Here is a 57,671-nt window from a genome sequence, read left to right as displayed (position 1 = left end):
CGCAGACGCGCGGCGTGCTCGCGCATACGATCAACAGCTTTGCGTTCACGCAGGTGTGGCTGAACGGCGTCGAGCTTGGCGAAGCCGGGCTGTGTGGCGCGCTGGCGCGCGAATACGGCGCACACGTCGCGCTCGCGACCGGCGACGACGTGTTCGCCGAGGAAACGCAGCCGCTGTTTCCGGACGCGCGTTTCGAGACGGTCAAGACGGCCGGCGGCGCATCGAGCGGCGAGACGCTCACGCCGTCCGCGTCGTGCGCCCGGATCGCAACCGCGGCGCGCGAGACGGTCGCGCAGGCGCTGTCGTCCGGCCGGCGCGCGGGCGTCCATCGGCCCGCGCCGGCCGCCTGCACGCTGCGCGTACAGACGGCCGCGCTCGCCGACCTTTTCTGCGTGCTACCGTCGCTCGAGCGCGTCGATGCGGTGACGCTGCGCTTCGACGGGCCGTCGGTCGAGCACGTGGTGCGCACGCTGAACAGCCTGTCCGCGATGTCGTTCATGCTGCGGTGATGCGTGCCGCGACGATGCCGCCGGCGCGCGGCCGGTCAGCCGATCGCCACGGGGCGGGCCGTCGCGGCGAGCAGGAATGCTTCCATCGCCGCGACCAGCGCGAGCGGGGTTTCGTTCATTGGATAATGGCCGGCATTGCGCAGCACGTCGACGCTGGCGAGCGGATAGCGCCGCAGGTAGGTGCGGGCCATCAGCGCCGCGTCGAACGCCGGATCGTGCTCGCCGATCAGTATCTTGACCGGATGGATGCCCGTGATCTCTTCGCTGAAATCCGTATCGGCCCACGCGCGGAAGTATGCGGCGAATGCCCGCGCCGACGAACAGGCTGCCGAATACGCGGCTTTCCACTCGATCCAGGCGGCGGGCAGCCGGTTACCGGTGCTGCGGTCGATGATGGTCCGGCGATCGGCGAGGTGGTCGGCGGCCCGCTCGAATAGCGCGCGTCGCGCGGCGTCGAACGGCAGGCCGCCGCACGGCACGGGCGCGATCGCCACCAGCGCGCGCACGCGGTCGGGCGCGATGGCGGCGATCTTCTCGATCGCCATGCCGCCCATCGAATGGCCGACGAGACTGAAGGTCGGAAAGCCGAGCGCGTCGGCGAGCGCGAGCGTATCGGCGGCGATCTCGTCGATCGTGTAGTTGCCGTGTGCGTCGCGCATACGGCCGTAACCTCGGTAGTCCATGAATACATAGCTGAAGTGCTCGCGCGACAGCCAGGCTTCGAGCGGTTCGAACGCGCGGGCGTCGCCGAACCAGCCGTGCAGCACGAGAACAGGGTGGGGGCCTTTCCCCACGCGATGAAACGTATTGGGCATGTCCGCTCCGATGAGGTTGCCATCCGGCCGACCAGGCCGGCGGGTGTCCCGGCCGCGAGGTCGCGCAACGGTGGAGCGGATCGTAGATCGTTCGAAGGCGACCCGCCTTCGATATCGGGTCATTGATGATGGAATTCGGGCCGTGAGAAATACGCTGCTAGATCCCTACGAACACATTCCCCGGAGCGTGGTCGTGCTCGCCAACGACTTTGCGGCGGGCACGACGTTTCCGGATCACGCGCACGTGCGCGGGCAATTCGCGTTCGCGTCGCGCGGCACGATCAGCGTGTCGACGCCGCACGGGCGCTGGCTGGTGCCGCCGCAGCGCGCGTGCTGGGTGCCGGCCGGCGTGCGGCACGAAATGACCATGACCGGGCCGGTCACGATGCTCAATGCGTTCGTGTCCGTCGACGCCGCGCAGGCGGCCGGGCTGCCGGCCCAGTGCGGCGTGTATGGCGTGTCGCCGCTGCTGCGGCAACTGCTCGACGATGCGATCGACCTGCCGGCCATGTACGACGTCGACGGTCGCGCGGGCAAGCTGATGGATCTACTGGTCGCGGAAATCGCGACGATGCCGCGCCTGTCGCTGCATGCGCCGCTGCCGGCCGATGCGCGGCTGGCGAAGGTGTGCCGGCACCTGTTCGCGGCGCCGTCGATCGACGCCGATCTCGACCGGGTCGCGGCCGACGCAGGCGTGAGCCGCCGCACGTTCACGCGGCAGTTCCGCGCGCAGACGGGCGTGAGTTTTGCCGCCTGGCGCCAGCAGGTCTGCATGCTCGCGGCGATTGCCCGCCTGACCGACGGGCAGCCGGTGACGCGCGTGGCGCTCGATCTCGGCTACGCGAGCGCGAGTGCGTTCACGTCGGCGTTTCGCCGCATTCTCGGCGACACGCCGAGCCGCTATCTCGAGATTCGTCGCTAGCCGGTCGCCACCAAAAAATACGCGTCCGCCAACTTCGGCCAGACGCGTTTAAAGGCACTCTGTCTGAAAAAAATGCGCGGGCCGCCTCAGGGGCAGCGTCGCGCATGATGCATGTCATTGTTGCTTCGTCTGATTTAATCCTGTCAGCTCGTTGCGGATAACGAAGCATACGCCGCATAACGCGCAAACGATATCGTGTCGATCCGCCGATTGATGTGCTGTCGCAGCATGCGTTTCGATGGCGCGTTCGATATCGGGGCGGGAAGCCGATAACGACAGGCATCCGCAGCCCCGTTGGTCACGATGCAGTGCACCATCGAATGATGGCGGCGCCGTGCGCAAAAACGCCGTGTGGCGCGATGCCCGTCGGTATCGCGCCACACGGCGAAGCGGTTGCGCCGAAGCCGTCAAGCGCGGGCGCGTGCGTGCGTCAAACGTCGAAGAACACGGTTTCTTCCGGCCCCTGCATGCGGATGTCGAAGCGGTAGACGACCGGCCGGCCCGGCTGCGCGTCGCGTTTCGCGACGAGCGTCGCGCGGCGCTCGGCCGGCACCGCGTTCAGCACGGGGTCGACCGCGTTCGCGGCGGCTTCGTCGTCGAAGTACACGCGTGTGAACGCATGGGTGAGGATGCCGCGCATCATCACGGTCACGTTGATGTGCGGCGCCTCGTCGGCGGCGACGCGGCCCGGCTTCACCGTCTCGACGACGAAGCGCTGCTGCGGGTCGGTGCCCGTGCCGACTCGCGCGAAGCCCGTGAAGCCGGATTTCGCGATGTCGTCGCGCGACGCGGGGTAGCGGCCCGCGCCATCCACCTGCGTGAATTCGAGCACCGCGTCGCCGACCACGTTGCCGTCGCCGTCGAACACCTGCCCGACCAGCAGCACATGCTCGCCCTCGGCGTGCGGCGCGGCGATCGTCGGCGTGAACAGGCTTTTCAGGTCGTAGTCGTATTGCTGCGGGCACAGGCCGTACGCGAAGTACGGGCCGACCGTCTGCGAAGGGGTTTGCTTTAGCGTCGTCATGGTTCAGCGCTCCATCGGGGTGGCGTCGCGGCCGCGCAGCACGATGTCGAATTCGTAGCCGAGCGCATAGCCTTCTTCGGTGATGTCCATCGAGAAGCGCGAGATCAGGCGCTCGCGCGCGGCTTCCGGCGTGCCCTGGAAGATCGGGTCGTACGCGAGCAGCGGATCGCCGGGGAAGTACATCTGCGTGACGAGACGCGAGCCGAAGTAATCGCCGAACAGCGAGAAGTGGATGTGATTCGGGCGCCACGCGTTCGGATGGTTGCCCCACGGATACGCGCCGGGCTTGATCGTCAGGAAGCGGTAGCGGCCTTCGTCGTCGGTCAGGCAGCGGCCCGCGCCGAGGAAGTTCGGGTCGAGCGGCGCGTCGTGCTGGTCGACCTTGTGCACGTAGCGGCCGGCCGCGTTGGCCTGCCACACTTCGACGAGCGTGTTGCGCACGGGCTTGCCGCCTTCGTCGAGCACGCGGCCGGTGACGACCATCCGCTCGCCGAGCGGCTCGCCGTTCTTCACGGCGTTCTTCGTCAGGTCGTGGTCGAGCGCGCCGAGATCTTCCGCGCCGTAGACGGGCGCGTACTGGTCGCGCAGTTTTTCCTTCAGCGGGATCAGCGGGCGGGTCGGGCCGCGCTTCACGGACGAACGGTACTCGGGGTGGACATAGGCCGGATGCGACGGCCAGTCGCGCGGCGTGAGGATCGTGGGGGAATCCATCGGGCGTCTCCTGGTAAGTATTGGGCGAGGTGGATGGCAAGACTTTAGCCAATCCGGAAAGTTATGAAAAATGACCTTTTCTCGCGAATCGCATAACCATTCGTTATGTTCGCCCGGGCAATGAAAAATCCGCCGGACAGGAAGCCCGTCCGGCGGAAAAAAGCGATCGGGCTTCGCGTCGTCGGTGACGACCCCGTGCACGGCCCTCCAGCCAGCCCGTCGCTGTTTTTTGTCGTTTGTTCTCGTTGTTATCCGGTCTCCCCGAGCGTGCTCGTCGTCATGGATGGCGGGGATCGAACACGATCCCGTCGAATTCGAGCGCCAGTGTGCCGCCGCGCAGCAGGGCCGACGGTGTCGCCGCGTGGCCGGCACCGAGCACGTCGGTCACGTACTGCGCGCAGAAACCGCGCTGCACCTGCGGGTTGAAGCGGCTGCCGAGCAGCGCGTCGATTCGCTGTTCGGCCAGCGCATGGATGCGGCGTTGTGCGTCGGCCGACGCTGCCGCGACGCGGCGCGCCAGCGCGATGCGTCCGCCGTCTGTACGGGCGACGAAGCGCGACAGCGGCGTGAGCTTCGTCCACGCGAACACCGTGGGCTCGGCGATCAGCGGTTCGTCGCCCGACGTATCGACGACGATGCCGAAGCGGTTGGCCCACGTGCCGGCCGAGCCGGCCGTGGCATCCGGTGCGCCGGCCGGCACGCGGATGAACACGAGATCGCCGACGTGCGCGCCGGCGGCCAGCGTGCGCACGGTGGCGAGCGGCATCGTGCGATCGGTGTCGCGTGCATCGCGCGGTGCGGTGGGGTGTGGTTCGCAGGCGGCTGTGTCGATTCGGGTGGTCATTTCGGCTCCGTCGTTGCATGACAGGACGGAGCGGATTATGCAGACAAGTATCCAAAAGTGCTGATGTGGATGCGTGAGTAGCCTAATATCCGACCTCGAGCATCATTTTTTGATACCGACATGACCGAGACCGCCCAACTCATCGAAACGCTGAAGCGCCAGCTCAAGGCGCAGGGAATGACTTACCGGGACGTCGCGCGCGCGCTCGACGTCTCCGAGACGAGCGTGAAGCGGCTGTTCGCGAGCGGCCGCTTCACGCTGGAGCGCGTCGCGGAGATCGCGCAGCTGCTCGGCTATACGCTCGCCGAGCTCGTGCAGGAAGCGTCGGCATCCGCGCCGCGCCTGCGCGTGCTGACCGAGCAGCAGGAGGCGTTGCTCGTGTCGGACGAGAAGCTGCTGCTGGTCGCCGTCTGCGCGATCAACTACTGGACCGTGCAGGACATCGTGGCGGCCTATCGGCTCACGCAGGCCGAATGCGTGAAATACCTGCTGATGCTCGACCGGATGAACGTGATCGCGCTGCTGCCCGGCGACCGGATTCGCGTGCGGGTCGCGCGCGATTTCGACTGGCTGCCGGGCGGGCCGATCCGCCGTTACTTTCACGCGCACGTGCTCGACGACTTTCTCGGCAGCCGCTTCGACGGCCCCGGCGAGACGATGACGTTCCTGCAAGGGATGCTGACGGACGCGGCCGCCGCGGAGCTCGAGCAGGAACTGCGGCGGCTCGCCAGCAAGGCGGCGGCGCTGCATGCGGAGTCGTCGTCCGCGCCGCTCGGGCAGAAGCACGGCACGGCCCTGCTGATTGCGAAACGGATCTGGGAGCCGACGGGATTCCACGCGCTGCGGCGCCACGGATGACGCCACGCCGAACGCTTGGGCCTTTCCGGAAAGTTATGCAAAATGGCGATTCATCGTGATTCGCATAACCACCCGTTATGAATAACCGTATCGCCGACGGCCGCGTCAAATTCCGGCACCTGCAATGCTTTCTCGCGGTCGCGCAGCTGGGCGGCGTGCAGAAGGCGGCCGAAAGCCTGTCGATCACGCAACCGGCCGTGTCGAAGACGATCGCCGAGCTGGAGGCGATCCTCGGCGTGAAGCTGTTCGAGCGCGGCCGGCACGGCGCGCAGCCCACCCGCGAAGCGCAACTGTTCATGCCGCACGCGAATGCGTGCGTGCTGGCGCTGCGGCAGGGCGTCGGGCTGCTGGCGCGCGAGGGCGGGGCGGCGGCCGCGACACTGGAAATCGGCATGCTGCCGACCGTCGCGGCCTCGCTCGCGCCGGCCTTGATGAAGGCGCTGACCGCGCGCTGGCCGCGCATCGTCGTGCGGATCGCGACGGCCGCGAACGCCGAGTTGCTCGAGCGTCTGAAAGCCGGGGCGATCGAATGCGCGATCGGGCGGCTGTCGGAGCCGGAGCGGATGATCGGGCTCGCGTTCGAGCAGTTGTACAACGAGCCGCTCGTCGCGGTCGTGCGCGCCGGGCATCCGCTGCTCGCGAGCGCGGCGCCGGCCGCCGAGCTGGCGCGCTATCCGGTCGTGCTGCCGCCGTTCGGCACGCTGATCCGCCAGTCCGCCGAGCAACTGCTCGGCGCATGCGGCGCGCCGCCGCTGGATTCGTTCATCGAGGTGCTGTCGGTATCGGTCGCGCGCGCGCTGGCGCTCGAGAACGACGCGGTCTGGTTCGTGCCGCTCTATGCAGCCGAATACGACCTGTCGGCCGGTGCGCTGGCGCGCCTGCCGCTGCCGGCGGCGGGCACCGACGAGCCGGTCGGGCTCGTGCTGCGTACCGATGCGCAGCCGTCGCCGGTCGCGCGCACGCTGATCGACGCGGTGCGCGACATCGCGCGGTCGCGGTTCGGCGATGCACGCCCGCACCGGGCGCCACGCGCGGCGCGCAAGCCTGCTCGCGGCAAGCGTTGATCTCATCGGGCCCCGGGGCGATCCACCGGGCCGATTTCTTTTGTTGCCGTAGGATTGGCCATCCGGTCAGTAGCCGTCGTCGGGGTGCTTGGCATATCGTACCGTTTTTGATACGATGGACGACAAGACGATGGCGAGACAGCAGATTCAGGTCACGCTCGGCGTGCGGTTCTTCCGGACGGCCCGCGGCCACGAGCCGGTGCGCGAATGGCTCCATGCGCTCGGGCAAGCGGAGCGAAGGGCGATCGGCGAAGAGATCAAGACCGTTCAACTCGGCTGGCCGCTCGGCATGCCGCTGGTCCGGAAGATGGCGAAGGATCTGTGGGAGATCCGCGTGATGGTGCCGGGGCGAAGCGCACGCGTGCTGTTCACGGTCGTCGGCGACACGATGGTGCTGCTGCACGGCTTCTTCAAGCAGTCGCGGGGCACGCCGTCGGACGATCTCGACGTGACCGTCGCGCGCCTGAAAACGCTGACGCGCGCCATCTGAATTCCCCGGTTGTGCCGGAACGCACCGTCTCCGACGGTCGGGCGGCCGGCAACGCCATGCACCTGGAGTACGACATGACGACCACGAACAATCCGTATATCGGCAGCGATTTCGACGCCTTCCTCGAAGCGGACGGCAATCTCGAAGCGGCCACCGCCACCGCGATCAAGCGCGTGATCGCGTGGCAGATCGGGCAGGAAATGAAGGCGCAGCACATCACCAAAACCGCGATGGCCGCGCGGATGAAAACCAGCCGCGCCGCACTCAACCGCCTGCTCGACGAAACCGACACGAGCCTCACGCTCGCGACGCTCGCGAGCGCGGCCGCCGCGCTCGGCAAACGGCTCAGCTTCGAGCTGGTGCCGGCCTGAGCGGCGCGAACGAACGGCGCGCGGCGGCCGGATCGGCGTGATGGTTCGCGCGACGGGTGTGGCGAGCTGGCGGGCGTCGACCCGCGGGCGCTTGCCGGGTCATCGACGCGGGCCGGTGATCTGCAGATAAAGCAGCGCACCGCCCGCAAGCAGCAGCGGGCACAGGAAATACCAGCCGGTCGTCACGAACAGCCCGGCGACCGCAATCAGCGAAATCCACGCGCAGCGGTACGCGATGCCGCCGCGCGGCAGCAGCTTCAGCGCGGCGGCCGCGCCGAGCCCGTACACCATCACGAAACATCCGGACGTCACGAGCACGAGCGGCTTCGGCCCGACGTCCGACAGCGCCGTGGCGGCCAGCGCGACGGCCGCCAGCACCGCGATCACGCCGAGGCTGCGACGCGGCACGCCGCCGACCTGGCTGCCCTGAGCGAGCCACGCAGGCAACGCGCCGTCGCGTCCGAGCGCCGCGCCGAGCTTGGCCGCGCCGGCGAAATACGCGTTCATCGTGCCGAGCGTGAGCAGCAGCGCGGCGGCGGCGGCCAGCACCTGCGCATGGCCGCCGATGCCGCCCGCGATCAGTTCGGCGAGCGGCGCGCCCGATGCGCCCGCGGAAGGCCCGAGCACCGTCACGCTCGCGGCCGCAACCGACAGATACAGGAACCCGACGACCACGACCGCGATGCCGGCCGAGCGCGGCATGTCGTGCGCCGGCCGGCGGAATTCGGCGGCGAGGTGCGTGATGGCTTCCCAGCCGGCGAAGCTCCACACGAGCAGCGCGGCGGCCTGGCCGACCGCGAGCCAGCCGTGCGGGGCGAACGGATGCAGGTTCGCGGCGCGCGCATGCGGCGCGGACGCAAGCACCGCGGCGAGCAGCAGCGCGACGAGCAGTGCCGACAACACGAGTTGCATGCGGCCCGACACTGTGACGCCGAATGCGTTCGCGGCCGATACGGTCGCGATCAGTGCGGCGGCGGTGACGATGACCGTCGTATGTCCGCCGCCCGTGACGGCCGCGACGTAGGCGCCGCCGAACATCGCGGCGGCCGGCGCGCCGGCCGGCACCGCGAAATAGAAGCACCAGCCGACGATGGCCGCGGCCTTCGGGCCGAATGCGCGCCGCGCGTAGGTCGACACGCCGCCCGCATCGGGATAGCGGGCGCCGAGTGCGGCGAAGGTGGCCGCGAGCGGCCCGGACAGCACGACGAGCGCGGCCCACGCGAGCAGCGAGGAGGGCCCGGCGACGTCGGCGGCGAGCGCGGGCAGCGCGATCACGCCGGTGCCGAGCACCGCGCCGATATAGAGCGCGGCGCCCTGGAAAATGGTCAGCGAACCCGCATGATGGGCAGCGGGCGAATCGGCATGCGAAGGCATGAGCGGCAGTCTCCGGAAGGTCTTGTTTTGTGTGGGCGACACGCGGAAGTTCGCGCGGTCCATCGTTCGATGCTACCCGAACGATGACGCTCGCGCGGCGCGGCGATCAGTAGTCCGGTGCCGCGTGCGTGTCAGCCGATGTCAGCAGGAACGCGCGAGCCGCAGACGTGCCTCCTCGCGCGCGGCGGGCGGCAGGTCGGGCGCGTAGTGGAACGTACCCGATACCAGCGATGCGACGGGCACGCCATCGCGAAACAGCACGCGGTTGCCGGCCAGCGCCGGCACCTTGTCGCCGGGCAGCAGCGTGCCGGCGAGATTCAATGGGTCGGCGCCCGTCACGCATACGTATTGTCCGTCGCCCGGTTGCCGCCGCAGTTCGCGCAGGATCGGGATGGCCTCGGGCAGCGCGAATTGCTCGCCCGCGAACCCGGCGACGAAGCGTCCGCCGCGAATCTCGCCGCGTGCTTCGAGGCGTTGCAGCACGCGCACGAGTTCGCGCCAGCTCGGCAGCCAGTCGGCTTCGCGTTCGAGCAATCGCCAGAACACGACGCCGTAGCGGCGCAACAGCGTCCACACGATATGTTCGAGCGCGTCGGGATCGGTCGTGGTAGGGCCGCGTTTCGGCGTGGGCGCGTCATCGTCCGGCGGGGCCTGACGTTGCACGAGCGCCCAGCGCCCTGCGTCGTCCATCCCGCCGATCAGCGCGCCGCCGCGTCGCGTGCGTGGCGCATAGGTCGCGCTGCGCTTGACGGCCGGCTTCAGCAGCGCGCGCAGGCCCGCGTAGCTGTCCGCATTCACGAGGCCGGCCGACACGAGTTCGCCGAGCGCCTGTTCGAGCTCGATGGGCAGCATGTGTAGCTCGTCGAGCAGCGCATCGAAGAACATCGCGCCGAGCGCGGCGAGCGCGTCACGCACTTGCGTGGCGCGCGCGGACTGTGCCGGTTGCGCATCAGGGTCACGCAGCGCCTGCCATGCGGAAAGATGGCGGCGCGGCAGCAGCACGATCGGCGTGGTCTTCACGGGCGTACCGGCCGCGCGCGCCGGCGCGCCGATGCGGGTCCATACCAGCTTGCCCGAGCGGCACAGCTCGTCGAGGCCGCCCGCCGTGTAGTCGGTGAGCCGCGCGGGCAGCAGCGCGTCTTCCCACGCGCTCGCCGCGGCCTCGTAGCCTTCGAGCTGTTCGACCACGGCTGCCAGCGCGTCGCGGCCGGTGCCGCGCGTGTCGGGTGTCAGGTGCTGCCAGTGGAACAGGAAGCGCATGAAATCGGCGCGTTCGACCGGTTCGATCTCACGGCGCAGCCGCTTCACCGTATAGCGATGAATGCGCGCGAGCAGATGGCGTTCGCACCATTCGTCGGTCGTCGCGCCCGGCGTGAAGCGGCCGCGCATCACGTAGCCTTCGCGTTCCAGCGCGGCGAGCGCCGTCGCGATCGACGCGGGCGGCAGGCCGAGCGGCGCGGCGATCGCATCGAGCGTGAGCGGCCCGAAGCCGGTGAGCCGCGCGCGGATCACGTCGACGAGCGCCGCATCGGCTTCCCACGGCTGCGCGCACGCGGCCGGCACCTTGAGCGCGGGTGTCGCGCGGGCGTCCGGATGCAGCGCACGCATGCAGACGAGCCGCTCGACCGGCACCCACAGCGCGGCGCCGCCCGGCGTCGCGAGTTTCGTCGCGCGGCGGCGTTCCGCGAGTTCCGCGAGTCGCTCGGGCCAGCCTGCGTGCGCGTGCGCCTCGTCGTCGGCGACGCAGGCCAGGGTGAGCAGCGCATCGTGCATTTCGTCGGCGTCGCGCACGAGCGGCCACGCTTCGTCGCGTACCGCATCGATCGCGTCGGCGTCGAGCGCCCCGAGGTCATCGGCCGTTTCGGGGTCGCTCCAGCGGCGCGACTGCACGGCTTGTGTGCGGCGCTCCTCGAGCGGCGCATCGTCGAGGAACGCGTAGGGCTTCGCATTCAGGATCTCGGCCGCAAGCGGCGACGGCGCGGGCAAGTCGCGCGCGATGAGCTCGATCGCGCCGCTTTCGATCCGGCGCAGCAGCGCGAGCCAGCCGTCGGTGTCCATCGCGTCGTGCAGGCAGTCGTCGAGCGTCTGGTCGACGAGCGGGTGATGCGGAATCTCGCGTTCGCCGACGATGTTCTCGAGGCACGCGACCTGGTCGGGAAACACCGTCGCGAGCAGATCGTCGCTCTTCATCCGCTGCAGTTGCGGTGCGGTGCGCCGGCCGCCGGTGAAACGCGGCAGCGCGAGCGCGGTGGTCGCGTTCCAGCGCCAGCGCACGCCGAACATCGGCGCATCGAGCAGCGCCTGGATCAGCACGTGCTCGGCGCTGGCCGAACGCAGGTAGCGCCACACCTCGTCGAGCGCGAAGCTGTGCGCGAGCGACAGCGACAGGATGATCGCGTCGTCGGTTGCAGCGGCCTGCAATTCGAAGTTGAAGTTGCGACAGAAGCGCTTGCGCAGCGCGAGCCCCCATGCGCGGTTGATGCGGCTGCCGAACGGCGAATGGATCACGAGCTGCGTGCCGCCCGATTCGTCGAAGAACCGCTCCATCACGAGCGTGTCCTGCGTCGGCAATGCGCCGAGCGCGGCGCGGGTGCGGGCGAGGTAGTCGGCGATCTGGCGCGCGGCGTCGGGCGACAGGTGGAGATCGTCGACGAGCCAGCGCAACGCGGGCGCGAGGCGGCTTTCGGTGGGGGCGAGCGCGGTGCCGCCGGGCGCGTTGTCGGGCGAGGCGGGCGGCGCGTCAGTCTCGGCGGCCGCTTTTCGGGATTTGCCGCGGGTGGCCGTCTTGCCGGCCTCGGTGACGTTCGCGTGCTTCGCCGCGTTGGTCCGCGCCTGTCGATCGCCGTCCGCGAACAGCCCGTCGAGCCGCGCACGCAGCCGGCCGACCGCCGCCGACAGTTCATCGCTGCGCCCCAGCCCCTCGCCGAGCCAGAACGGAATGCTCGGCGATTGGCCCTGCGCATCCTCCACGCGCACGCGGCCCGTTTCCACGCGAATGATCCGGTACGACTGGTTGCCGAGCTGGAACACGTCGCCGGCCAGGCTCTCGATCGCGAAATCCTCGTTGACGGTGCCGACCTGGATGCCCTGCGGTTCGAGCAGCACCGCGTAGTCGGCCATATCGGGGATCGTGCCGCCGGAAGTGGTCGCGGTCATCATCGCGTTGCGGCGGCCGCGCACGGTGCCGCCGACCACGTCGCGGTGCAGGTACGCGCCGCGCACGCCGCGCCGGCTCGTGAATCCCTCGGCGAGCATCTTCATCACTTCGTCGAAGCGCTCGCGCGCGAGCCGCGCGTACGGCGCGGCGCGCGTGAAGCTCGCATACAGCGCGTCTTCCTGCCATTCCGCGCACGCGACTTCGGCGACGATCTGCTGCGCGAGCACGTCGAGCGGCGCTTCGGGAATCCGCAGCGCATCGAGTTCGCCGCGCTGCACGCAGTCGAGCAGCGCCGCGCATTCGACCAGCTCGTCGCGCGACAGCGGAAAGAGCCGCCCCTTCGGCACGCCGCCGACGTGGTGCCCCGAGCGGCCGACACGCTGCAGGAACGGCGCGATGCCGCGCGGCGAGCCAACTTGGCAGACGAGATCGACGTCGCCGATGTCGATGCCGAGTTCGAGCGACGCGGTGGCGACGAGCAGCTTCAGTTCGCCGCGCTTCAGGCGCTGCTCGGCGTCGAAGCGGTGCTCCTTCGCGAGACTGCCGTGATGCGCGGCGATCGCGTCCTTGCCGAGCCGGTCGGCGAGATGGCGCGCCATGCGCTCGGCGGTACGCCGCGTGTTGACGAACACTAGCGTCGTGCGATGCGCGGCCGCGAGCCCGGCGATGCGGTCGTACACCTGTTCCCACACGTCGGTGGCCATGACCGGTTCGAGCGGCACGTTCGGCAGTTCGAGCGCGAGGTCGCGCTCGCGCGTGTGGCCCGTGTCGACGATCGCGCAGTCGCGCGGCGCGTCGGCCGGCCCGCCGACGAGGAAGCGCGCGACCGCGTCGATCGGCTTTTGCGTGGCCGACAGCCCGATGCGCGGCAGCGCGCGCCCGGTCAGCGCGTCGAGGCGTTCAAGCGACAGCGCGAGATGACTGCCGCGCTTGGACGACGCCAGCGCATGGATTTCGTCGACGATGACCGAGCGCACGTTCGACAGCATCTGCCGCCCCGACGCGGACGACAGCAGCACGTACAGCGATTCGGGGGTCGTGACGAGGACGTGCGGCGCGCGCTTGCGCAGTGCGCTCGGCCTGCGTCGTATCGCCGGTGCGCACCGCGGTGCGGATCGCCGGCACCGGCAGGCCGAGCTGCGCGAGCGATTCGGCGATGCCGGCGAGCGGCGCGTCGAGGTTCACGTGGATGTCGTTCGACAGCGCCTTCAGCGGCGACACGTAGACGACCAGCGTCGCATCGGGCAGCGTGCCGTCGTGCGCGAGCGCATCGCGCACCAGATCGTCGAGCGCGCACAGGAACGCGGTGAGTGTCTTGCCGGAGCCGGTCGGCGCGGCCACGAGCGTCGACCGGCCGGCCTTGATGTGCGGCCACGCGAGCGCCTGCGCGCCGGTCGGCGCGGCGAACGTGCGTGTGAACCACGCGGCGACGACCGGGTGGAACACGTCGAGCGCACGGGCGGCAGGGCGGGTAGCGGTGACGTCCATCGGAGCGTTGAAATAGGGTGCGAGCGGGGTGCGAGCGCGCGGATGCATCGCACGCGAATCGAATCGTCAGTGTGCCAGACGTCACGGGTGCGTGCCGGGCATGCGTGCCGACGATTCACACTCAGGTGGGGGCCTGCGCTGCACTTTCAATGGACCGAAAGTTGCGTGCGATTCGGCACGTCGATCGCGTGCCCAATCGTGGCGAATTGCGTCGAATTGCAACTAGACGCGATGCAGCCAGCCGAGCCACTGCTCGATCAGCGGCGCACGCGACCACAGCGACTGCGCGAGCCACAGCGTGCCGCCCCAGGCGGCCGCGACCACGATCAAGTCGCAATGCCCGCTGTTCCACAGGTTCAGCGAATGGCGCCGCCAGATCCACGGTACGCCGAGCGGATTCGGCCAGTCGGCGAGCAGGTGCATCACGCCGCCGCAGGCGAAGCCGAACAGCGGTGCGGCCCACAGCGGATGCGGATGATGGATGAGCCCGTGCCAGCCGAGCGCAAGCAGCGCGACCCAGCCGATGCCCCAGTGCGTGAGGGTGCGATGTGTGATCCACAGGCGGCGCTTGCGGCTCCACCAGGCGACTTCGAGCCAGTCGGGCGCTGTGCCGCCCGCGACGCCCGCCGCGAACGCGGCGAGCATGCCCGAGTGCCACGGACCGGTTGCGCCGGTTTGCGCGACGAGGACGGCGGCGGCGACGCCGGCTGCGAAGCCGGACGCGTGATGTGCATTGTGTGATGCCATAGGGAGCGAGACGAAGCAACGTGAAGCGGCGCGTGCACGAAACGATGATGCGGCGCGCAACGGGGCGCTATCTTCGCAGATCGGGCTGTGCCGCGGGCGGGGCGTTCGCGGATTTTTTTACACGAGTTGCGAGGCTTGCCGCGCGGTTCGCAACTTTCGGTTTTTGTGCGGTGCGCGAAGCGCGCGCCGCAGGCGATGTCGAGCGATCCGCGCGCACGTCGCGGCAGCGCAACGTGACCGCGCGCACACAATCGCCATGCTTTCGTCGCGCCCCGCGTGTTCGACCCTTTTTTGTCGCCCTATACTACGAAGCCGGCGTATGGCCGTCGGCGCGCCTGCGGCCATCCACGGATCAGGTGCTCGTCGTGCCTGAAGGAGATCCACATGGGGGACATGCAATGACTACGCTGAATCGCTTCAAATCATCCGCAGCCGTGCTCGCGACGGTGGCCGGCATCGGCTTCCTGCCGAACGCGCCCGCCTACGCGAAAGGGCCGCAGCCCGCGGTCCTGACGAGCTCCGCGGTGGCGGTGGCCGACAAGTACAGCGCGGATGCCGCGGAGCGGATCTTCAAGGAAGGCGGCAACGCGATCGACGCGGCCGTCGCGATCGCGTTCACGCTCGCCGTCACGTACCCGGAAGCCGGCAACATCGGCGGCGGCGGCTTCATGACGATCTACAAGGACGGCAAGCCGTACTTCATCGATTACCGCGAGCGCGCGCCGCTCGCCGCGACGAAGGACATGTATCTCGACAAGGACGGCAACGTCGTCAAGGGCATGAGCCTGTACGGCCCGCGTGCGGTCGGCGTGCCGGGCACGGTGGCGGGCATGTGGGAAGCGCAGAAGCGCTTCGGCAAGCTGAAGTGGAAACAGGTGCTCGCGCCGGCGATCCACTATGCGCGCGACGGCTTCGTCGTCGACGAGCAACTGGCGCAGCGCGGCGTCGACGCATCGAAGGAGTTCGGCGGCAAGACCAACTTCGACAAGTACTTCTCCGGGCTGAAGGCCGGCGCGAACTTCAAGCAGCCCGATCTCGCCGACGTGCTGACGCGTATCGCCGACGGCGGCGCGGAGGGCTTCTACAAGGGCAAGACGGCCGAGCTGATCGCCGCGTCGATGAAGACCGGTGACGGCAACGGGCTGATCACGACCGAGGATCTCGCGCAGTACCGCGCGGTGTGGCGCCAGCCGGTGCAGGCGAAGTGGAACGGCTATGACGTGATCACCGCGCCGCCCCCGAGCTCGGGCGGCATCGGCCTCGTGCAGTTGCTGAAGATGAAGGCCGACCTGAAGCAGGACTTCGAGGGCGTCAAGCTCAACTCGCCGCAGTACATCCACCTCGTCGCGGAAATCGAGAAGCGCGTGTTCGCCGACCGCGCGCAGTATCTCGGCGATCCCGACTTCTACAAGGTGCCGATCGCGCAGCTGACCGACGACGCGTACATCGCAAAGCGTGCGGCCGAGGTCAACCCGAAGGAGCCGTCGGACACGAAGAGCGTGCAGCCGGCCCTCGGCACGACGATGCCGGAGAAGGCCGAAACGACGCACTTCTCGGTGGTCGACAAGTGGGGCAACGCGGTGTCGAACACGTACACGATCAACGGCTATTTCGGCTCGGGCGTGATCGCCGACGGCACGGGCATCGTGCTGAACGACGAGATGGACGACTTCTCCGCGAAGCCGGGCGTCGCGAACATGTTCGGCGTGGTGGGCAGCGACGCGAACGCGATCGAACCGAAGAAGCGCCCGCTGTCGTCGATGTCGCCGACGATCATGACGAAGGACGGCAAGGTGTCGCTGGTGATCGGCACGCCGGGCGGCTCGCGCATCTTCACGTCGATCTTCCAGGTGATCAACAACATCTACGACTTCAAGATGCCGTTGAAGGAAGCGGTCGGCGCGATGCGGTTCCATCATCAGCTGCTGCCGCCGAACACGATCTTCTGGGAGCCGTACCACCCGATCGAAGGCGAACTCGCGAAGCAGATCGAAGCGCGCGGCTATACGCTGAAGGGGCAGGACTTCAGCGGCGACATCCAGGTCATCAAGATCGACGGCAAGACGCCGGAAGCGATGGCCGATCCGCGCGGGCGGGGGGTGACGCGGATCATTCGGTGACGTTGACGTGAAGCGACGCGTGCGCGAAGCGACCGCGCACGCCATTCGGCAGCCGGTGTTTCGAGCCGGCTGCCGAAATTTTTTCAGCCGGTCGTTCGGATGAAATCCGCGATCCGCGCGGCAATGGCATCCGGCGCGTCCTCGAAGCAGTAGTGCCCGACGCCCGCCAGCCGCTCGATCGGCGCGGACGGAAACAGCGCGGTAAAGAGCGGCAGGAAGTGTTCGGTGCCGAGCGTTCGGTCGGCGTCTCCCCAGATCGCGAGCGCGGGCTTGCCGCGTATCGCGCGCAGCGCCGCCGCATCGGGTTCCTCGAACCGGTGCGCGCCGGCCGCGAACCCCCGTGCCCATCCGATCGCGCCGAGACAGTCGGCCGGTTGCGCGAACGGCGCGCCGTATGCGGCGATCCACGTGTCGGCGATGATCGCGTGGTTCTCGAAGCCGTTCAGCTTCAACGTGCTCAGGATGTTGAAGCCGAGCTGCCCGAGCACCGTTTCGAGCGTACCGTCGGCCGCCGCACGCATGATCCACTGGAACCACGGCGCCTCGCGGCCATTCGCCGTCAGGCGCTCGGCGAGATCGGTCTGCCCGAACGGCGTCGGTCCGTTGGCCGACACGATGCGCCGAATCCGGTCCGGATGCCGCGCGGCGAGCCCCATGCCGACCGGGCCGCCGAAGTCGTGCATCACCAGCGTGATGCGATCGAGGTCATGCGCGAGCACGAAACGCTCGAGATTGTCGATGTGATCCTGCAGCCAGTAGCTGCGGTCCTGCGGCGTCGCGCTTTTGCCGAAGCCCATGTGATCGGGCACGACGACGCGGTATGTCGGGCTCAACGCCGTCACGAGGTGACGGAACAGATATCCCCATGTGGGTTCGCCATGCAGGCACAGCACGATTTCGCCGTCGCGCGGACCTTCGTCCACGTAGTGCATCCGGAAGCCGGATGCGTCGTCGAAATGCGGGGCGAATGGAAAGGTGCCGTCGAACGTGGCATCGGACCGGATCATCGAATGCTCCTTCGGGGAGTTGGAGAGGATGGTTTCAGTCGAAACTGGTTCGAGCGTAGATGATTAGGTTTCAAGTTGCAACCTTGTAAATCATGAGGGCAGTTGCCGAATGCGGGGCCGATGAAGTGAGGCGACGTGATGAATCCCTCCAATTTATGGATTTATTGGTTGGAACGTATGAATTCATATGCCAATTCCGGCTGGAACGGTCATTCCGTTCATCGATCCCGAACAGTCGGCAACTCAGCATTGATCTTTTCTGAATTTGGTTTTATATTGAAACCATTCATTTCAACGAAAGCGATCACCGTCGAGCCCTTATCCCGGTCACGGCGTCGCCGCCTGCACCGATGAACCGACGCACCACGCACGAAGATTCCCTTTGCGGTGTCGCCCGCCCGCTGGACGCGATTGGCGACTGGTGGTCGCTGCTGATCGTCCGCGACGCGTTCGACGGGCTGCGCCGCTTCGGCGAATTCCAGAAGAATCTCGGCCTCGCGAAGAACATCCTGGCCGCGCGCCTGCGCAACCTGGTCGCGCACGGAATCATGGACGTCGTGCCGGCCGCCGACGGCGGCGCGCATCACGAATACGTGCTGACCGAGAAAGGCCGCGGGCTGTTTCCGCTGCTGGTCGCGCTGCGGCAGTGGGGCGAGGATTTCTTCTTCGAACCGGACGAGGCGCACGTGCTGCTGGTCGACCGGAAGACCGGGCTGCCGGTCAGGAAGCTGGAGCTGCGTTCGCAGGACGGCCGCGTGCTCGGCCCCGAGGACACGGTCGTGCTGCCGCCACCCGGTTGATGTACCCCGAATCGACGGGTGCCCCCGCTTCAACCACGTAGGCGGCTGCGCACGGGCGCAGTAAGCGACGAGCGGGAATCGCGATGCGCCGTCGTTGAACTTCCGACCGGCCGGCACATCGACATTTTTCTTGAAGGTTGTGTACGCAACCTTGCCCGGGATACCGACGTATGTGATCGCGTTCACCCCCGATCGCTCGCCGCGTTGCTTTCGAGGAAACTGTCCACCGCGATCAGCGATTGTTCGTCGAGCGTGCCGAGCACGCTTTTCAGCTTCAACTGAAGCTTCAGCGCATCGAGATAGCTGTCGAACAGCTTCTGCCGGATGCCCGAGATGTCGCGCCGCAGGTTCAGCGTTTCGTACGTCGTGCTGTAGCCGACCTGATGCGCTTTCATCGACGCATCGTAGGCGAGCCGCGCGGCCTGCAGCGACTGCTGCTGCGCGCGAATGCGCTTGCCGACCGATTCGAGCGCGGACAACGCCTCGCGGTGATCGGTGCCCAGTTGCTCCTCGACCTCGCGCAGCCGGTTGCGGTACTGCTCGGTCACGTGCTCGGCCTCGACCTGCCGGTAGTACACGCTGCCGCCGGAGAAGATCGGAATCGTCACCTGCACGCCGACCGCGCTTTGATGGAAATCCGAACGATCGGTGAGCCCGCGCAGGTTCGGGTTGAGCCCACGCGAATACGACGCGAACAGGTCGACGGTCGGCAAGTGTTCGGCGCTGACGCGCTTCGCGGCAAGGCGCGCGACCTGGACGTCGCGATAGGCCTGCCGGTACGCGGGGTTGTCCTGCGGCGCATAGTCGCCGGACGGAATGCGCGGCGACGACCCGCGCATCGCCAGCCGCGGCCAGCGCGAGAAATCGATCGTCGAACCGAGCAACGTCTCGTAGCGGGCGCGCCGCGCATCGACGTCGGTCTGCGCGAGCGCCTCGTCGGATTGCGCGAGGCTGCGGCGCGCCTCGATCTCGGCGGTGTCGCCGATCGTCTTCATCCCGAGTTGCGCCATGCGCCGCGTATCGCTTTCGAGTCGCGTGAGCGCGCTGACTTCGTCGTCGGCGGATTGCAGTTTCTCGCGCGCGCTCAGCAGATCGAAGCACGCGTTCGCGACCCGCAGGATCAGGTCCTGCTTCGCGACCTCGAGCTTCTGCTTCGCCGCTTCCTCGTACTCGGTCGCGCGCCGCATGTCGTACAGGTAGGGCACATTGAACAGCGCCTGCGTGACCTGAGCGGAACCGTATGCCGCGTTGCTCGACCCGCTGACGTCGATGCCGAACAGGTTCGCGTGCGTGCCGTAGCGCCCCCACTCGAGTTGCGCGGCGGCCTGCGGCAGCATCTGCGCACGCGCCTCGGGAAATTTCTGGCGGGCCGCATCGTATTCGCTGCGGGCCTGCAGGTAGCGCGGATCGTGCACGGACGCGTACTGGTAGGCGGTATCGAGGCAGAACGCACGGGCGTGTGCCGGCGCGCCGGCTATCGTTACAGCGAACAATGTCATGGTTGCAAGTCGGGGATTCCACTTAGTCGAAAATCTTGATAGGGAAATACCCGCATCCGGTGTCGCCGACTCGCAATTCGTGCGCCTCGTTTCAAACATGGCCGTCTCCGTCTCCTGTCCGTGCCGCAATGCATTGCGGCGGGATTTAAACGTTTTGAAATTGAAATTCAAACAGCATGAATGCCTGCTACTCGCCGTGCATCGGAAAATGCGGCTGTAAGAGTGTGTCCTCCATTGAATTCCGATGCGCCCGCATGATAGCCTGATTTCGGCTGGTAATCGCAGTGATTATTAGATTAACGAGTCGCTCGGGATTAAAAGCCGTTTGTCTTTCAATGAAGGTTCTTTGCATCATCTTTATTTTTTACGAGGAGAGAATGATGAAGGTCATGACGACGGAACAGGTCAGGAATGTGCATGGCGGCGGTGCGATCAGCTCGCTGGGTAGCCTCGCCGTTGACGCCGCGCCGGTGGTGACCGCGCTCGGCCAGTTCCTGCCGAGCCTCGGCAATTACCTGCAGAACCCGAAGACGTTCAATAACACCGGCAAGTAACCGCCGTGCGCGGGGAGGCGCCCCCCGCGTCAGATGCTGCGAAACAGAAGGAAAAGAATCGATCGCCGCAGTGGAAATAAAGTGACTTCGAAATGCATTATTTCGAAATCGGGCGATTATCAGGAGACTGGAGTGCTGGATTATCACGTAATAAAGTGAACGGCCATCGGGCTTGCAATTGGCTGACGGCTGTTGGCATTCCGACAATATAAAGGCCACCACAAATGCGAGACATCACGGAAGAACAGGCCCGCCAGATTCGCGGCGGCGCGTCGCTTTACTCCAATTCGGCCGCCTATACGGTCGATCTCGTCAATCAGTCGATCGGGACCACGCTGCAGGGCCTGATGACCCAGTACCAGGCCCACGCCGTCGAACAGTTCCGGATGTCGCTCGGCTCGTCGCGCTGAGCGGCCCGCCGAGCGGCCGGCAACACCGATCTTCCGTCGCAGCCGGTAGCGCCGGCTGCGCCCATGCGTATCGCGCACGACCCGCCACGGGCCCGCACCGGCTGGCCCGGGCGGCGCGTCGTCGCGCCCCGGGTGCCCGACCATGCTCTTCAATACGCGTAAAGTCCGTCCGGTCCTGCAGGACGAAGTGACGGAGTGCGGCCTGGCCTGCCTCGCGATGATCGCGTCGTGGCACGGGCGCGAAACGACGTTGCGCACGCTGCGCAACCGCTATCCGGTGCGGATCGACTCCGGCCTGTCGTTCTTCGACCTGATGGAAATCTCGAACGATCTCGGCCTGCGCGCACGCGGGCTGCAGTTCGATGCGGGCGAGCTCGACGCGCTCAAGACGCCGTGCATCCTGCACTGGGGGATGAACCACTATGTCGTGCTGACGAAGGTCGGCTACGGCAGCGTGCACATAGTCGACCCCGCGCTCGGCGAGACGAGGCTGCCGCTCGCGCAGGCGCTCACGCACATCACCGGCTATGCGCTCGAACTGAATCCGGACATCGGTTTCTCGCGGGCGGGGCAGGCCGACCGCATCCGGCTGCGCGACTACCTCGAAGGGCTGACCGGCATCCGCAAGAGCCTCGCGATCGGCATCGTGGGCGGCGTCGCCGCGCAGCTCCTGCTGCTGCTCGGCCCGTCGTACGTGCAACTGACGATCGACGAGGCGCTGAAGAAGACCGACGTCGACATCCTGTACCTGCTGACGATCCTGTTCGCGATCGTGTTCCTGTTCGACACGCTCTACGCGAATCTCGTCGGCAACATCAAGAGCTACCTGCGCAACATCGTGTCGCAGCAGTTGTCGGCGAACATGGTCGGCCATCTCGCGCGGCTGCCGATCGGTTATTTCCTGTTTCACAACACCGGCGATTCGATCTCGCGTGTGTCGTCGGTGTCGGAGGTCGGGCGATTTCTCGTCGACGGGCTGGTGGGCGGGCTGCTGAACCTCGTCACCTGCACGCTGACGCTCGTGCTGATGCTGTATTACAGCCCCGTACTGGCCGGTATCAGCCTCGCGGGGATGGTGCTGTTCGCGTTGAGCCGGCTCGCGATCCAGCCGCAACTGCAGGACGCGATGTCGCAGATCCTCACGCGCGGCGCCGAGGCCGATGCGCTGCTGATCGAGAACATCCGGTCCGCGCATTCCATCAAGCTGCTGTCGGCGGAGACCGCGCGCAGCAGCCTGTGGGTCAACGCGTTCACGCAGAAACTGCAGGCGATGCGCCAGCAGGAGCGGCTGCAACTGCTGTTCGACGCGATCTCGAAGGGGATCGTGCACGTCGAGCAGCTCGTGATCGTCACGTACGGCGCATGGCTCGTGATGCACGGCCAGAGCACGATCGGCGTGATCTACGCGTTCATCCAGTACAAGAACCTGTTCGCGGACAAGTTCATCGATTCGATCCAGCTCTACGTGCGGCGCAAGGTGCTGCAGGTGCACATGGATCGCGTCGCGGACGTGCTGCAGACCGAGACCGAGGAGCCGGCGCCGGACGCGGTCGTGCGGCCGGTCGACGGGTTCGACGGCGCGCTGTCGATCCGCGCGCTGTCGTACACGCCGAAGGGCGGCCATCGGCCGATCCTGAGCGATGTCGCGCTCGACGTGCCGGCCGGCAGCAAGATCGCGATCGTCGGCCGCACCGGCAGCGGCAAGACGACGCTGCTGAACTTGATCTGCGGGCTCGTGCGGCCCAAGCCCGGCACGCTGTTCGTCGGCGGCGTCGATCTCGCGGAAGTGAACCTGCGGCAATACCGCAAGCATCTCGCGGCCGTCACGCAGTCCGACCAGCTGTTTCGCGGGACGATCCGCGACAACATCACGAATTTCGCGCCCGCGCCGCGGATCGGCGCGATGTTCGACGCGGCGAAGCTCGCGTGCATCCACGACGAGATCGAGCGGCTCGACCATCGCTACGACACGCCGCTCGGCGATACGCAGAAATTCCTGTCGGCCGGCCAGATGCAGAGATTGCTGATCGCGCGGGCGCTGTATTGCGAGCCGCGCCTGCTGATCCTCGACGAGTTTTCGTCGAACCTCGACCAGGCGACCACGCACGAGATCTGCCGCAACGTGCTGACGCTGCCGTGCACGATCGTGCTCGTCACGCACGATGCGTCGATCCTGTCGATGGTCGACCGGATCTACCGGATGGATGACGGCGTGCTGACCGATGCGACCGACGCATGGCGCACGAACGAGGAGGCGCGGTGATGCTCGGGCGGCTCTTCCTGCTCAATCCGTTCTCGTATGCGTTCCTGCTACGCCGCGCGGTGCGGGCGATCGCGCTGCGCACGTCGCCCGCGCGTGGGCTGCGGCTGATGCGCTGGTGCTCGGGCGCGTGCCTGCGCTGCTTTCCGTGCATCCGCGAGTCGATCGAGCGCGCGGTCGCTTACATGTTGAGCGCGCACCTGAACGACGATCCGCGGCGCGTGCGCGAAGTGTCGGCCGCGATCGTGCGCGAGTTGTTCGAGGCCGAATTCGCGGGGCTCAAGCTGCGCACGCACAGCCTCGCATCGATGAAAACGATGATCGACGGGATGGCATGCGAAGGCGACGACCAGTTGCGCGCGGCACTCGCACGCGGCGGCCCGCTGATGCTCGCCGGGCTGCACTTCGGCAACCTGATGCTGTTCGTCACGAAGCTGCGCTTCATGATTCCCGACGACCGCAAGCTGATGGTGATCCTGCACCGCGACGCGCCGGGCGCGTTCTTCGACGATGCGCTGCGGCTCGTCGCCGAGTACGGCGCCGGCGAAGTCGAATTCATCGACATCGAGGAGCGCGTGCATCTGCGGCGGCTGATCACGAGCCTGCGGCGCGAGGCGCCCGTGTTTCTGCTGTTCTCCGACTTGCACGGCAAGTTCGGCAAGACCAATCGCTGTCGGCTCGGCGGGCGCTGGGTGCGGATGGCCGGCGGCGGCGTGAAGCTCGCGGTCGAGCAGGGCATTCCGCTGCTCGTCGCGTATGCGACCGGCGTGCCGTTCCGCGATCGATGCGCGGTGCATTTCACCGAGCTCGCGGCCAGCCCGCTTGCACCGATGCTCGGTACCGACGACGACGCGTCGCCCGTGCGCGCGACGCACCAGCGCATCGTCGACCGTCTCGAGCAGGCGCTCGTGCGCCAGCCCGAGCAGTGGCATTTCTGGGAACACTTCACGCCTTACCTGATGCCGACGCCGCTGCTCGATGCGGCCGCGCGGCGTCGCTCCTGACGAGCCCGCCCCATGCCGACCTGGAATTCCGCCCTCCGAGAACAGAAGCCGTCGCGCAAGCTCGCGCGCGGCACGACCTTCGGCACCGTGATTCACGGCGTCGTGGACGTGCCGGTGTCGATGCGGTTCTTCTGCTACCTGTCGCTGGCGATGTTCGCGATGTTCGTGACCGCGCTCGTCGAGCTGAGCTACGCGAACACCGAGAGCGTGTCGGGGATGCTGACGCCGCGCTCGGGGCTGATCGGCGTCGGTGCGCCGCCGGGCTGGGCGGTGCGCGACGTCTACGTCGGCAAGGATCAGCACGTGAAGGCCGGCCAGCGCCTGCTCGCGGTGACGCGCGACACGAGCTTCGTCAGCCAGGCGAACAACGTGCAGGGGATGCGCGCGGCGCTCGACCGGCAGCGCGTCGAGGTGACGCAGCAGATCGATGCGGCGCGGCTCGAATACCGGTCGTCGGTGCAGCAGATCAATCAGCAGATCGCCGCGCAGGGCGAGAGCCGCGGGCTGATCGACCGGCAGATCCAGGACCAGAAGCGCATCGTCGACGAGTATGGCGAACGGCGCGCGCGCGTGAAGCAGTTGCTCGACGAACAGGTCGTGACGCTCGAACAGTACAACCAGGTCAACACGCAATACCTGCAGGCCGGCCAGGCGTACCAGGACCTGCTGCTGCGCCGCGCCGAACTCGCGAAGAACGCGATGAAGCTGCGCGGCGATCTCGACACGATGCAGAGCAAGTACGACGGCGCGAACGCGGAACTGAAGATCAAGCAGGAGGAGCTGAACGCGAAGGAATACAACATCGACGAGAACGTGAACCAGGTGCTGTACGCGCCGGCCGACGGGCAGATCGTGCGGCTCGACGTCGTGCAGGGCGGCGTGATCGATCCGCCCGGCACGCGTGTCGTCGAGATCCTGCCCGCGAAGGCGGACGGACTGATCGCCGAGGTCTACATTCCGTCGTCGAAGGCCGGCTTCGTGAAGAAGGGGCAGGAGGTGAAGGTTGCGTACGCAAGCTATCCGGTGGAGAAATTCGGCACCTATCGCGGCAAGGTGCTGTCGATCTCGCCCGTCGCGTTCTCGGCGAAGGAACTGAACCTGCCCGGCGATGCGGCCGTGCCGCAGACCTACTTCAAGACCTGGGTCGAACTCGCCGACCGCACGCCGTCGTTCGATGGTCGGCCGTTGTCGCTGCGGGCCGGGATGATGCTGAAGGCGGACATCGTGCTGGAGCGTCGCAGCCTGCTCGAATGGCTGTTCGAGCCGTTGTACCGGATTCGCCAGCGCCTGTTCGGCGTGCCGGCCTGAGCCGATGGGCAATCGCGACACCCGCCGCCCCCGCGCGCGGCCGGGCACCGTGCGTCCGCTGTCGCGCTGGCTCGGCGCGACGCTGTTCGCATGCGCGGCCGCCGCGCACGCCGCGCCGCAGCCCGACGGCGACGCCCCACCGCGCTGGCAGGCCGGCGCCGACGGGATCGGCTTCTGGCCGGGCGGCGATGCGGCTGGCTTCGATGCGAGCGCATGGATGACCGATGCGGGGCCGGCGCGCGGCGCACGCAACGAAGCTTCGGGCGACGAGCGGCAACCCGATACCATTCCGCTGACCGCCCGCAAGATCACGCTCGGGCAGCGAACCGGCGCGGCAGCGCGCGCCTGCGAGGCCGCCGGCGACGCGGGCGCGGACGGCATCGGCTTCGACGACGGCCGTACCGGCGGCGGCTGCGATCCGGCCGCCACGCACGATGCACCGGCCGGCGACGCAGCGGCGCGCGGCGTCGTCCATGCCGACCGGATGCCGTACGAACTGCATCCGGTCGATCCATCGCGGCTGCCCGATCTGCCGGCCGCGCAGGCGCCGCCCTTGCTCGAGCAACTGATGGGCGACGACCGCAACATGGTCGGCCTCGGCTGGCACTTCGTCGGGACGACCGGACGCTCGACGCCCGTGACGACGCGCACCGACGCGCTCGGCCTGAACAGTTTCCAGAACGCGGGTTCGAGCCTGTCACTCAGCAATACGAACACGCTGGCGTTCACGTTCACGCATTTCGTCTCGGAGCACTGGGCCGCCGAACTGGGCGCCGGCATTCCGCCGGTGCTGACGTTGCGCGGGCACGGCAGCATCGCGCTGCCGCTCGACCGCATCTTTGCCGGCGTCCACGGGCGCTTTCCGCTGATCGATCTCGGCAACACGCAAAGCAATCCGCTCGCGACCACGCGGGCCTGGCTCGGCTCGGTCGTGTTCAAGTACTACCTCGGCGAGCGCGACGACCGTTTCCGTCCGTTCGCGGGCATCGGCGTCAGCTACACGCGTTTCACGAACACGAACCTGAACCCCGTGTTCCAGCGCAAGCTCGCATCGCTCGGCGGGCTGCTCGCGGCCGGCGCGGACATCGGCAGCCTGCAGTCGCTGCTGCTCGATCCGGCGCTGTTCCAGCGGATCTGGGATGCCGGCGGCGACCTGCTGCTGTCGGGGCGGACCAATGTGTCGGCGAAGGTGAAGAGCGTCTGGGAGCCGGTGTTCACCGTTGGCGCGAGCTACCAGATCACGCGCCGGTTCTGGCTCACCGGGATGGTGACCTACATCCCGCTGCGCACCCGGATCACGCTCGACATCAACCAGCCGAACCGCCTGCTGGCGTCGAATACGTTCGATATTTCGGCGAACCCGGTGCTGGCCACCGTCCTGCTGAACTTCCGCTTCTGACGGCGTAGCCGGCCATTTTCATGAATTTGACGCGCGACGCTGGGATAATGATCGAGTTTGGCTGCGTCAATGATGGAAGGAGGCCCCATGGGCGACAACGATACCCGCACCGAGACCGACAACCGCACCGAGACGCGCTCGATGGAGGAGCGCCAGCGCCGTTTCGAGGAAGATCTCGTCGACGCCTACGACGAAGAGCTCGAGATGGAACTCGACGACCGCCGCTTCGACAATGGTGAGGACGTGCTGTTCTCGCCCGAGCGTCGCGAGGCGCGTAAGGCGTATTTCCGCGAGTTGTTCCGCTTGCAGGGCGAACTCGTGAAGCTGCAGGACTGGGTCGTGAACACCGGGCACCGGCTCGTCGTCCTGTTCGAGGGGCGCGATGCGGCCGGCAAGGGCGGTGCGATCAAGCGCATCACGCAGCGCCTGAACCCGCGCGTGTGCCGGGTGGCCGCGCTGCCGGCGCCGAACAACCGCGAGCGCACGCAATGGTATTTCCAGCGCTATGTCGCGCATCTGCCGGCAGGCGGCGAGATCGTGCTGTTCGACCGCAGCTGGTACAACCGTGCGGGGGTCGAGCGCGTGATGAATTTCTGTACCGACGACGAGTACGAGGAATTTTTCCGATCGGTGCCCGAGTTCGAGAAGATGCTCGTGCGCAGCGGCATCCAGATCGTCAAGTACTGGTTCTCGATCACCGACCACGAGCAGGAACTGCGCTTCCAGAGCCGGATCGAGGACCCGCTGAAGCAGTGGAAGCTGAGCCCGATGGACCTCGAAAGCCGCCGCCGCTGGGAGGCTTATACGGCCGCGAAGGAAGAGATGCTGCAGCGCACGCATATTCCGGAGGCGCCGTGGTGGGTCGTGCAGGCCGTCGACAAGAAGCGCGCGCGGCTGAACTGCATTCACCATCTGCTCGGCCAGGTGCCGTATCACGAGGTGCCGCGCCCGACGATCGACCTGCCGCAGCGCGAGCATCACGAGGATTACATTCGCCGGCCGGTGCCCGACAACATGATCGTGCCGGACGTGTATTGAGCGGTTCGGGGCGGCTGGACCGGCCAGGGGAGGCGCGCCGTGCAACGCGGCGCGCGGTCTTCTATCGAGCGAATCCAATCACAGGTCGGGGAAGCCGGAGCGTCCTTGCGTCAGGTCGAACAGTTCGGCCCTTGCCGCGGCTTCGGCGGCTTCGGGCAGCTTGATCACGAGCTTTACCGTCATCCCGTACGCGCTGTCCACTAGCGCGTAACCCGCCTGTTCGATCCAGCGGCGCACGCGTGCCTCTTCCGGGTAGCCGATCTCGATCGCGAGCCGCGTGTGCCGAATGCGCTCGACGCGCTCGGCATCGAGCAGCGCCGACGCGATCGCATCCGTGTACGCGCGCACCAGCCCGCCCGCGCCGAGTTTCACGCCGCCGTAGTAACGCACGACCGCGCCGAGCACGCCGTCGAGGTCGTGATGACGCAGCACTTCGAGGATCGGCCGGCCCGCCGTGCCCGACGGCTCGCCGTCGTCCGACATACCCGACTGGCCGCCCGCCAGCAGCGCCCAGCACACGTGGGTGGCCGCCGGATGCTCGTCGCGCAGGCGCTGCAGCACCTGCATCGCGGCATCGCGGTCCTCGACGGGAACCGCGTACGCGATGAAACGGCTCTTGCGGATTTCGAGTTCGCGGAGGTAGGAGGTGGCGAGCGAATAACTCATGCGTCGCGACGCGGAAAGCGTAGGGAAATCAAGGTGATGATGGCCGGTCGATGCTCGTGGTGTGGGCCCGCGGACCGATGGATGTCGTCTGCATGAGCGCGGGGCGAAGACGGAATTTTACCGTGGCGCACGTCGAGGGTATCCAGTTTGGCCGGCGACCGCGGTCCGGATGGCGAGCATGGCTTGAATCGGGCACGGTACCTGCGCGCGACATGCGCTGCTTTCGTTTCCTGCGCGTGGCTCAAGTCGATTCATCGATGCCGCGCACGGCATCAACGCACGCCGACCGACGACCGCAGCGCCGCGCCCAGCGTGCGCAGCGCCTGCCGGGCGTGCGCATCGGTCAGGTTCGAGTAGAGCACCACGTCGCGCGCCGGCAACGGCGGCAGCCCGTAGCGCGTCCCCACGTCGACGGTGCCGGAGGGCGCCACGCGATGCCCGAGCGCCGCGACGGCCAGCCCCGCGGATACCGCCGCGCCGATCGTCGCCACGCCGCCGCCGACGAAGACTTCCGTCCACGCGACACCGGCTTCGTCCAGCGCGTCGACCGCCATGCGGCGCACGCTGCACGGTTCGGCCTGCGTGGCGAGCCGCAGCGGTTGCGGCGGATGGTATTCGAAATCGGCCGCCGCCATCCAGCCGAACGACTCCGACAGAATGGTTTCGCCGTCGAGCCGTCGGCTGTCGTGCTGCAGCGCGACGGCCGCATCGAGCCGGCCGCGATCGAACGCATCGAGCACGTCGCGCGACGCGGCGACGCGGATCTCCAGCACCAGCGCCGGCTCCGCTTCGCTCATCCGCCGCAGCAGCATCGGCAGATCGGCGCCGACGACATGGTGGCTGACGCCGATCACGAGCCGTCGCTGGCTCGTGCCGAAGGCGCCGAGCGCACCATGGTGAGCGGCCACCAGTTCGCGCGCCGGCTCCAGGAACGCGGTGCCGTCGGCCGACAGGCGAACCTGCCGCGGCGTGCGTTCCAGCAGGCGGCGGCCGAGCCCGTCTTCCAGCCGCTTGATCTTCAGGCTCACCGCGGACTGTGTCGTGTCCAGCGCTTCCGCGGCCCGCGTGAAGCTCTTGAGATCGGCGGTCAGCACGAAGGCCTGCACGGCTTCGATGTCGAGCGTTTTCATCGCACCCTCATTCATTTCAGAATCGAATCATTGAAATATTCTGCCATCGTCTTTTCAAATGATTCAAGGTCTTCTACGCTGCGTCCATGCCGTCCGGAATGCCGTCCGTTTCTTTCGCCAGGAGTCGATCATGCTGACCGCGTACTACGTGCACCGCCTGCCGGCGGACTACGACCTCGACATCATCCGCAATCGCGTGCGCGAGCGCGGCCGGCTGTGGGACGACACGCCCGACCTGCTGTTCAAGGGATTCCTGTTGCGCGAGGCCGGCCGTCACGGCGCGACGGAAAACGGCTATGCGTCGTTCTACCTGTGGCGCAACGAACAGGCGTTCGCGCGGTTCGTGACGGATGGCCGCTATCGGGTCGTGACGGACAGCTTCGGTCGCGCGCCGATCGACACGCAAGTTGCGCTCGACGCGCGCAAGGGCAGTGCGTCGACGGGACGTTTCGCGCGTCTTGAAACGATCGAGATTCCGGCGGACGCCGATCTCGATGCGGCACTGGCGCGGGAGATCGCACGCAATCGCGAAGCGGCGGCTCGGCAGGGCGTGGTCGCGGCGGCCGTCAGTCTCGATCCGCTGCGTTGGCGCTTGACGCGTGCGCTCGTGACGGAACATGAACCGGACGACGGCGGCGCGGGCACCGTGTACCAGGTCCTGCATCTGGCGAGGCCGTTGCTCGACACGCTGGACGCGGGTCGCGCGTGATGGCCGGCATCGCGTCGCGATTGCCGGCCGGCGTGGTGATTGCCGCGCATCTGGCGGGTGTGGCGGCGGGCATCGTCACGATCGCGGCGCTCGTGACGGTGCTGGCGCTGCTGTTCAGGTAACGCGCTTCAGCACAGTGGTGGTGGGCGCGGGGGCGCCGCGCATGCGATGCGCGGCGCCCCCGGTCGCTTCATCGCCGCTCGCTCAATGGCCTTGCAAGCGGATATCGCGCGACGACGCGCCGACGTACACGGTCCCGCCCGAGACGACCCGCCAGCCGTTGCGCGACGTATCCCAGACGCTCTGCATCCGCGGCGACACGGTCACGCGCACCCGCCGTGCCTCGCCCGGATTCAGCCGGATCTTTTCCCAGCCGACCAGCCGCTTCGGCGGCTCGTCCTTGTACGGCACGCCGAGATAGACCTGCGGCGTTTCCGCGCCGGCCACGCGCCCGTCGTTGCGTACGGTGAACGCGACGCTCAGCGAGCCGTCCCATTGCTTCGACACCGACAGACCCGAATACGCGAAGTGCGTATACGACAGGCCGTAGCCGAACTCGAACATCGGCTTGATGTTGCGCGCGTCATACCAGCGGTAGCCCATGTCCAGCTTTTCCGCGTACACCGGGTCGTTGTCGAACGCGCCGTTTTGCCCCCACGTCGGCGAGTCCTGATCGCGCGCCGGGAAAGTCACGGGCAGCTTGCCCGACGGATTGACCGCGCCGAACAGCACGTTCGCGATCGCCTTGCCGCCGGCTTCGCCCGGATACCACGCCTCGACGATGGCCGACACGTTGTCCTTCCACGGCATCAGCACCGGATTGCCGCTCTGGACGACCACGACCGTATGCGGATTCGCGCGCGCGACGGCCTCGACGAGCGCATCCTGGTTCGACGGGTTCGCGAGGCTCAGGCTCTGCAGGTCGCCGAAATCCTCGCCGGCCGGCTGCGCGACCACGACGATCGCGACATCCGAGCGGCCCGCGAGCGCCGCGGCCTGGTCGATCTCCTGCTGCGTGTACGCGCGGAACGGCGACTGCTGGTCGCTGTTGCCCGCATACGTGACCTGCGCGGCCGGCGCCAGCGCGCGGATCGCCGCGACGATCGGCACGTCGACCTTGAGCCATGGATTGCGCCACCAGCTGCAGCCGGTCGACGATCCGAACGTCAGGCCTCCGCAGCCGGCGAACGAACCGGATACGGGGTCGCGCGTGTTACCCGAGCCGCCGCCGGACAGCACGGCTGCATCCGCATGGCCGCCGATCACGGCGATCCGCGACAGTGCCGACGCGACGAGCGGCAACTGGTTGCCGTCGTTCTTCAGCAGAACGATCGATTGCTCGGAAGCCGCTTGCGCGAACCGGTTCCCGGCCGCGAAATCGATCGTGCCGCCGCCTTGGGCCGGATCGTCCATCACGCCCACGCGGATCATCACGGCGAGCTTGCGGCGCACCATGTCGTCGAGGCGCGCGGTCGACACCGAGCCGTTCGCGATCGCCTGCTTGACGGCCGCCGGCGTCAGGTACACGCTCGGCCCGACGTCTTCTTCCTCGTCGAGCCCGGCATTGATCGCGGCGGCGGTGCTGTGCGTGGCGCCCCAGTCGGACTGCACCTGGCCCTGGAAGCCCCACTCGTTCTTCAGCACGTCGTTCAGCAGATGAGGGTTCTCGCACGCATAGGTGCCGTTCAGGCGGTTGTAGCTGCACATCACGCTACCGGGCCGCCCGCGTTTCGCGGCGATCTCGAACGGCAGCAGATACAGCTCGCGCAGCGTGCGTTCGTCGATCTGCGTATTGCCGCCCATCCGGCCGTGCTCCTGCTCGTTGCCCGCGTAGTGCTTGATCGTGGCGATGACTTTCTGCCGCTGCGTGGCGAGCGTGCGTTCGGCGAGCAGGTCGCCGGCGAGCAGCGGATCCTCGCCGAGATACTCGAACAGGCGGCCGCCGCGCGGCTCGCGCGCGAGGTTGGTGCCGCCGGCGAGGCCCATCCCGAATCCTTGCGCGCGCAACTGGATCGCGACCTGCTTGCCGTAGTCGTACGACAGCCGCCGATCCCAGCTCGCGGCGACCGCGATCGTGGCCGGGAACGTCGTGCTGGCCTGCGACGTGCTGCCGGAGCCGGTCGCCGAATCGACCATGTTGAGATCGGGAATGCCGAGCCGCGGCACACCCTGGATGTAGCCGGCGCCACCGCCCGGCACCTTGGACATTTCGTATTGCGAATGAATGAATTGAAGTTTCTCGTCGAGCGTCATCTTGCGCACGAGCAGGTCGGCGCGCCGTTGCGCGGCGGCCGATGCGAACGCGTCGGTCGCGTCGCCCTGCGCATTGAAATCGGCGTCGCCGGCGTAGGCAGTGGTGCAGAGGGTCGCTGCCAGCACGACGGCCGGCCAGAGTTTGTCCCGCATGTTGCTCTCCTGATCGTATTGCCGGTTGTTCGAATGATGTCTGGAGCTGCGCACGTCCGGTGGATTCGCACCGGACGGATTCGGCTGGCGGTGCAGGATGGTTGCGCGTCGGCATGCCAGGCCAGGCGGGGAATCGTTACGGCCGGTTGGGCTCGACCAGTCAATGCGGGCGGCGACGCAGGCCATCCCGCACTGTCGAATCGGGTGTAGCGATTCTCTGCTGCGACCAATGGTATGAATGTAGTTTGACTACAGCATCGGTGTTTCTACCGATCCGTGTGATCTTTATTTCGTAGTCGCGCTGGGTGGGGTGGAAAGGCGGTCATCGTTCCCGATGGTGGGGGTGTGGTCGGGTAAGAAGTACCTGTGTGCTGGTGCTATTGCGCGGGCAATACGCCGTGACTCGTGGTCCGGTTCGTTGCGTGTACATCTAACCGGGGCGACATTGACATGTCATCGAATACGACGCGGTTGACCGGATGTCCGAAACGTACTTTTCATGTGGCGATGACGGTATTGCTCAATCGCTTGGGTCATTTCACGCACTGTTTGCCGGTGAATCTGTTTCTAATCTTGCGCGGGTGCGTACGCTCGATCGAGTTCGCACATCTCTTTTCGATAATCAATCGACCGGGCATCGAATCCGAAGGTGCGACAGGAGTTGATTTCCGCAAAGTCCGACAATCACACGTCAAGGAACGATATGGCATTCCAGCTTCAGGATCGGGTCCAGGAAACGACCACTTCTACCGGTACGGGGGCGCTGTCCCTGGCCGGTGCAATGACGGGATTCCGAGCATTTTCGTCCGTGTGCGCCAATGCCGATACTTTCTATTACGGGCTGCAAGCGGTCACGGGGACCGGTGTTCCGAGCGGGAACTGGGAGATCGGAATCGGCGCATACAACGCCAGCGGGAACACGCTGTCGCGTACCACCGTGCTGGCGTCGAGCAATGGCGGTGCGATCGTGAATCTCGCTGCGGGTACCACGCAGGTGTGGATGGATTTACCCGCGGCGCTTCCGGCCAATTTGCCGGTCAGCGCCAAATATTTTGGTGCGAAGGGAAACACCCGGATCGTCAACGACGGCGTCACGACGTCGGGATCAACGTCGTTTTCGTCGGCCTCGGCGGTATTCACGGCGGCGGACGTCGGCAAGCGGATCGACATCGCGACAACGAACGCCAGCGGCGTTGCAACGCTGGTCGTTTCCACCACGATTGCGGCGTTCGTCAGCGCGACGCAGATCACGCTCGCGAAAGCCGCCAATGCGTCGGCGACCGGGGCGAACGTGGTCTACGGCAGCGACGACGGCCCGGCCCTGACGGCCTGGCTGAACTACCTGATGACTATCTGGCCGGTCAAGGGCGACCTGCCTGCCGGGGTCTACTATTCGAGCCTCGCGCTTCCGTCGATCACCAGGCCGATAGCCGTGTTCGGGCATTCGGCGCGCACCTCGATCATTCAGTTCGGCGCCGGCGTCAGCGGCCAATGCCTGACGGTATTGAACGCCGGCTTCAACAACGAAGCGACGGATTTGCCGCAGACCGGCAACGTGTCATGGACGTCGAACATGGCCGTGCTCGCCGGGTGTGTCCTGCGCGACTTTACCCTTCAGGGCAATCGCGCATGCGCATCACTGCAACATGGCCTGGTGTTGCAGGGCAACGTGGACTGGCTCGATGTCGCTCACGTGAACTGTCTGTATTTCCGCGGCGGCGGCGTGCTGTGGATGGACACCGGAAGCGGATCGACGCAAGCACGCGCCAACGTACGCGAGATCAATCTGAACACGATGAAGATCAGGCACTGCGGCGACCTGTCGACGAACACGCCGAGTTTCGGGATCTACCTTGACGACAGCCCGGCTGCCACTATGTCCGACTCGTCGAACCTGTTCAACCTGAACAATATCGACATCATCTTCAGCTATGGCACCGCGCTCGCCGTGCAGGATCGGCGCACGTCGAATACCGGCTTTCCGCTGTACGGAATTCAAGCGCGAAACATCGTGCTGCACGACCGGATGACGACGATGGGACTGAGCGGCGGCCGGATGTTCAGCGTCATCGGACAGGTCACGAACTGCCTTTTCGACATCAACTTCCCGTTGAGCGCACGTAACGACTACGCGGCGGAGATTCGGCCGAACCCGAATTTCAATGTCTATCCCACGGACAATGAATTTACCTTCGCGTTCCCGAAGACGGTGAAGGGGGTGACGATCGGGAACATCGGCTACAACACGATCAGGTTCAGGAATTATTTCGGATGCGCCGAGGCGGTATTCATTTCCACCGAGAGTCCGTACAACCTGAGAATCGATTGCGAGACCGACAGCGTGTTTCAGCAGGTCACCTCGGCGCTGGTTTTGACGGGGACGGGCGCCGTCGCGATTCCGGGCTGGTCGTTCGGTACGACGCCGAACCTGTCGATCTTCATGCCGGTCAACGCAGTCAACGGGACAGGCGACACGACGCTGGCGACCATTTTTGGCATCACGGGCACGATCGCGCGTTCCGGAAGCGTCACGGCCGGAACCGACACCTATACGTTTACGCCGTCTTCATCCAGTACGGCGTACATTCCCGCAGGAGAATACTTCTCGAAGATCTGTGTCGATGCGTCGCAAGGTAACGGGGTGGCCGGGCGTTACAAATATATTCCTGAGGACCGCTACGGACGTGCGGTCAACAGCGCATGGGCCAGCGGGCGCCTGCTGCAAATGTGGCCGTGGCAATTTCACATCGAGAATGCGACCGGGCTGGTTCGTTACAGCTACGGCGTGCCGACGGCCGACAGCGCCGGTAACGCGATGGCGGTGTGGTCCAACGGCTTCGTCGGCACCAGTTCGACGCCCGGGGTGACCGGTATCAGCAAACTGACGGCGAACTATGCGTCGCCGACGATGCTGACCAACCTGGTCGGCGGGATCGACGGCCAGTCGGTCAGGATCATCGCGACCAACGGCAACTGCACGATCGCGAACAACGCGAACATCCAGACGACGACCGGGGGAAACGTCGTCATGGTGAGCGGGCAGGTCCTGACTTTTACGTTCGACGCGACACTGAACAAATGGTGTGGCGGTTAGCAACCGGCGGTCGCGGTCGCTTTTCAGGGGAGTGGCCCCATTTCCGTATGAAGTTTGGCTTTCGGTGGGCTTGCTCACATACGCGCCGGGCTGGACGGTGTCCAATCGTGTATCGCCGCGGGAGCGGCCGCGCCGGAGCACGACCGGCGCGGCAGTATCCGTGCGGACCGTCCGTGTCGTATCGGGCGACGTTCGCGACGGCGATGCGGACGGTATGCCGGTGCGTAACCGCGATTTTCGTCGGGCGGGCCGGCCGACTGTAGACAGACGAGCGCGCCGAAGCGCCGCTCGGCCGTACGAAGCGATGTGCGGCGAGAAAGGATGCGCGGCAATGCAGCGCGAGCCGTGCCGGCAAGCGAAATGCGGTATCCGTCAGGTTGGGGCGGGCGGGTTCCGCTCAGTTTGGAAAGACGCGATGTCAACGACTACACAGAAGAAATCGAGGCTCGGCATGCCGCGGCTGCGCGTTGCGATGGCGGCGACCGTGTGTGTGCTGAATGCCTGCGCATTTGCGCCGGGCATGACATATCAGGCGCCGGCCGAACGCGATGCGAATGCGCGCGTGAGCGTTGCGGCGACGGGGTCGGGGGGACTCGACGGGGTGCAGAACGTGTCCAGCGAAGACCTGATCGAGATCACGCCTGCGTTCGTCGAACAACAGCATGCCGCGCGCTCTGCCGGCGTCGACGCCGAAATCCGGCAACTGTTCGGTACGCCAAAGGCATACGTGATCGGCCCGGGCGATGTGCTGAACATCGTCGTCTGGGATCACCCGGAACTGAACCTGCCGACGGCGCAGGCGACGAATGGCGACAATATCGGCACCAACTCGGTTGTGGCGGGGTACACGGTGGACGCGGGCGGTAACGTTCAGTTCGCGCAAGCAGGCCTCGTACACGTGGCCGGGCTCACCGAGGCGGAGGCGCGTGCCGCGGTGACCCGGCGGCTGGGCGAGTACGTGCGCAAACCGCAGATTGCGCTGCGTATCCAGGCGTATCGCAGCAAGCGAGTTTATCTCGACGGCGAAGTGCGCACGCCGGGGCTGCAGATCGTGAACGACATGCCGATGACGTTGCCCGAGGCGATCGATCGCGCGGGCGGCTTCACGGCCGGAGCCGACCGGTCGCAGGTCACGGTGACGCGCGGCGGCAAGACGGTGAACGTGAGTTTGCCGGCCATGATCGCCGCGGGTATCAATCCGTCCAATATCCTGTTGCGCGACGGCGATCTCGTGCGAGTGCGTCCGACGAGCGAAGCGAAGGTCTTCGTACTCGGCGAAGTGTCACGCCCGGCGACGCTGACGTTGACCGACGGACGGATCAGCCTCGGTGAAGCGCTTGGCGAGACCGGCGGCGTCAGTCAGTACACGTCTGACGCGCGGCAGATCTACGTGGTGCGCCGCGGGCCGGGGAACCGGCCGCAGGTCTATCACCTGGACGGTCGCGCGCCGGCCTCCTATGCGTTGGCCGATCAGTTTCCGCTCGAGCGTCGCGACGTCGTCTTCGTCGATGCGTCGTCGCTGGTGCGCTGGAGCCGCGTCGTGAATTTGCTGATTCCGTCCGCGGCGCAGGGCGCGCTCACGGCCCGGGCCGTGACGCCGTGAACCCGATCTCGACGGCCGCAGCCGCAATCGGTCATGTCACTGCCTGACACGCGTGACGGCTTCGTATTGAAAATGTAATGTGGCGTACGGAATCCGTCAGGACGAGATGGCCTAATCGCCTTAGACATTCGAGTGCGGCCGTCTGCGCCGCGCATCGAGGTCGTCCGGTGAAAAGCGGGGCGATATTGCGGAATGCAAATCAAGGGCATTCTCGAAACCTGCCTCTACATTGAAGCGCCTGCGGATCGGGGTGGTCCGCGGCGAGTGCGCGTGCGTTGCTGGCGCGCTTCCCTTCATGCATCCGGGCAACGATCGAACGCTTGCCCCATGGCCCGCGGCAAGCACGCGTTGAAACCCGGCCTGTCAGACACTTAAAACAAGGACCAAACCATGACACCCATCCAGTTCGATGGATGCGTCGGCTGGCTTCACGAGGGCACTCGACCACACGGCGTCGTCATATGCGAGCCGCTCGGCCATGAGGCGCTCTGGCTGCACAAGCTTGTTCGCTCAATTGCGGAACACCTTGCCGACCGTGGTTTTCCGGTTCTACGTTTTCACTATCCGGCGAGTGGCGATTCGCTCGGCGACGAACAGGATCCCGAACGTTTCGAGAACATGCTCGCAAGCGTGCGCCATGCCGTCCGGACCTTGCGCGACAACGCCGTGCTGGATGGCCTGACGCTCATCGGTGTACGCGCCGGTGCGCCATTGGCGCTTCTCGCTTCGGACGGCCTGTCCGGAATCACGCGTTTCATCGCACTTGCCCCCGTCGTGCGTGGTCGCAGCTACGTGCGCGAGCTCTCGCTCGTCGCGCAACGCTGGCTCGATAACCTGCCGCCGACCGTGCGGGAGGCGGTTCGTGACGAACGGCCGTTCAAGGTGCTCGGCCACGCGTATCCCGACGATCTCCTCGGAACACTCCGCAGTATCGACCTGTGCCAGGCTGCCGGCCAGCTGCGCGAGTTGCCCGCGCGCGCGCTGCTCGTCGATACGCCGTACGGCGATGGTCCGGCGTTGTCGGACACGCTGCGCGCGCGTGGCGTCGCGGTCAGTATCCACACATGTTCGGACTGGGCGGCCGCCATGTGCGAACCGCACCGCTCCCGGCTGCCGAATGCGTTGCTCGACACGATCGGAAGCTGGATCGACGACGATCCTGACGCGGACGTACGAACCTCCACGCGCCAGCACGTTTCCGACGTCGTCCTGGCCGGAAGCGGCAGTGTCGAGCGCGTGATTCGCATGGGGACGCAACCACTGATCGGGGTGCTGTGCGAGCCAGCCGACGACGCCATGCGTCTCGCGGCCCCCACGCTGCTTATCGCCAATACCGCCGCCAATCCGCGTACGGCCGACGGGCGGCTTGCAGTTCGCCTGGCGCGGTCGCTCGCCGCGCGCGGCATCCGCAGTCTGCGCTTCGATTCGAGCGGGATCGGCGACAGCAGCCTGCGTGCGCGTGACGATCAATCGGATATTCCGTATTCGGACCAGATGATCGACGACATGATCTGCGCCGCGCGTTGGCTGAAAGAGGCGGGTCACCATCGGATCGTCACGTTCGGAATCTGCTCCGGAGCGTACGCGTCGCTTCATGCCGCCGCGCGGGGCGCGCTTGCCGGCGCGATCACGATCAATCTCCCCGTGTTTGTCTGGCCGCGCGGACAGACACTGGCGGATGTCGTCGACAACCAGACCAATTCGATGCGTGGTTATGTCGCTTCATTGCGCAGCCTCGGCAAGTGGCGCCGGGTGCTGCTCGAGGGGCGTGATCCGCGTCCGGTGCTGCGTGCGCTGATTCGTTTCGTCGCCGACTTCACGACGGTCCCGATCAAGAGCTTCATGGAGCGCATGGGGCGCGCGCCGGACAAGGATACGCCGCGCGGGATGCTGCACGACATGTCGGCACGCGGCATCCAGGCGCATCTCCTCTACGGCACGTTCGATCCGGGCGTCGATGTCGTGGTTCGGCATTTCGGTCCGGTGTCCGGTGCGTTCGCGCATTTGTCGAACGTATCGGTCGATACGCAGGACGGGCTCGACCATTCGTTGCACAGCGATGCCGCCGCGCAGTACGTGGTCGACCGCTGCGCTGCGCTGCTTTCCGGCTGGCATGCGCCGGCGGAGCCGGTTTCGACGGCAAGGCCGAAAGCGGAAGCCGAACGCGCGACGCCGTAGCGTTCGGTTACCCGCCGCCGCATTTGAGCGCGGCTGGACGACGCCCAGGCTACGGGCGGGGAGGAGCACGCCCCGTGTGCCGGCGACCGGTTGAAACCGTCCGAAAGTGACCGTGCGAACAGATCCCCGGTTTCCGGCACAGTATCTTGACGGTGTCTATTTCTCGCGTCGCCCGTTTTCGACGGTGCCGGCGTCATGAGGCTGCTCAGGAATGTGGATGCAAAGAAACCGCCGTGGATGCTGGACAACATGTAAACGCCACGCGTCGCAGGCGACGTGCCATTCGGGGCGGTCGTGATGCGTGTACTGGTCGTCAACGATTTCGTTCGCAAGGGCGGGGCCGAGGAAGTGTACCGGCTGTCCGTCGACGTGCTTCGCGCGCGCAATGACGTCGAGGTCGAAACGTTCGACGAGCGCACGCTGATCGATGTCGAGAACGGTCGTCGCGCACGCGCGTGGTCACCTGCTGCCGCACGCGCGCTCGACACGTTGCTCGAGCGATTTCGTCCGCAACGGATCCTCGTGCACAATTACCACAACCTGCTGTCGAGCGCGATCCTGCCCGTGCTCGGGCGCTACAAACGGCGCTCGAAGTGCCGTTTGTACATGACCGCGCACGACTACCACCTGGTGTTCTACAACCCGAGTCTGATGGTCTACCGGGGAGGGCGCGCGCAACCGCTATCGCTCGATCAATTGCGTCGCGGCAGGCGTATCGTTCTCACCGCCAGCCCGCGCGGTTTTCTTCACGATGTCGCGAAGAAGCTGCATTGGCACGCGGTCAACGCGCTTTTCGACCCGCTCGGCCTGTTCGACGAGATTCTCTGCCCGAGCCCGTTCATGCGCGACCTGATCGCACGATTCGGTCGGACACCGGCGACACTGCTGCCGAATCCGATCGATACGACGCTGGTTCCCCGTACACCGAAGCCTGCGCGGAGAGGCCGTCTCGATCTCGCGTTCGTCGGTCGCCTGGAGGCCGACAAGGGCCTTGCCCAGTTTCTCGCGCTCATGGGCGAATCGCCCGGCGACGCGATTGGGTCGCTGACGGTCTACGGTGACGGACCGGAGCGCGGCAGCCTCGAGCAACATCACGCAGCACTTGTGGAGGCGGGGCGGCTGCGCTTTGCCGGGCGTCTCGATCATGCAACGCTGTTTGCCACGCTGCCGACGCATGACGCGATCGTACTGCCGTCCATCTGGGTGGAAAACGCGCCGCTCGTGATCGTCGAAGCGGCCATGCTGGGCCTGCCGGCACTCGTGCACGACATTGGAAGCCTGTCGACCTTCGGCGACGATCTCGGCAACAAGATTCGCTACCGGAACACGGCCGACGACCTGGCACGCGCGCTCGTCGAACTGCGGGCGCACCTCGACGACGAGCAGCGTCGCTACGACTGGTCACGCTACTCGGTCGACCGCTATGCGGCGTCGCTGTATGCCGCGCTCGGTATCGGCGGGAATGTATCGCGCACGCGGGCACATTGACAGTCGATGCACTGTTTCCTCTCAGCCCGGCAAGCACGATGACCGCCGTTCGAAAAAATTTTGCGTTGTTGTTTGCGCTGCAGATCTCGACGTACGTCGTGCCGCTCGTCACGCTGCCGCTCCTGACGCGCGTGCTCGGCCCCCAAGAGTACGGCCGGCTATCGTTCGTGCTTGCGGTGACGACGTATTTCATCAATCTCGCGAACTATAGTTTCGACCTGACGGCAACGCCGCGTGTCGCCCTCGCAAACGACAGGATGGAGCGGTCGCGCATTTTCTGGACGACGGTTTGCGCCCAATGGGCGATCACCGTCGCCGGCTTCGGGTTGCTCGTCGCGCTGACCATGCTCATTCCTCATTTTGCCGCGGAGCGCAGAGCGCTGCTGATCGGTTTCGGGATGGCGATCGGTGCCGCGCTGACGCCGGGCTGGTATTTTCAGGGTATTCAGAAGCTGAGTGTCTATAGCGTGACGGTGGTGGTGTACCGGGTACTCAGTGTCGCTGCCATCTTCCTGTGGGTGCGCACGGAGGACGACCTCCTGCATGCAGTCGCGATCAATACGGCCGTGCCATTGCTGTGCGGGATCACGCTGCTGGCGTACCTGTTCTTTCATCGCGAGGTCGAGCGCGTTCAGGTGCGACTTTCGGACGTCGTCGAAGCGTTGAAAGGCGGCTTTCAGGTGTTCCTCGCCTCGACGTCGATCTCGTTTTACGCGTCGACCAATACCGTCCTGCTGAGCATGGTTTCCGGTAACGTCGCCGCAGGCTATTTTGCGGCCGGTGACAAACTCATCCGTGCCGCGGTCGGCTTGTTGCAACCGCTCAGGGCGGCAACCTATCCGCACGTGACCTACCTGATGCATCACGCGCGCGACGAAGCATTCGCATTCCTGCGCAAGCTGATCGTCATGCAAGGCGCGCTGGTGCTGGCCATGTCGGCGACGATCTATGCATGCGCGCCGCTGGCGGTCCGTATCCTGTACGGCAGCTCGTTTGCGCCGACGATCGGCGTGCTGCATTGCCTGGCGCTGGTGCCGTTCATGGCATGCATGACCGACCTGTTCGGCGTTCAAACGATGTTGCCGCTCGGGATGAAGCGGGCGTTCAGCGTCATCCTGATCTCGTCGGGCGCGTTGAACGTGACGTTGCTTCCTCCGCTCGCGATGCTGTTTGCCGAACGTGGCGCGGCGATCGCGGTGCTGATCGCCGAAACGGCCGTCGCCGTCGCGCTTGCATACGTCCTTCGCCGTGAACGCGTCGGCGTGCTCGATCTGTCGGCGCGTTCCGGTTGATGCGAAGGCCGGTTCTCCGGGGCCGGAAACCTGCCGCGCCACTGCCGCCGAATGTGTGGGTTGTCGAACGTTTCTCGCGGCTGCGCGCTCCTATACTGGCGTGACAGCAGGGTAGGCCGGGAACCGTATCACGCGCGATACGTGTGCGTCGCTCCGCTCTAAAACGTGTATCGAGCACCATGAACGGAAACCGATCGATCAACCGACTGTGGGCAGCGACATTCATGATCGCGATCGCGAGCGAGGTATTCTCCGGCGCGATCCGCTATTACACGTCGATCGCAGGCGTGTCGATGCTCGGCTATCTGCCGAAGGCCCTGATGGTCGGCTGCATCGCGTTCGGCCTTGCGGTGCGTCCCCGTGTCAGCACCCTGCTCGTTGCGAGCTTCATGGCCGCGCAGCTGTGCGTTTCGCTCGCGAACGGCGTCAGTCTCGTGGCCGCATGCTTCTGGGTGTGGACGGTCGCGCCGTTGCTGTTCGTGCTGTTGATGCCGCCTGACGCGTTGGCGATGCTCGAGTCGAACGCGCTGAGGTTTGCGCTCTTCGCGTTGGCGATGGCCTGCTGTGCCGGGGTCATGCTCAACGAGTTCGTCCATCTGCCATGGGTCGGCGGCAGTATCGACGTCGACGGCGTCAATGTGCAACTGGCAAGCTCCAATTACGTCGGTTCCGTACCGCGCCTGCCCGGGTTCGGTCGAAGCAGTGCGTCCACAGGCCTCGTGATCGGCCTGCTGACTACGTGGCTCGTCCCGCGCCAGCGCAACGCGATGGTCATCTTGGCATTGCTCGCGATGTCGGCATTCGCGATCTGGGCGACCACCAACAAGACGACGCTCATCGCGCTTTCGCTCGTGTTGCTGTGTTTCGCCACCCTGAAAACGCCTGGCCTCCGGCGGGTCTGTATCGCCCTGACGATATTGATGATCGCGTTGCCGCTCGCGGGATGGGTCGTCGCCGAGACGGTCAACGTGGGCGCCACCGATACAGGATCGCTCGCATCGATGCAGGATCGGCTGCTGAACACCTGGCCGAAGCTGCTCGACGGGATGGCGAGTGCGAACCTGCTCTGGTTTGGCGTAGGGGCCGGTGGATTCGGGTCCGCGACGGCGTACTACACGTCCGACTTCGGCTTCAATACCGGCTATGCCGACAACGCCGCGCTCTATATCGTCGCGAATCTCGGTGTGGCAGGGGGCGTGCTCGTCATGCTCCTGTTCGCGCAGCGCGTGCTGGGCAGCCGCGCGGATGATCCGCGCGCATGGTTGATGCTGCTCTTCATACTGCTGAGCGGCGTCACGACGGATATCTTCGAAGCGCTCGGCTGTCTGCTCTTCGCCGGCGTCTCGGTCCGCATGCTGACAATTCATGCGGGTCGCGAACGTCTGGCCAGTCGCGATGGCTTGGGGCATGCGTCGACCTGGGCGGGAAGCCGATGAGCATGATCATCGAACGCACACGCATCAGGGGCTTGGCGAAATGCGTGGCAGCCGCACTGCTTGCGGCCGCGGCCGTGCTGACGGCGTCGAATTCCGCCAGCTCGGACGAACCCGCGCTCGTTCTTCCGAATCTGGCGCAGACGTCGACGCTGCCTTTCGTCGCGCTTCCCCGCTTTTTCGACACGCGTGCGAACTCGGGTGTTGCGATTCACGAGATCGACGATCCGGCGTTGCTCGACGCAGTGCGAGATGTCGGCTTCTCGTTCGTCCGAACCGATCTGTTCTGGGATTCGGTGGAAACGCCGCAAGGCTGGAACTTCTCCCGCTACGACGCGCTCGTCGCGAACCTGCGTGCGCGAGGACTCGGCGCTCTGTTCATTCTCGGTTATCAGCATCCGCTGCATGCGCCGAAGCAACCCCCGACGTCGCCGGCACAGATCGATGCATTCGCCGAGTATGCGACGCAGGCCGCGCGACACTATCGCGATCAGCCGGTACGCTTCGAAGTGTGGAACGAGCAGGACCACAAGGACTACTGGCTCGCACCGCCGTCCCCCGTCAAATACCGGAATCTGCTCGAGGCGACCGTCCGGGCCGTCAAAGCCGCGAATCCGCAGGCAATCGTTGCGACGGGCGGCGTTCAGCAGGTCGACCGGGCTTTCATTCGAGCGGTGGGCGATATCGGCAGCGCGTCCCAGCCCGCGCCCGACGCGGTCAGCGTGCATCCGTATCGGCAGACTGCACCGGAGACCGTGCTGCGCGACTATGTGACGCTCGCGCAAGACCTCGCGACCTATCGCGGTGTTCCCGCGATCTGGGCAACCGAATGGTCGTATCCGACCTATGGGTACAAATACGTGGCGCACACCCGCGACGGCCACGATCCCGTGGCGCGCGAACGCCAGGCGCGCTACGCGGTACGGCGCCTTCTCGTCGACTGGATTGCGCAGATCGGGCTCACCGCCTATTACGACATGCGCAACGACGGCCGCGATCCGAAGAACATGGAGCACAACTTCGGCTTGCTGGACGCGGACAACACACCATTGCCGGCATACGTCGCGGTTCGGCATCTTTTCTCGTTTACCGCCAATGCACGTGGCGCGCGACTGTTCATGGACCCGGTTCGCCGTGTCGCCGTCCTGCAATTGCGCGCCGAAAACGTCGTGAAATACGTGGTCTGGTGCTACGAAACTGACAACACGGTCGATGTCGACCTGTCGCAGTTGCCGGTCGCAGGTACGTCCGCGTCCGATCTCTATGGCGCATCGGTCGATATCGCACATCGTCGGCTGACGATCAGCGAGGAGCAAGGTCCGGTGTTCATCGTCTCAGCGACTGGCCGATAGCCGGCGAGCAGGATCGGGAACGGTCGCATCATTCAGAAAAAAATCATGAAACTCACCGCACGAAACATCGTGGATTCACAGCGGATGCCGGATGAATCCGGCATGGCCCAGCTTTGGCACGCGATCAGACGGCATCGTCGCGTGTTCCTTGCAACGATCGGCGCGACGTTCGCGACAGGGGTGCTGTACGCGCTGCTGGCCACGCCGCAGTACCGGGCCGAAGCGCTTTTGCGCGTGCAGACGAAGCCCGGCTCGTCGATCAGTTCGTTGTCGGATGTCTCCGGAACCATCACGGCTTCGCCGTCCGCGTCCGACGAAAGCGAGATGCTGATCTCGCGCGCGGTCATCGACAACGCGATCTCCACGACCGGTGCCGATCTCGATATCCGTAACGCGAGCCGGTTTCCGCTGATCGGCGGGCTGGTTGCGTCGCGCTTCGACGTGGACGACACGCTCGCTTCGGCCCCGCTGGGGCTGACCGGTTATGCGTGGGGCGGTGAGCGGATCGATATCGGTGAATTCCTGCTGCCGAAAAATGCGCTCGGCGAGCGATTCAGGATCGTCGCGGAAGACGCGAACAACTGGACGCTCTACGATGACGACAACAACGTGCTTGCGCGAGGCAAGGTGGGTGAAGCGGTGCCGTTCAGGCTTCCCGGCGAAGCGACGGCCGGCCGATTGCGCATCGACGTGTTGCGCGCACGGCCCGGCATTGCGTTCACCGTGCGCAAGCAGCCGGAGCCGCTCGTCTACGAAAACGTATCGAAGCATCTGAAGACGGTCGTGCCGAATCGCGATTCGACGCTGGAATCGCCGTCGATGATTCGCCTGAGCTATCAGGCGGACAATGCGCGCGACGCGAAAAAGATGGTCGATGCGATCGTCCAACAGTATCTGCAGCGCGATCTCGCATTTCGGACGGACCGCGCGCGACGCAATCTCGATGCGTTGCGCCAGCGGTTGCCGGCACTCAAGCACGATTTGCAACAGGCCGAGGACGATCTGAATCGGTACCGGACACAGAACGGTGCGATCGACGTCGATCAGCAAGGCGCCGCGTTGATCAGCCGGCTCAATACGCTCGCGGAACACCAGACCGAGCTGCAGATTTCGCTGGACGACGTCCGGCAGCGCTTCCTGCCAAAGAGCTTGCAGTACCAGACCGTGCAGGCTCAGCTCGAACAGGTGAAGCGCGAGATTCGCGACACGAGCGCGATGGCGGCCAGATTGCCGACGACCCAGCGCGAGTTCGTGCGACTGTCGCGTCAGGTGACGATCGCCACCCAGTTGTACACGGGGGTACTGACCAACGCGCAGCAGCTCGAGATCGCCATCTCCAGCGCGGCGCCGGGCGTGACGGCCGTTGATACCGCGGTCGCACCGTTCCGGCCGGTCTGGCCCAAGCGCGGCATCATCGTTCTGGGCGCGTTGTTCGCCGGCGTATTCCTTGCGCTGACGGGCGTGCATCTGCTGTCGCTGCATCGCCGCGAACTGTATTCGCCCGCTGCACTGACCAGGTTGACCGGTCGGCCGTGTCTCGCGATCGTCACGTCGTCGCCTGCATCGGCGGCCGTACCGGGCGGGCCTCGCTCGACGGCGTTGCCGGTGGCGGCCACGCACCCGGACGATGCGGGCATCGATTCGGTGCGCGCATTGCGTGCGAGCCTGAAGGTCGCGCTCGCGGAGCGTCGCCCGGGCAGCGGGGGCAAGGTCCTGCTGTTCACGGGGCCGACGGCTGGCGTCGGCTGCAGCTTCGTGTCGTCGAATCTTGCCTATCTGCTGACGGGAGCGAATGCCAGCGTGCTGCTGATCAATGCGGACCTGCGTGGGTCGTCGGTCGCGGGCGGCCCGGGACTCGCCCAGGTGCTCGATGGCTCGGTGTTGCCCGATGTCGTCACGCTGCGTGTGGCGGGAAGCCGCCTGTCGATCATGCCGGCGGGCTCGCCGGACAAAACGTCGCCCGGCGAGTTGCTCGAGGGCGCCGAATTCGCCAGGCTTCTCGCATCGGTGCGCGAGCGTTACGACTTCATCGTCATCGACGGACCGCCGCTATTGACGAGCAACGATGCGCTCGGCATCGTCGGCGCAGGCTGCGACGCGCATGTGCTCGTGTCGCGCGGTGGCTTGACGCGTGCCTCGGATGTTGAGGAGGCGCTGTCGCGTTTGACGAGCATTGGCGCGGATATTACCGGGCACGTGTTCAATACCTACACGGGGACGAACAAGATAATCGTCGAGCGTGTAACGACGCGCGGCTTCCCGGTTCGGACAGCGGCACGCCAGCGGGCGTAGTTCACGGGGGCCCGCACGTAGCGCCGGTGGAAACCGGCGGCGATCACGTGAGCGCCTTTCCGGCGGTGCTGCGTTTGCCGCGTTGGACTGCGACATTCATGAAGCGGTCGGAAGCGGGCGGCGGCTGACGGGGCCGGGCGTGTTGCGCACAGGTCGCGCCCAGCAACTCTTGCCCGGTCGCCTCGGCGATCGTCAGCTCGAGCGAGCCCGACGTCACATAGCGATCGCTTCAAAGCGAATCGAATATTCGCGTCATCATCTCCGCGCTTTTGCTCCAGCTGTATTGCGCCGCATGCGAATAACCCCTACGTTTCAGGTCCGCTCTGAGTTCGGCCGAGTCCAGCAAATTTCGCAGCTTTTCCGCGATGTCGTCACGCGAATAGGGATCGCAGTACAGCGCTGCATCGCCGCAGACCTCGGGCAATGCCGCCGATCGTCCCACGAGGGTCGGGCAACCCTGGCGCATGGCTTCGAGCGGCGGAATGCCGAAGCCTTCATAGATCGACGGGTAGAGGAAGCAGACGGCATGTTGGTACAGTGCCTTCAATTGTTCGTCGCTGATGTATCCGGCGTACTTGATGTTCTGCTCGGTGGCGGCAATATCGTCTTGCGTTCCGAAAACGGCGGCATTGCGCATGCCGACGATGACCAGATCCACTGACGCGTCGTTGAGTTGTCGGAATGCCGCGATCAGCCGGCCGAAGTTCTTGGTCGGATTCATGCTGCTGACCGCCAGCACGAATCTGCCCGGCGTGAGCGAGAGTGTTTTCAGTATGCTCGCGTCCGGTTCCAGGGCGTCGAGATGGTCGGCACCGAGCGGCACGACGCTGATTTTTTTCGTTGAAACACCACAGTGGTGAGCGAGGCGATCGCGCGAGAAGCGAGAATTGGTCAACACGCATAGGGACGTGCGCGCGAGAATCCAGAACATGACCCGATACCACGCCCGGAACAGTCGGGAAAAGTGGGCAGGGGTGTCGAACACCGCGGCATCGTGCATGTAGATGATCTGATTGCCGAGGAAAACGGAAGCGGAATTGCTCAGGTTGACGATGCGGTTACGAGACGAAAAAAGCGGCAATGCCAGTTGTTCCCAGATCACGCCCTTGGAAAAACCGACCTTGAGCGTCGTCGTCCCGTCCACCGTCGCGTCGGCGTGCGGAGGCACGAGAACCGTGATCGAGCCTTGCGGTTGCACCCTGACCAGGGCGGCGATGAGCTCGCGGGCGACGCGTTGCACGCCGGTCGTCTTTTGGGTGGAGAATCGGCCGTTATATACGAGTTGCTTGGGTTTTTTGGGCGTGCTCATGTCAAATCCGGTGAAATCGATGCGCGTCCAGGGCGCTTGCCGCGCGCCCTGAACGGCAGCGTTTGTCTGTCGTTATGCGTTGCGTCGGCGCGTTCCATCCCGGCCATGCACGCGATATCCCGACGGCTTCGCGCTCGAGGCCGCGGCCACCCGATCCGGTTCCGGCCGCGTGTCAGGCCTCGACGTGATCGGGCGCCGCAGGCTCGAACCGTCGTGCAGGGACGGTACGCAAATGGGGGCTCAGTCCGTAAAGGGATTGCCATTGCCGGAAAATCGCGTTCATGGAAAATCGATGAAGTGCGAACTTTCTCGCCGATTCCCCCATTTGCTCTCGCAACTGGTGGTCGTCGCAGAGCATGGCCACATACCGCGCCATCTCGTCGGCGTTTGACGCGACATAGCCGGTCACACCATGAATGACGACGTCGCGGTTGCCGACGACGTCGGTCACCACCGCGGGCAGCCCGGCGACCTGGGCTTCGATCAGCGCGACGGGCATGCCTTCCCAGCGGGATGTCTGGACGTAGATATCCAGTTGGGACGTCAGTTCGAGTGCACGCGTGCGTGTCACCCATCCGCTACAGGAAATGACCTGGTTTTCCTGCTGATCCGGGATGTCGTCAGGGGTGCCGCCGATCCACATGAACGTCAGATCGGAATCGCGCAGATCGGTCGCCAGTTGCAGGAAGGCTTGATGATTTTTCTGAAACGACGCGCGCCCGCTCATCCCTACCACGATCTTTCGATCGCCACGCGGTTGACGTGAAGGAACCTCGGCTACATTGACGCCGTTTTCCACGAGCACCGCCGTTTTTGCCCGAATCCTGCCTTTGATTTCCCTGAGCTCGCTGTCCGAGCAGGCGACGATGGTGCCGCCCAGAAGGGCCGTCATTCGTTCAAAGCCGAGGTAGGCAAGCTGTTTCGCGCGGGAGACGTCACGACGCAAGAACGAGAGTCCATGCGGTGAATAGAGCACCTTCGCACCAGGTGTCGCTATCCTCGCGGCAGCACGCCCTAGCACTCCGGCCTTCGAAGAGTGAAGGTGGATGACTGTCGGGTCGCATTCGCGAAGCATGTCGGCCAGTTCCTTCACGCTGATCAAGTCTTGCCTGATGCTGATTTCGCGAGCCATCGCGACGTGGACGAGCTTGATGCCGGGCCGGAACAGCGTCGGGAAATCGATCGGCGTCTCGGAGCGGATCGAATGCAGCACGGTCACGTCGACGCCGGCCGCTGCGGCGTGGTTGGCGAGATGGACCAGCATGGACAGCACGCCGCCGCCAAACGCTTCGACAATGTGAACGATTCTTTGTCTGGTCATCTTCGAGACGGTTAGTTCGACCGGGTGTGGCGCGGCCGCCCGCAAGACGCGGGTATCCGGCAAATCGCGAAGTCGGTTGCGTCCGATCGGCTCGTCATGAGGAATCGTAGAACTATGCATTCCTGAATGATTTGGCATTGAGTAAGTTGCGTCCTCATTCGCGAAACCGGCAGCGGTCGCACGGGCGCACTTGATTCCGTGCGTCACAAGCATTGTGCTATGCCCGTGCGGCTGACTAGGTGCGATGGCTTACATTGAGTGGCCGACGTGCCTTCGGCCAGATGTCGCGCATATCCGGGCGGTTCGGCTCACGTCTGTCGAGCAGTGTCGATCATATCGACAGGTGCATGCGTTGCGGGTGACGCAGGCTGCACGGATTGCGGCGGCAGTGCCTCGACCGCCCGCCCATACTGATCCTCGAACCGCACGATATCGTCCTCGCCGAGATAGTTGCCCGACTGCACCTCGATGATTTCGAGCGGAATCCGGCCGGGATTCTCGAGTCGATGCACTTCGCCGACGGCGATGTACGTCGATTCGTTCTCGCACAGCAGGAACGTGTCGGCGCCGCGCGTCACCTTCGCGGTGCCGCGCACGACGATCCAGTGCTCGGCGCGGTGATAGTGCATCTGCAGCGACAGCCGCTTGCCGGGTTCGACGACGATCCGCTTCACCTGGAAGCGCTCGCCGAGATCGATCGAATCGTAGTGGCCCCACGGTCGCTGCACCTTGCGGTGCTCGCTCGCCTGCGGGCGCTGGTCGGTCTTCAGGCGCGCGACGATGTTCTTCACGCGCTGCACGTCGTGCTTGTTCGCGACCAGCACCGCATCGGCCGTCTCGATCACGACGACGTCCTTCATCCCGACGCACGCGACGAGACGGCCTTCCGAACGCACGAGGCTGTCCTGCGTATCCTCGAAGACGATCGGCCCGCGCGCGACGTTGCCCTGGTCGTCCTTCGGCATGATTTCCCAGATCGCGTCCCACGTGCCGACGTCCGACCAGCCCGCCGCGAGCGGCACCACGATGCCTTCGATGCCGAGTTCGGCGTGTTCCGCGAGGCGCTCCATCACCGCATAGTCGATCGAATCCGCCGGGCACGCGTCGAAGGCCGCCGCATCGATCCGGAAGAACGGATCGTCGGCGACGCCCGCGCGCCATGCGCTGTCGCAGGCTGCGTGGATGCCCGGCGCGAGTGCGCCGATCGCCTTCAGCCAGACCGATGCGCGCGTGACGAAGATCCCGCTGTTCCACCAGTAATCGCCCGATTGCAGATAGCGCTCGGCGAGCGTTGCATCGGGCTTTTCGACGAAACGCCCGATCGCGTAGCCGCCCTGGCTGCCGCGGCGGCCCGAGCGCGGTTCGCCGACCTGGATGTAGCCGTAGCCGGTCTCCGCGCGGCGCGGCAGCACGCCGAGCGTGACGATCGCGCCTTCCTGCGCATAACGCGCCGCACGCGCGATCGCGTCCTGGAACGCGCCGACGTCGACGATCACGTGATCGGCCGGCATCACGGCGAGCACGGGATCGTCCGCGAGCGCGCTCGCATCGAGCGCCGCAAGCGTCAGCGCGGGCGCGGTGTTGCGCGCGGCCGGCTCCAGCAGGATGCGGGCAGGCGCCGAGCGGCCGTGTACCTGCTCGGCGCTCATGAAGCGATGCTGTTCGCCGCACACGAGCAGCAGCGTGTCGCCGAGCGACGCGTTCGCGATGCCGTTCAGGCGGCGCGCTGTCGCCGACAGCGGCGACTCGTTCGAAACCAGCTCGATCAGTTGCTTCGGATACTGCTCGCGCGACAGCGGCCACAGCCGCGTGCCGGAGCCGCCGGCGAGAATCACCGGCAGGATGCTCGGCAGATCGGGTTCGGGAACCGGGCGAAGGGTGCGGGTCATCGGTTCGCTCCGGTATCGGCAGGTAGTCGGGGGTGAGCGCGGCCGTCGGCGCGTGCGTCGTCGTTGCGCGAGACCGAAACGGCGCGCGACAGCAGCTGACGCAGCGCGCCGGCCGCGCGGTCGGCCGACCGGACCAGGCCCACGAACGGCGCGCCCTGTTCGAGATACGGGCCGTAGGCCTTGCGGAATCCGAACTGTTTGTAGAACGCCTGACGCGGCGCAGGCACGTGCGTGCGCACCGCGGTGTCCGGCCACGCGGCCTGCGCGGCGGTGAGCGCGCGCTCGATCAGGCGTTCGAGCGTGTCGTCGTCTCGGCAGCTTTCGCTCGTCAGCACCTTGTCGATCACGACGTCCGGATCGATGTCGTCGCCGGGCAGGATGCGCGCGTAGGCGGCGACTTCCGTCGTGTCGCCGTCGCGCACGCTCGCGTAGACGTGCAGCGCGCCCGCGTCCTTGCCGTCGATGTCGAGATGCGTGTGCGCGTCCTCGACCACCAGCACGGCGTTGCGCGCGCGCAGGATTGCATAGAGATCGACGGCGCTCAGATGTTCGAATTCACAACAATGCCATTCCATGATGCTGTCCTCGCGTGATGCCTTCGGCATGCCGCGCCGCACGGACGCGATCGTTCCGTGCAGCGCGGCGATCCTCATCATCCGGATGCGCGGTACGGCGGTCTGTTCGAAAGCGTACTCACCCTCGGGATTCGCACGCCGGCGCCGGATACGGGGCGATGCGCATGACGCGCGAGCGTCGCAAGGTGCGGTAGCACACACCGTCCGGGCCGGTGCCTTTTCATAATTGATTCATCGTGGCGGCCTGCAATGAAGCACGGTCGGACGACATCGCACGCAAACGACGGACGGAGGCGGGACCGGAAATTGCGAGCCTGGGCTGATCGTGCGCGGCAGTGCGTGACACAGGATCGCCGCCGATTGCGGGGCGTCGGCGGATTCATGCGATCTCGCCGCATTCCAGCGGAATGGCGCGCACCTGCGCGGTGCACCCGTCCGGCGTCGGTACGCTGCCGCTCGCGCGCATGCCCGATCGCCGCGATCTGTCAGGCGTCGGCACCCGTTCGAGCCGTGCGGCTGGCGCGGCCGCGCAAGGGGGCGATCATGCTGCATCGCACGACACGCGCGCCAACGCCCGGTATTCACGCCGACTCACGCGGGTCGGCGCGAATCCGCCTAAAAGAGCCGGTGCGGCGCGATGTCGAGGATTACGCGGTGATTACGACGTGTAACTGCCGGGCGGCCCGCGCGCCGCCGCGATGCGATCCGGCTACCCGGCCGCGGGCGGGATTATGCGGTCCGGCGAACACGGCGCCGCGATTTTTGGGAGATTTCGATGGAAATCACGGGCAATCGCCGGGATCAATCTTGCGGAAAAGTAGTATTTGCCACTGATTGACGGGAATGGTCATAGATAATCAAATCTCAGTGGTCAAAAGCGCACGGCGCCGCGCCGCGGGCAGCGTAACCGACTGATTCAGGTTTATCGTTTGGTAACAAGACCAACGCGAAACGGGGTGTAGATTCAGGTGCGGATGAAATGGGGCGGTCAATCCGGGCGCGGTTTGGCAGCCCTCCGGTTCAGCATCGGGCGCGACTGTCGTGTACGACGCGACGCACATGTGGACGGAATTTCCGTTGCCGACGTGCCCCGCCTGACGGCGGGTCGCTTCAAAGCCGGAATGTCGTGGCTCCCGTAGCCGCGCATTCCGTTCGAGTTCGATGACAACGAGGCCGGATGACATTCGGCTCGACCTCCGGGGGTTCTCGCCGTGTGCAGTTTCGATCTTCGCCAAGGCTGCGGAAACGCAGCGCGGAAAGGCGGCCATGCGCCGCCGGCCGCAGCGCACGCGTACGGTTCGCGGAGTGCAGAAAATGATGGTTCGTTATGAATATGCCAATAACGCGCGATAAGAGCGCCGGCGTGGGGAGCGGTAACGGGCAGCGTCCGTTGATTTACTGGACGCAGTCGCCGTCCGTGATGCTGCGAAAGGAATTGTCGCGCCGCGACTGGAAAGTATCGGTCGTCGCGCATGCGAACGAGCTGCGCGACACGTCCGGCGAAATTACCTGCGGCATTCTCGACTTGAGCGGCGGCCACGCCGATGCGATCGGCAGCATCGCGTCGACCTGCGCGTCGATGCGCGACGTCGTCTGGGTGGCGCTCGTGGATGTCGGCCAGACCGCCTCGCCGAACGTGCGGGCGCTGTTGCGCGACTACTGCTTCGACTACGTGACGTTGCCGGCGTCGCACCAGCGGATCGCCGATACGGTCGGCCATGCCTACGGCATGGAATGCCTGTTCGCGCGCGATCGCGAACAGCTCGAATCGGAAGAAAAGGGCATCGTCGGCACCTGCAGCGCGATGCTGCGGCTGTTCGATACGGTGCGGCGTTTCGCGCGCACCGACGCACCGGTGTTCGTGTTCGGCGAAACGGGGACCGGCAAGGAACTCACGGCCGTCGCGATCCATCGTCATTCGGAACGGCGCAACGGCCCGTTCGTTGCCGTCAACTGCGGCGCGATCCCGCCGCATCTGCTGCAATCGGAACTGTTCGGCTATGAACGCGGTGCGTTTACCGGCGCGAACGCGCGCAAGATCGGCTACGTCGAAGCCGCGAACGGCGGCACGCTGCTGCTCGACGAAATCGGCGACCTGCCGCACGAAAGCCAGGCGAGCCTGCTGCGATTTCTGCAGGAGCGTTCGATTCATCGTCTTGGCGGAAGCGATCCGGTGCCGGTCGACGTCCGGATCGTGTCGGCAACGCACGTCGATCTGCGCGAGGCAATGGAAGAAGGGCGTTTTCGCGCCGACCTGTTCCACCGTCTCTGCGTGATGCGCATCGACCAGCCGCCGCTGCGCGCCCGCGGCAAGGACATCGAACTGCTCGCGCACCACATGCTCGAACGCTTTCGCGGCGACGCGCGCCATCGCGTGCGCGGGTTCTCGACCGATGCGATCACGGCGCTCTACAAGCACGACTGGCCGGGCAACGTCCGCGAGCTGATCAACCGCGTGCGCCGTGCGGTCGTGATGACGGAAGGGCGCCTGATCACCGCGCAGGACCTCGAGCTCGAATACTGTCTCGACGCGGCGTCGCCGTCGGTGGCCGACATCCGCAAGTCGATCGAACGCGAGGCGATCGAAATCGCGTTGCTGCGGACGCGCGGGCGCGTTGCCGCGTCGGCGCGCGAACTCGGCGTGTCGCGCGCGACGCTGTATCGCTGGATGGAGGCGTACGGTATCGAGCGGCCGCGCGGGACAGGCTCGTCCGATTGATACATGGCGGCACGACGCTCGCGGCAGCCGCGAGCGTCGCGTCACCCGGCTTGGGTGGCCCGCACCGCGCGTGAGGCGTTCACGGCACGGATTTCCACCGCGGGCGGCGCGTTGTCGTCAGCCGCCGCGGGCTTCCCGTCGATTCGCAATGGAATCAGCGCGATGCGCGCCGGCGTGCCGGGCGCGAGATGGAACCAGTCGTCGCCCGGCATGAAACCCGGCGCGTCGATCTGCACGTGGCGGGCGACGTGGCGGGTGTCGATGTCGACGTGCCAGGTCTCGTCGGTGCGCGACACGCATGCCTCGATCCCCGGTTCGCGGCGCGCCAGCACGGCCGGATGCGTGCGGGACGGGAAATGGAACGCCTGCGACAGCAGCGTGCCGTCGTCGGCGCGCAAGGTCGCGACGACCGTATCGTGTTCGCAAGGGCCGAAACGGTACGCGTAGGTCCAGTCGAAGAAGCGGCCGAGCAACTCGGCCGAGCCGAGCCGCACCGTGTCGTACGCGGCGATCCGCACCGGGCAGCCGGCCCGCGCGACCGGCGTGCGGCCGTCACGCAGCGCGACCAGCTCGATCGCCGCCGACAGCGGCGCCGGGCGCTCGTTGACGACGTGCACGTCGAGCCCGTTCAGTCCTTCGTCGACGAGCAGCACCTGGATCGGCTGCAGCACCTGGCGCAGCGCATACCAGGCCGATTTCGGCCGGTGCGCGGCGTCGATCACCCCCCATCCGGCGCCCGGCATCACGTCCTGGAACTGCCACACGAGCGCGCCGGCGCAGCGCGAGCCGGCGCGGCGCCATTCGGAAAACGTCTCGCGCATCACGTCCGCGATCACCGCACGCGACAGCTCGACATAGCGCGCCGGGTCCTCGCGCCGCAGCCGGTCGGGCGCGACGTCGTAGAGCGTCTGCAGATAGTGGTCGCGGATATCGTCGAAATCCCACGACGTGCCGGGGTCGCGCGGCACGGCCGCCTTCCAGCGAGGCTCGTGCACGCCGGGCCAGCCGAGTTCCGCGAGCGTCGCGTCGCACGGCACGTTCGCGAACGCGAGGCATTCGCTCGCGAAGCGCACGTCCGCGCGGCGCGCGTCGTCGAGCGGACGCAGGTACGCGCCGACGCCGTAGTAGTGCGACACGCGCTCGCGCGGCGTGAACGGCAGGACACCGCCGTCGGGCGAATCGGGCACGTAAGGGACATCGGGGCGGTGCGCGGCGGCGTGGCCGGCCAGCCGGTCGGCCGTCAATTCGAGGAAGCGCTGCTTCGGCCCGAGCCCCGACATCGCGGCTTGCTGCGCGATCTCGCTGCCGCCGCACAGCACCGCAAGCGACGGCGAGGCGCCGCGACGCGAGAGGAACTGGCTCGCTTCGCGATCGACGTTGGCCGCGAACGCGGGATCGTCGAGCGCGTAATCGAAGTTCGCGAAACCGAAGTCCTGCCACACCAGCAGCCCGAGCCGATCGCACGCCGCGTGGAATGCGTCGGCCTCGTAGGTCATCGTGCCGCCGACGCGGATCATGTTGAAACCGGCGTCGCGGGCGAGCCCGAGCAGGTAGCCGTAGGTCGCGTCGTCCGCGTGCAGCGCGAGCGGCGCGGCGCTGCTCCAGCATGCGCCGCGCGCGAACACGGGCACGCCGTTGATGCGCAGTCCGAACCCCTTGCCGTCGGCGCCGGGATCGATCTCGATCGTGCGAAAACCCGTCGAGCCGAGCGGCCGGCGCGTAGCGCCGATATGCAGCGCGATCTCGTAGAGCGCCGGTTCGCCATGCGTATGCGGCCACCAGCGGCGCACGTTGGGGATCGCGACGCTCGTGCGCAGCCGGTCGGCGCCGGCCCGTTCGAGCGTCGCGTGATGTTCGCCGCACGACAGCCGCGCCGCGAACGTGTCGGGCAGCGGCGCGGCGAACGTCAGTTCCGCATCGAGCCAGCCCGTGTCGCCTTCGACGCGTGCCTGCAGTTTGCAATCGGAGAGAACGGGCCCGTCGGCCGGATCGAGCACGTCGACGGGCCGCCACGGGCCGGTCGGCACGTACGGCGGAAACCAGCCCGGCATGTGCCCGAACAGCGACGTGCGGATCGTGCGCAGCCCGGCCGGCTCGGCCAGCCGTGTGCGCCAGCGCGCCCGGCGCGGTGCGCGTGCGTCGCGCAGGTGCGGCGCGAGTGCGCGGAAACAGATCGTCAGCCGGTGCGTGCCGTCGAGCGACACGGGCACGTCGTGCGCGACGAACATGCTGTCGGAATGGAGGATCGGCGTGTCGTCGAGCCAGGCCTGCGCGAGCGTCGCGAGGCCGTGAAAGCGCAGGATGCGCGGCCCGCGCCCGCGCAGCTCGAGGCGGTACCAGTGGTCGCGCTCGTCGAGCGACGCGGCTTCGTCGAGCCGGCCGGCCAGCGCGAGCGCCTGCGCGACCGTGCCGGGCACCGGCGCCGCGATCCAGCCGCCGTCG

At 66.3% G+C, this 57,671-nt stretch carries 42 protein-coding genes and 1 pseudogene (1 of these 43 running past the window's edge); 26 read left to right on the top strand and 17 right to left on the bottom strand.

Features of this window, described 5'->3' with window-relative positions; translation table 11 throughout:
- Nucleotides 1–509, top strand: the 3' portion of a protein-coding gene (locus JMF86_RS21705) for a M55 family metallopeptidase (protein ID WP_011547897.1). It extends 319 nt beyond the left edge of the window; 509 of the gene's 828 nt are visible here — the last part of the coding sequence; the start codon falls outside the window, past its left edge; its stop codon occupies nucleotides 507–509.
- A 35-nt stretch (nucleotides 510–544) separates the two neighbouring features.
- On the opposite strand, the gene JMF86_RS21700 is transcribed toward JMF86_RS21705, so the two are convergent.
- Entirely contained in the window at nucleotides 545–1,324 is a 780-nt protein-coding gene (locus JMF86_RS21700) for an alpha/beta fold hydrolase (protein WP_011547896.1), read from the bottom strand.
- A gap of 142 nt (nucleotides 1,325–1,466) precedes the next feature.
- Between JMF86_RS21700 and JMF86_RS21695 the strand changes: the two genes are divergently transcribed.
- Nucleotides 1,467–2,246 (top strand): helix-turn-helix domain-containing protein, encoded by a 780-nt coding sequence (locus tag JMF86_RS21695; RefSeq protein WP_011547895.1) that lies wholly within the window; start codon nucleotides 1,467–1,469, stop codon nucleotides 2,244–2,246.
- Between the two features lie 430 nt (nucleotides 2,247–2,676).
- Here JMF86_RS21695 and pcaG read toward each other — a convergent pair whose 3' ends face one another.
- The 3 genes from pcaG to JMF86_RS21680 form a co-directional block, all read right to left on the bottom strand.
- Nucleotides 2,677–3,270: a protocatechuate 3,4-dioxygenase subunit alpha gene (gene pcaG / locus JMF86_RS21690; protein WP_011547894.1), complete on the bottom strand. Its 594-nt coding sequence runs from the start codon at nucleotides 3,268–3,270 to the stop codon at nucleotides 2,677–2,679.
- Nucleotides 3,271–3,273: 3 nt separating this feature from the next.
- A complete protein-coding gene (gene pcaH / locus JMF86_RS21685) occupies nucleotides 3,274–3,981 on the bottom strand; it encodes a protocatechuate 3,4-dioxygenase subunit beta (RefSeq protein ID WP_011547893.1) in 708 nt (235 codons plus the stop codon).
- 277 nt (nucleotides 3,982–4,258) lie between these two features.
- Nucleotides 4,259–4,825, bottom strand: coding sequence for a YiiX/YebB-like N1pC/P60 family cysteine hydrolase (locus tag JMF86_RS21680; RefSeq protein WP_011547892.1), 567 nt, complete (start codon nucleotides 4,823–4,825; stop codon nucleotides 4,259–4,261).
- A gap of 120 nt (nucleotides 4,826–4,945) precedes the next feature.
- Here JMF86_RS21680 and JMF86_RS21675 point away from each other — a divergent pair, with 120 nt between their 5' ends.
- The 4 genes from JMF86_RS21675 to JMF86_RS21660 all read left to right on the top strand — a co-directional run bounded on the left by JMF86_RS21675 (nucleotide 4,946) and on the right by JMF86_RS21660 (nucleotide 7,608).
- Nucleotides 4,946–5,683 (top strand): helix-turn-helix domain-containing protein, encoded by a 738-nt coding sequence (locus JMF86_RS21675; RefSeq protein ID WP_011547891.1) that lies wholly within the window; start codon nucleotides 4,946–4,948, stop codon nucleotides 5,681–5,683.
- A 77-nt stretch (nucleotides 5,684–5,760) separates the two neighbouring features.
- A complete protein-coding gene (gene pcaQ / locus JMF86_RS21670; protein ID WP_011547890.1) occupies nucleotides 5,761–6,747 on the top strand; it encodes a pca operon transcription factor PcaQ in 987 nt (328 codons plus the stop codon).
- A gap of 130 nt (nucleotides 6,748–6,877) precedes the next feature.
- Nucleotides 6,878–7,237: a type II toxin-antitoxin system RelE/ParE family toxin gene (locus JMF86_RS21665; RefSeq protein WP_006479224.1), complete on the top strand. Its 360-nt coding sequence runs from the start codon at nucleotides 6,878–6,880 to the stop codon at nucleotides 7,235–7,237.
- A gap of 74 nt (nucleotides 7,238–7,311) precedes the next feature.
- The gene (locus tag JMF86_RS21660) at nucleotides 7,312–7,608 is read left to right on the top strand and encodes an XRE family transcriptional regulator (RefSeq protein WP_006479223.1); all 297 of its coding nucleotides are present in this window, start codon (nucleotides 7,312–7,314) and stop codon (nucleotides 7,606–7,608) included.
- Nucleotides 7,609–7,707: 99 nt separating this feature from the next.
- On the opposite strand, the gene JMF86_RS21655 is transcribed toward JMF86_RS21660, so the two are convergent.
- The 3 genes and pseudogenes from JMF86_RS21655 to JMF86_RS21645 form a co-directional block, all read right to left on the bottom strand.
- Nucleotides 7,708–8,982, bottom strand: coding sequence for an APC family permease (locus JMF86_RS21655; RefSeq protein ID WP_041489487.1), 1,275 nt, complete (start codon nucleotides 8,980–8,982; stop codon nucleotides 7,708–7,710).
- Nucleotides 8,983–9,123: 141 nt separating this feature from the next.
- Nucleotides 9,124–13,627: pseudogene (locus JMF86_RS35315) on the bottom strand (DEAD/DEAH box helicase).
- 222 nt (nucleotides 13,628–13,849) lie between these two features.
- Nucleotides 13,850–14,374 carry a metal-dependent hydrolase gene (locus tag JMF86_RS21645; protein WP_006479220.1) on the bottom strand — a complete coding sequence of 175 codons (525 nt, stop codon included), beginning with the start codon at nucleotides 14,372–14,374 and terminating at the stop codon, nucleotides 13,850–13,852.
- 398 nt (nucleotides 14,375–14,772) lie between these two features.
- On the opposite strand from JMF86_RS21645, the gene ggt reads away from it, so the two are divergent.
- Entirely contained in the window at nucleotides 14,773–16,494 is a 1,722-nt protein-coding gene (ggt, locus tag JMF86_RS21640; protein ID WP_201317145.1) for a gamma-glutamyltransferase, read from the top strand.
- 83 nt (nucleotides 16,495–16,577) lie between these two features.
- Here the strand turns inward: ggt and JMF86_RS21635 are convergent, their stop codons facing one another.
- Entirely contained in the window at nucleotides 16,578–17,501 is a 924-nt protein-coding gene (locus tag JMF86_RS21635; protein WP_011547885.1) for an alpha/beta fold hydrolase, read from the bottom strand.
- 350 nt (nucleotides 17,502–17,851) lie between these two features.
- Here JMF86_RS21635 and JMF86_RS21630 point away from each other — a divergent pair, with 350 nt between their 5' ends.
- Nucleotides 17,852–18,301, top strand: a complete 450-nt coding sequence (locus tag JMF86_RS21630; RefSeq protein ID WP_011547884.1) for a helix-turn-helix domain-containing protein — start codon at nucleotides 17,852–17,854, stop codon at nucleotides 18,299–18,301.
- A 182-nt stretch (nucleotides 18,302–18,483) separates the two neighbouring features.
- Here the strand turns inward: JMF86_RS21630 and JMF86_RS21625 are convergent, their stop codons facing one another.
- Nucleotides 18,484–19,800, bottom strand: coding sequence for a TolC family protein (locus JMF86_RS21625; RefSeq protein WP_012338298.1), 1,317 nt, complete (start codon nucleotides 19,798–19,800; stop codon nucleotides 18,484–18,486).
- A 380-nt stretch (nucleotides 19,801–20,180) separates the two neighbouring features.
- On the opposite strand from JMF86_RS21625, the gene JMF86_RS21620 reads away from it, so the two are divergent.
- The 7 genes from JMF86_RS21620 (at nucleotide 20,181) to ppk2 (ending at nucleotide 27,773) form a co-directional block, all read left to right on the top strand.
- Nucleotides 20,181–20,354, top strand: coding sequence for a hypothetical protein (locus JMF86_RS21620; protein ID WP_006495012.1), 174 nt, complete (start codon nucleotides 20,181–20,183; stop codon nucleotides 20,352–20,354).
- A gap of 224 nt (nucleotides 20,355–20,578) precedes the next feature.
- Nucleotides 20,579–20,764 (top strand): hypothetical protein, encoded by a 186-nt coding sequence (locus tag JMF86_RS21615; protein WP_006479215.1) that lies wholly within the window; start codon nucleotides 20,579–20,581, stop codon nucleotides 20,762–20,764.
- A 142-nt stretch (nucleotides 20,765–20,906) separates the two neighbouring features.
- Entirely contained in the window at nucleotides 20,907–23,027 is a 2,121-nt protein-coding gene (locus JMF86_RS21610) for a peptidase domain-containing ABC transporter (RefSeq protein WP_011694712.1), read from the top strand.
- A complete protein-coding gene (locus tag JMF86_RS21605; RefSeq protein ID WP_041489486.1) occupies nucleotides 23,024–24,028 on the top strand; it encodes a hypothetical protein in 1,005 nt (334 codons plus the stop codon). The genes JMF86_RS21610 and JMF86_RS21605 overlap by 4 nt, the downstream gene beginning before the upstream one ends.
- Before the next feature lie 12 nt (nucleotides 24,029–24,040).
- Entirely contained in the window at nucleotides 24,041–25,336 is a 1,296-nt protein-coding gene (locus tag JMF86_RS21600) for an HlyD family secretion protein (RefSeq protein ID WP_011547879.1), read from the top strand.
- A 4-nt stretch (nucleotides 25,337–25,340) separates the two neighbouring features.
- Entirely contained in the window at nucleotides 25,341–26,735 is a 1,395-nt protein-coding gene (locus tag JMF86_RS21595) for an OmpW family protein (RefSeq protein WP_011547878.1), read from the top strand.
- 87 nt (nucleotides 26,736–26,822) lie between these two features.
- Nucleotides 26,823–27,773: a polyphosphate kinase 2 gene (gene ppk2 / locus JMF86_RS21590; protein WP_011547877.1), complete on the top strand. Its 951-nt coding sequence runs from the start codon at nucleotides 26,823–26,825 to the stop codon at nucleotides 27,771–27,773.
- A 78-nt stretch (nucleotides 27,774–27,851) separates the two neighbouring features.
- Here the strand turns inward: ppk2 and JMF86_RS21585 are convergent, their stop codons facing one another.
- The gene (locus tag JMF86_RS21585) at nucleotides 27,852–28,439 is read right to left on the bottom strand and encodes a YigZ family protein (protein WP_006479209.1); all 588 of its coding nucleotides are present in this window, start codon (nucleotides 28,437–28,439) and stop codon (nucleotides 27,852–27,854) included.
- Between the two features lie 272 nt (nucleotides 28,440–28,711).
- Complete coding sequence (locus tag JMF86_RS21580; RefSeq protein ID WP_201317143.1) at nucleotides 28,712–29,569, bottom strand: LysR family transcriptional regulator; 858 nt, start codon at nucleotides 29,567–29,569, stop codon at nucleotides 28,712–28,714.
- 130 nt (nucleotides 29,570–29,699) lie between these two features.
- On the opposite strand from JMF86_RS21580, the gene JMF86_RS21575 reads away from it, so the two are divergent.
- A complete protein-coding gene (locus tag JMF86_RS21575) occupies nucleotides 29,700–30,278 on the top strand; it encodes a DUF4865 family protein (protein ID WP_012338297.1) in 579 nt (192 codons plus the stop codon).
- Nucleotides 30,278–30,400 (top strand): hypothetical protein, encoded by a 123-nt coding sequence (locus JMF86_RS35310; protein ID WP_012338296.1) that lies wholly within the window; start codon nucleotides 30,278–30,280, stop codon nucleotides 30,398–30,400. Before JMF86_RS21575 ends, JMF86_RS35310 begins: the two co-directional genes overlap by 1 nt.
- A gap of 82 nt (nucleotides 30,401–30,482) precedes the next feature.
- Here JMF86_RS35310 and JMF86_RS21570 read toward each other — a convergent pair whose 3' ends face one another.
- Nucleotides 30,483–32,684 (bottom strand): glycoside hydrolase family 3 C-terminal domain-containing protein, encoded by a 2,202-nt coding sequence (locus JMF86_RS21570; protein ID WP_011547874.1) that lies wholly within the window; start codon nucleotides 32,682–32,684, stop codon nucleotides 30,483–30,485.
- Nucleotides 32,685–33,387: 703 nt separating this feature from the next.
- On the opposite strand from JMF86_RS21570, the gene JMF86_RS21565 reads away from it, so the two are divergent.
- The 8 genes from JMF86_RS21565 to JMF86_RS21530 all read left to right on the top strand — a co-directional run bounded on the left by JMF86_RS21565 (nucleotide 33,388) and on the right by JMF86_RS21530 (nucleotide 47,416).
- Nucleotides 33,388–35,778: a hypothetical protein gene (locus JMF86_RS21565; protein WP_011694713.1), complete on the top strand. Its 2,391-nt coding sequence runs from the start codon at nucleotides 33,388–33,390 to the stop codon at nucleotides 35,776–35,778.
- 415 nt (nucleotides 35,779–36,193) lie between these two features.
- The gene (locus JMF86_RS21560; protein WP_027812136.1) at nucleotides 36,194–37,381 is read left to right on the top strand and encodes a polysaccharide biosynthesis/export family protein; all 1,188 of its coding nucleotides are present in this window, start codon (nucleotides 36,194–36,196) and stop codon (nucleotides 37,379–37,381) included.
- Between the two features lie 390 nt (nucleotides 37,382–37,771).
- Nucleotides 37,772–39,559 (top strand): alpha/beta hydrolase, encoded by a 1,788-nt coding sequence (locus JMF86_RS21555; protein ID WP_011694714.1) that lies wholly within the window; start codon nucleotides 37,772–37,774, stop codon nucleotides 39,557–39,559.
- A gap of 297 nt (nucleotides 39,560–39,856) precedes the next feature.
- Nucleotides 39,857–41,047: a glycosyltransferase family 4 protein gene (locus tag JMF86_RS21550; RefSeq protein ID WP_011547871.1), complete on the top strand. Its 1,191-nt coding sequence runs from the start codon at nucleotides 39,857–39,859 to the stop codon at nucleotides 41,045–41,047.
- A gap of 38 nt (nucleotides 41,048–41,085) precedes the next feature.
- Entirely contained in the window at nucleotides 41,086–42,339 is a 1,254-nt protein-coding gene (locus JMF86_RS21545; RefSeq protein WP_011547870.1) for a flippase, read from the top strand.
- Nucleotides 42,340–42,563: 224 nt separating this feature from the next.
- Complete coding sequence (locus tag JMF86_RS21540; protein WP_012338292.1) at nucleotides 42,564–43,775, top strand: membrane protein; 1,212 nt, start codon at nucleotides 42,564–42,566, stop codon at nucleotides 43,773–43,775.
- The gene (locus JMF86_RS21535; RefSeq protein ID WP_011547868.1) at nucleotides 43,772–45,124 is read left to right on the top strand and encodes a cellulase family glycosylhydrolase; all 1,353 of its coding nucleotides are present in this window, start codon (nucleotides 43,772–43,774) and stop codon (nucleotides 45,122–45,124) included. The genes JMF86_RS21540 and JMF86_RS21535 overlap by 4 nt, the downstream gene beginning before the upstream one ends.
- Nucleotides 45,125–45,226: 102 nt before the next feature.
- Nucleotides 45,227–47,416: a GNVR domain-containing protein gene (locus tag JMF86_RS21530; RefSeq protein WP_226292038.1), complete on the top strand. Its 2,190-nt coding sequence runs from the start codon at nucleotides 45,227–45,229 to the stop codon at nucleotides 47,414–47,416.
- Between the two features lie 229 nt (nucleotides 47,417–47,645).
- Here JMF86_RS21530 and JMF86_RS21525 read toward each other — a convergent pair whose 3' ends face one another.
- The 4 genes from JMF86_RS21525 to JMF86_RS21510 all read right to left on the bottom strand — a co-directional run bounded on the left by JMF86_RS21525 (nucleotide 47,646) and on the right by JMF86_RS21510 (nucleotide 52,540).
- Nucleotides 47,646–48,725 carry a glycosyltransferase family 1 protein gene (locus tag JMF86_RS21525; RefSeq protein ID WP_011547866.1) on the bottom strand — a complete coding sequence of 360 codons (1,080 nt, stop codon included), beginning with the start codon at nucleotides 48,723–48,725 and terminating at the stop codon, nucleotides 47,646–47,648.
- Between the two features lie 172 nt (nucleotides 48,726–48,897).
- Entirely contained in the window at nucleotides 48,898–50,046 is a 1,149-nt protein-coding gene (locus tag JMF86_RS21520) for a glycosyltransferase (RefSeq protein WP_201317148.1), read from the bottom strand.
- Nucleotides 50,047–50,354: 308 nt separating this feature from the next.
- Nucleotides 50,355–51,935 (bottom strand): mannose-1-phosphate guanylyltransferase/mannose-6-phosphate isomerase, encoded by a 1,581-nt coding sequence (locus JMF86_RS21515; RefSeq protein ID WP_011547864.1) that lies wholly within the window; start codon nucleotides 51,933–51,935, stop codon nucleotides 50,355–50,357.
- Nucleotides 51,932–52,540 (bottom strand): drug:proton antiporter, encoded by a 609-nt coding sequence (locus tag JMF86_RS21510; protein ID WP_171984285.1) that lies wholly within the window; start codon nucleotides 52,538–52,540, stop codon nucleotides 51,932–51,934. The genes JMF86_RS21515 and JMF86_RS21510 overlap by 4 nt, the downstream gene beginning before the upstream one ends.
- Nucleotides 52,541–53,837: 1,297 nt before the next feature.
- Between JMF86_RS21510 and JMF86_RS21505 the strand changes: the two genes are divergently transcribed.
- Complete coding sequence (locus tag JMF86_RS21505) at nucleotides 53,838–55,229, top strand: sigma-54 dependent transcriptional regulator (RefSeq protein WP_011547861.1); 1,392 nt, start codon at nucleotides 53,838–53,840, stop codon at nucleotides 55,227–55,229.
- Nucleotides 55,230–55,270: 41 nt separating this feature from the next.
- On the opposite strand, the gene JMF86_RS21500 is transcribed toward JMF86_RS21505, so the two are convergent.
- The gene (locus JMF86_RS21500; protein ID WP_374039683.1) at nucleotides 55,271–57,658 is read right to left on the bottom strand and encodes a glycoside hydrolase family 2 protein; all 2,388 of its coding nucleotides are present in this window, start codon (nucleotides 57,656–57,658) and stop codon (nucleotides 55,271–55,273) included.
- Nucleotides 57,659–57,671: the final 13 nt, after the last annotated feature.

It is taken from the genome of Burkholderia sp. E168m15, from assembly GCF_016586105.1.
In the GTDB taxonomy this organism is placed as follows: domain Bacteria; phylum Pseudomonadota; class Gammaproteobacteria; order Burkholderiales; family Burkholderiaceae; genus Burkholderia; species Burkholderia orbicola.
The sequence above is the reverse complement of the archived record's forward strand: the minus strand, read 5'-3'. Positions and strand labels throughout refer to the sequence as shown.

What these genes read in the sequence shown, in the direction of transcription:
- JMF86_RS21700 (WP_011547896.1), bottom strand. Translation starts at nt 1,324, where the DNA reads ATGCCCAATACGTTTCATCGCGTGGGGAAAGGCCCCCACCCTGTTCTC.
- pcaG (WP_011547894.1), bottom strand. Translation starts at nt 3,270, where the DNA reads ATGACGACGCTAAAGCAAACCCCTTCGCAGACGGTCGGCCCGTACTTC.
- pcaH (WP_011547893.1), bottom strand. Translation starts at nt 3,981, where the DNA reads ATGGATTCCCCCACGATCCTCACGCCGCGCGACTGGCCGTCGCATCCG.
- JMF86_RS21680 (WP_011547892.1), bottom strand. Translation starts at nt 4,825, where the DNA reads ATGACCACCCGAATCGACACAGCCGCCTGCGAACCACACCCCACCGCA.
- JMF86_RS21675 (WP_011547891.1), top strand. Translation starts at nt 4,946, where the DNA reads ATGACCGAGACCGCCCAACTCATCGAAACGCTGAAGCGCCAGCTCAAG.
- pcaQ (WP_011547890.1), top strand. Translation starts at nt 5,761, where the DNA reads ATGAATAACCGTATCGCCGACGGCCGCGTCAAATTCCGGCACCTGCAA.
- JMF86_RS21665 (WP_006479224.1), top strand. Translation starts at nt 6,878, where the DNA reads ATGGCGAGACAGCAGATTCAGGTCACGCTCGGCGTGCGGTTCTTCCGG.
- JMF86_RS21660 (WP_006479223.1), top strand. Translation starts at nt 7,312, where the DNA reads ATGACGACCACGAACAATCCGTATATCGGCAGCGATTTCGACGCCTTC.
- JMF86_RS21655 (WP_041489487.1), bottom strand. Translation starts at nt 8,982, where the DNA reads ATGCCTTCGCATGCCGATTCGCCCGCTGCCCATCATGCGGGTTCGCTG.
- JMF86_RS21645 (WP_006479220.1), bottom strand. Translation starts at nt 14,374, where the DNA reads ATGGCATCACACAATGCACATCACGCGTCCGGCTTCGCAGCCGGCGTC.
- ggt (WP_201317145.1), top strand. Translation starts at nt 14,773, where the DNA reads ATGACTACGCTGAATCGCTTCAAATCATCCGCAGCCGTGCTCGCGACG.
- JMF86_RS21635 (WP_011547885.1), bottom strand. Translation starts at nt 17,501, where the DNA reads ATGATCCGGTCCGATGCCACGTTCGACGGCACCTTTCCATTCGCCCCG.
- JMF86_RS21630 (WP_011547884.1), top strand. Translation starts at nt 17,852, where the DNA reads ATGAACCGACGCACCACGCACGAAGATTCCCTTTGCGGTGTCGCCCGC.
- JMF86_RS21625 (WP_012338298.1), bottom strand. Translation starts at nt 19,800, where the DNA reads ATGACATTGTTCGCTGTAACGATAGCCGGCGCGCCGGCACACGCCCGT.
- JMF86_RS21620 (WP_006495012.1), top strand. Translation starts at nt 20,181, where the DNA reads ATGAAGGTCATGACGACGGAACAGGTCAGGAATGTGCATGGCGGCGGT.
- JMF86_RS21615 (WP_006479215.1), top strand. Translation starts at nt 20,579, where the DNA reads ATGCGAGACATCACGGAAGAACAGGCCCGCCAGATTCGCGGCGGCGCG.
- JMF86_RS21610 (WP_011694712.1), top strand. Translation starts at nt 20,907, where the DNA reads ATGCTCTTCAATACGCGTAAAGTCCGTCCGGTCCTGCAGGACGAAGTG.
- JMF86_RS21600 (WP_011547879.1), top strand. Translation starts at nt 24,041, where the DNA reads ATGCCGACCTGGAATTCCGCCCTCCGAGAACAGAAGCCGTCGCGCAAG.
- JMF86_RS21595 (WP_011547878.1), top strand. Translation starts at nt 25,341, where the DNA reads ATGGGCAATCGCGACACCCGCCGCCCCCGCGCGCGGCCGGGCACCGTG.
- ppk2 (WP_011547877.1), top strand. Translation starts at nt 26,823, where the DNA reads ATGGGCGACAACGATACCCGCACCGAGACCGACAACCGCACCGAGACG.
- JMF86_RS21585 (WP_006479209.1), bottom strand. Translation starts at nt 28,439, where the DNA reads ATGAGTTATTCGCTCGCCACCTCCTACCTCCGCGAACTCGAAATCCGC.
- JMF86_RS21580 (WP_201317143.1), bottom strand. Translation starts at nt 29,569, where the DNA reads ATGAAAACGCTCGACATCGAAGCCGTGCAGGCCTTCGTGCTGACCGCC.
- JMF86_RS21575 (WP_012338297.1), top strand. Translation starts at nt 29,700, where the DNA reads ATGCTGACCGCGTACTACGTGCACCGCCTGCCGGCGGACTACGACCTC.
- JMF86_RS35310 (WP_012338296.1), top strand. Translation starts at nt 30,278, where the DNA reads ATGGCCGGCATCGCGTCGCGATTGCCGGCCGGCGTGGTGATTGCCGCG.
- JMF86_RS21570 (WP_011547874.1), bottom strand. Translation starts at nt 32,684, where the DNA reads ATGCGGGACAAACTCTGGCCGGCCGTCGTGCTGGCAGCGACCCTCTGC.
- JMF86_RS21565 (WP_011694713.1), top strand. Translation starts at nt 33,388, where the DNA reads ATGGCATTCCAGCTTCAGGATCGGGTCCAGGAAACGACCACTTCTACC.
- JMF86_RS21560 (WP_027812136.1), top strand. Translation starts at nt 36,194, where the DNA reads ATGTCAACGACTACACAGAAGAAATCGAGGCTCGGCATGCCGCGGCTG.
- JMF86_RS21555 (WP_011694714.1), top strand. Translation starts at nt 37,772, where the DNA reads ATGACACCCATCCAGTTCGATGGATGCGTCGGCTGGCTTCACGAGGGC.
- JMF86_RS21550 (WP_011547871.1), top strand. Translation starts at nt 39,857, where the DNA reads ATGCGTGTACTGGTCGTCAACGATTTCGTTCGCAAGGGCGGGGCCGAG.
- JMF86_RS21545 (WP_011547870.1), top strand. Translation starts at nt 41,086, where the DNA reads ATGACCGCCGTTCGAAAAAATTTTGCGTTGTTGTTTGCGCTGCAGATC.
- JMF86_RS21540 (WP_012338292.1), top strand. Translation starts at nt 42,564, where the DNA reads ATGATCGCGATCGCGAGCGAGGTATTCTCCGGCGCGATCCGCTATTAC.
- JMF86_RS21535 (WP_011547868.1), top strand. Translation starts at nt 43,772, where the DNA reads ATGAGCATGATCATCGAACGCACACGCATCAGGGGCTTGGCGAAATGC.
- JMF86_RS21530 (WP_226292038.1), top strand. Translation starts at nt 45,227, where the DNA reads ATGGCCCAGCTTTGGCACGCGATCAGACGGCATCGTCGCGTGTTCCTT.
- JMF86_RS21525 (WP_011547866.1), bottom strand. Translation starts at nt 48,725, where the DNA reads ATGAGCACGCCCAAAAAACCCAAGCAACTCGTATATAACGGCCGATTC.
- JMF86_RS21520 (WP_201317148.1), bottom strand. Translation starts at nt 50,046, where the DNA reads ATGACCAGACAAAGAATCGTTCACATTGTCGAAGCGTTTGGCGGCGGC.
- JMF86_RS21515 (WP_011547864.1), bottom strand. Translation starts at nt 51,935, where the DNA reads ATGACCCGCACCCTTCGCCCGGTTCCCGAACCCGATCTGCCGAGCATC.
- JMF86_RS21510 (WP_171984285.1), bottom strand. Translation starts at nt 52,540, where the DNA reads ATGCCGAAGGCATCACGCGAGGACAGCATCATGGAATGGCATTGTTGT.
- JMF86_RS21505 (WP_011547861.1), top strand. Translation starts at nt 53,838, where the DNA reads ATGAATATGCCAATAACGCGCGATAAGAGCGCCGGCGTGGGGAGCGGT.